The sequence below is a fragment of the Arthrobacter sp. SLBN-122 genome, from assembly GCF_006715165.1.
Classification (GTDB): Bacteria; Actinomycetota; Actinomycetes; order Actinomycetales; family Micrococcaceae; genus Arthrobacter.
In genome coordinates, this window is sequence record NZ_VFMS01000001.1 from 3,306,098 (window position 1) to 3,363,768 (window position 57,671).

46 protein-coding genes and 1 tRNA gene (2 of these 47 running past the window's edge) are annotated in these 57,671 nt (G+C 67.2%); 29 read left to right on the forward strand and 18 right to left on the reverse strand.

What is annotated here, in order from left to right:
• Positions 1 to 476, forward strand: the final stretch of a protein-coding gene (locus FBY36_RS15300) for a L,D-transpeptidase (RefSeq protein ID WP_142120736.1). It extends 763 nt beyond the left edge of the window; the window shows 476 of its 1,239 coding nt (coding positions 764–1,239); the start codon falls outside the window, past its left edge; its stop codon occupies positions 474 to 476.
• Between the two features lies 1 nt (position 477).
• Here FBY36_RS15300 and FBY36_RS15305 read toward each other — a convergent pair whose 3' ends face one another.
• A complete protein-coding gene (locus FBY36_RS15305; protein WP_142120738.1) occupies positions 478 to 1,278 on the reverse strand; it encodes an RDD family protein in 801 nt (266 codons plus the stop codon).
• 88 nt (positions 1,279 to 1,366) lie between these two features.
• Here FBY36_RS15305 and FBY36_RS15310 point away from each other — a divergent pair, with 88 nt between their 5' ends.
• Entirely contained in the window at positions 1,367 to 2,359 is a 993-nt protein-coding gene (locus FBY36_RS15310; protein ID WP_200830513.1) for a stage II sporulation protein M, read from the forward strand.
• Positions 2,360 to 2,483: 124 nt separating this feature from the next.
• Positions 2,484 to 3,725 carry a TIGR01906 family membrane protein gene (locus tag FBY36_RS15315; protein ID WP_142120739.1) on the forward strand — a complete coding sequence of 414 codons (1,242 nt, stop codon included), beginning with the start codon at positions 2,484 to 2,486 and terminating at the stop codon, positions 3,723 to 3,725.
• On the opposite strand, the gene FBY36_RS15320 is transcribed toward FBY36_RS15315, so the two are convergent.
• Positions 3,716 to 5,545: an AMP-dependent synthetase/ligase gene (locus tag FBY36_RS15320; RefSeq protein ID WP_142120741.1), complete on the reverse strand. Its 1,830-nt coding sequence runs from the start codon at positions 5,543 to 5,545 to the stop codon at positions 3,716 to 3,718. The genes FBY36_RS15315 and FBY36_RS15320 overlap by 10 nt on opposite strands.
• 67 nt (positions 5,546 to 5,612) lie before the next feature.
• Entirely contained in the window at positions 5,613 to 7,340 is a 1,728-nt protein-coding gene (locus FBY36_RS15325; RefSeq protein ID WP_142120743.1) for a dolichyl-phosphate-mannose--protein mannosyltransferase, read from the reverse strand.
• A 45-nt stretch (positions 7,341 to 7,385) separates the two neighbouring features.
• Between FBY36_RS15325 and rsmI the strand changes: the two genes are divergently transcribed.
• A complete protein-coding gene (gene rsmI, locus FBY36_RS15330) occupies positions 7,386 to 8,261 on the forward strand; it encodes a 16S rRNA (cytidine(1402)-2'-O)-methyltransferase (RefSeq protein ID WP_142120745.1) in 876 nt (291 codons plus the stop codon).
• Between the two features lie 182 nt (positions 8,262 to 8,443).
• On the forward strand, positions 8,444 to 9,943 hold the full coding sequence (locus FBY36_RS15335; RefSeq protein ID WP_142120747.1) for an NAD-dependent succinate-semialdehyde dehydrogenase: 1,500 nt from the start codon (positions 8,444 to 8,446) through the stop codon (positions 9,941 to 9,943).
• Positions 9,944 to 10,003: 60 nt separating this feature from the next.
• Here FBY36_RS15335 and FBY36_RS15340 read toward each other — a convergent pair whose 3' ends face one another.
• Genes FBY36_RS15340 through FBY36_RS15350 form a run of 3 tightly spaced genes read right to left on the reverse strand, consistent with a single transcriptional unit; the run spans position 10,004 to position 15,114 of the window.
• On the reverse strand, positions 10,004 to 12,526 hold the full coding sequence (locus tag FBY36_RS15340; protein ID WP_142120749.1) for a transglutaminase family protein: 2,523 nt from the start codon (positions 12,524 to 12,526) through the stop codon (positions 10,004 to 10,006).
• The gene (locus FBY36_RS15345; RefSeq protein WP_142120751.1) at positions 12,523 to 14,004 is read right to left on the reverse strand and encodes a DUF58 domain-containing protein; all 1,482 of its coding nucleotides are present in this window, start codon (positions 14,002 to 14,004) and stop codon (positions 12,523 to 12,525) included. Before FBY36_RS15345 ends, FBY36_RS15340 begins: the two co-directional genes overlap by 4 nt.
• A 9-nt stretch (positions 14,005 to 14,013) precedes the next feature.
• A complete protein-coding gene (locus FBY36_RS15350) occupies positions 14,014 to 15,114 on the reverse strand; it encodes an AAA family ATPase (RefSeq protein ID WP_142120753.1) in 1,101 nt (366 codons plus the stop codon).
• A 163-nt stretch (positions 15,115 to 15,277) separates the two neighbouring features.
• Here FBY36_RS15350 and FBY36_RS15355 point away from each other — a divergent pair, with 163 nt between their 5' ends.
• From FBY36_RS15355 to FBY36_RS15375, 5 genes are all read left to right on the forward strand, one after another.
• Positions 15,278 to 16,183, forward strand: coding sequence for a TatD family hydrolase (locus FBY36_RS15355; RefSeq protein WP_142120755.1), 906 nt, complete (start codon positions 15,278 to 15,280; stop codon positions 16,181 to 16,183).
• Between the two features lie 257 nt (positions 16,184 to 16,440).
• Positions 16,441 to 17,634 carry a resuscitation-promoting factor gene (locus tag FBY36_RS15360; RefSeq protein WP_235008857.1) on the forward strand — a complete coding sequence of 398 codons (1,194 nt, stop codon included), beginning with the start codon at positions 16,441 to 16,443 and terminating at the stop codon, positions 17,632 to 17,634.
• 111 nt (positions 17,635 to 17,745) lie between these two features.
• Entirely contained in the window at positions 17,746 to 18,618 is an 873-nt protein-coding gene (rsmA, locus tag FBY36_RS15365; RefSeq protein WP_142120757.1) for a 16S rRNA (adenine(1518)-N(6)/adenine(1519)-N(6))-dimethyltransferase RsmA, read from the forward strand.
• Positions 18,615 to 19,592, forward strand: a complete 978-nt coding sequence (locus tag FBY36_RS15370; RefSeq protein WP_142120759.1) for a 4-(cytidine 5'-diphospho)-2-C-methyl-D-erythritol kinase — start codon at positions 18,615 to 18,617, stop codon at positions 19,590 to 19,592. Before rsmA ends, FBY36_RS15370 begins: the two co-directional genes overlap by 4 nt.
• Before the next feature lie 33 nt (positions 19,593 to 19,625).
• The gene (locus FBY36_RS15375) at positions 19,626 to 21,452 is read left to right on the forward strand and encodes an ABC-F family ATP-binding cassette domain-containing protein (protein WP_142120761.1); all 1,827 of its coding nucleotides are present in this window, start codon (positions 19,626 to 19,628) and stop codon (positions 21,450 to 21,452) included.
• Positions 21,453 to 21,802: 350 nt separating this feature from the next.
• On the opposite strand, the gene FBY36_RS15380 is transcribed toward FBY36_RS15375, so the two are convergent.
• Positions 21,803 to 22,429 carry a TetR/AcrR family transcriptional regulator gene (locus FBY36_RS15380; RefSeq protein ID WP_142120763.1) on the reverse strand — a complete coding sequence of 209 codons (627 nt, stop codon included), beginning with the start codon at positions 22,427 to 22,429 and terminating at the stop codon, positions 21,803 to 21,805.
• Between the two features lie 132 nt (positions 22,430 to 22,561).
• Between FBY36_RS15380 and FBY36_RS15385 the strand changes: the two genes are divergently transcribed.
• The 9 genes from FBY36_RS15385 (at position 22,562) to sufU (ending at position 34,606) form a co-directional block, all read left to right on the forward strand.
• Positions 22,562 to 22,633, forward strand: a tRNA-Gln gene (locus FBY36_RS15385).
• Positions 22,634 to 22,735: 102 nt separating this feature from the next.
• Positions 22,736 to 24,214 carry a bifunctional UDP-N-acetylglucosamine diphosphorylase/glucosamine-1-phosphate N-acetyltransferase GlmU gene (gene glmU, locus FBY36_RS15390; protein ID WP_142120765.1) on the forward strand — a complete coding sequence of 493 codons (1,479 nt, stop codon included), beginning with the start codon at positions 22,736 to 22,738 and terminating at the stop codon, positions 24,212 to 24,214.
• Between the two features lie 2 nt (positions 24,215 to 24,216).
• Positions 24,217 to 25,197 carry a ribose-phosphate diphosphokinase gene (locus tag FBY36_RS15395; RefSeq protein WP_056332285.1) on the forward strand — a complete coding sequence of 327 codons (981 nt, stop codon included), beginning with the start codon at positions 24,217 to 24,219 and terminating at the stop codon, positions 25,195 to 25,197.
• 269 nt (positions 25,198 to 25,466) lie between these two features.
• The gene (locus FBY36_RS15400) at positions 25,467 to 26,078 is read left to right on the forward strand and encodes a 50S ribosomal protein L25/general stress protein Ctc (RefSeq protein ID WP_142120767.1); all 612 of its coding nucleotides are present in this window, start codon (positions 25,467 to 25,469) and stop codon (positions 26,076 to 26,078) included.
• 106 nt (positions 26,079 to 26,184) lie between these two features.
• Positions 26,185 to 26,790: an aminoacyl-tRNA hydrolase gene (gene pth, locus FBY36_RS15405; RefSeq protein WP_142120769.1), complete on the forward strand. Its 606-nt coding sequence runs from the start codon at positions 26,185 to 26,187 to the stop codon at positions 26,788 to 26,790.
• A 109-nt stretch (positions 26,791 to 26,899) separates the two neighbouring features.
• Complete coding sequence (locus tag FBY36_RS15410) at positions 26,900 to 29,635, forward strand: helix-turn-helix transcriptional regulator (RefSeq protein WP_200830514.1); 2,736 nt, start codon at positions 26,900 to 26,902, stop codon at positions 29,633 to 29,635.
• 106 nt (positions 29,636 to 29,741) lie between these two features.
• Positions 29,742 to 32,279 (forward strand): helix-turn-helix domain-containing protein, encoded by a 2,538-nt coding sequence (locus FBY36_RS21025; protein WP_200830583.1) that lies wholly within the window; start codon positions 29,742 to 29,744, stop codon positions 32,277 to 32,279.
• 528 nt (positions 32,280 to 32,807) lie between these two features.
• Positions 32,808 to 34,133 (forward strand): SufS family cysteine desulfurase, encoded by a 1,326-nt coding sequence (locus FBY36_RS15420; protein ID WP_142120773.1) that lies wholly within the window; start codon positions 32,808 to 32,810, stop codon positions 34,131 to 34,133.
• Between the two features lie 23 nt (positions 34,134 to 34,156).
• Positions 34,157 to 34,606, forward strand: a complete 450-nt coding sequence (gene sufU / locus FBY36_RS15425) for a Fe-S cluster assembly sulfur transfer protein SufU (RefSeq protein WP_142030681.1) — start codon at positions 34,157 to 34,159, stop codon at positions 34,604 to 34,606.
• Between the two features lie 95 nt (positions 34,607 to 34,701).
• Here the strand turns inward: sufU and FBY36_RS15430 are convergent, their stop codons facing one another.
• Genes FBY36_RS15430 through FBY36_RS15440 form a run of 3 tightly spaced genes read right to left on the reverse strand, consistent with a single transcriptional unit; the run spans position 34,702 to position 36,973 of the window.
• The gene (locus tag FBY36_RS15430; RefSeq protein ID WP_142030682.1) at positions 34,702 to 34,923 is read right to left on the reverse strand and encodes an SCO4848 family membrane protein; all 222 of its coding nucleotides are present in this window, start codon (positions 34,921 to 34,923) and stop codon (positions 34,702 to 34,704) included.
• Positions 34,924 to 34,925: 2 nt separating this feature from the next.
• Positions 34,926 to 35,423, reverse strand: coding sequence for a DUF2505 domain-containing protein (locus tag FBY36_RS15435; protein WP_142120775.1), 498 nt, complete (start codon positions 35,421 to 35,423; stop codon positions 34,926 to 34,928).
• 44 nt (positions 35,424 to 35,467) lie between these two features.
• Positions 35,468 to 36,973, reverse strand: coding sequence for an SDR family oxidoreductase (locus tag FBY36_RS15440; protein WP_142120780.1), 1,506 nt, complete (start codon positions 36,971 to 36,973; stop codon positions 35,468 to 35,470).
• A gap of 396 nt (positions 36,974 to 37,369) precedes the next feature.
• On the opposite strand from FBY36_RS15440, the gene mfd reads away from it, so the two are divergent.
• Positions 37,370 to 41,011 carry a transcription-repair coupling factor gene (gene mfd / locus FBY36_RS15445; protein WP_142122666.1) on the forward strand — a complete coding sequence of 1,214 codons (3,642 nt, stop codon included), beginning with the start codon at positions 37,370 to 37,372 and terminating at the stop codon, positions 41,009 to 41,011.
• Between the two features lie 6 nt (positions 41,012 to 41,017).
• Positions 41,018 to 41,830: a metal-dependent hydrolase gene (locus FBY36_RS15450; protein WP_142120783.1), complete on the forward strand. Its 813-nt coding sequence runs from the start codon at positions 41,018 to 41,020 to the stop codon at positions 41,828 to 41,830.
• A 126-nt stretch (positions 41,831 to 41,956) separates the two neighbouring features.
• On the opposite strand, the gene FBY36_RS15455 is transcribed toward FBY36_RS15450, so the two are convergent.
• From FBY36_RS15455 to nirB, 6 genes are all read right to left on the reverse strand, one after another.
• Positions 41,957 to 42,220, reverse strand: coding sequence for a hypothetical protein (locus FBY36_RS15455; protein WP_142120785.1), 264 nt, complete (start codon positions 42,218 to 42,220; stop codon positions 41,957 to 41,959).
• A 52-nt stretch (positions 42,221 to 42,272) separates the two neighbouring features.
• The gene (deoC, locus tag FBY36_RS15460; RefSeq protein WP_142120787.1) at positions 42,273 to 42,992 is read right to left on the reverse strand and encodes a deoxyribose-phosphate aldolase; all 720 of its coding nucleotides are present in this window, start codon (positions 42,990 to 42,992) and stop codon (positions 42,273 to 42,275) included.
• Positions 42,993 to 43,081: 89 nt separating this feature from the next.
• On the reverse strand, positions 43,082 to 43,951 hold the full coding sequence (locus FBY36_RS15465) for an FAD-dependent oxidoreductase (RefSeq protein ID WP_142120788.1): 870 nt from the start codon (positions 43,949 to 43,951) through the stop codon (positions 43,082 to 43,084).
• Between the two features lie 225 nt (positions 43,952 to 44,176).
• Positions 44,177 to 45,358, reverse strand: coding sequence for a uroporphyrinogen-III synthase (locus tag FBY36_RS15470; protein WP_142120791.1), 1,182 nt, complete (start codon positions 45,356 to 45,358; stop codon positions 44,177 to 44,179).
• A gap of 14 nt (positions 45,359 to 45,372) precedes the next feature.
• Entirely contained in the window at positions 45,373 to 46,404 is a 1,032-nt protein-coding gene (gene cobA, locus FBY36_RS15475) for a uroporphyrinogen-III C-methyltransferase (protein ID WP_142120793.1), read from the reverse strand.
• Positions 46,405 to 46,406: 2 nt separating this feature from the next.
• On the reverse strand, positions 46,407 to 49,049 hold the full coding sequence (gene nirB, locus FBY36_RS15480; RefSeq protein WP_142120794.1) for a nitrite reductase large subunit NirB: 2,643 nt from the start codon (positions 49,047 to 49,049) through the stop codon (positions 46,407 to 46,409).
• Between the two features lie 258 nt (positions 49,050 to 49,307).
• Here nirB and nirD point away from each other — a divergent pair, with 258 nt between their 5' ends.
• Entirely contained in the window at positions 49,308 to 49,688 is a 381-nt protein-coding gene (nirD, locus tag FBY36_RS15485) for a nitrite reductase small subunit NirD (RefSeq protein WP_142120796.1), read from the forward strand.
• 72 nt (positions 49,689 to 49,760) lie between these two features.
• On the opposite strand, the gene FBY36_RS15490 is transcribed toward nirD, so the two are convergent.
• Positions 49,761 to 51,509, reverse strand: a complete 1,749-nt coding sequence (locus tag FBY36_RS15490) for a phospho-sugar mutase (RefSeq protein WP_200830515.1) — start codon at positions 51,507 to 51,509, stop codon at positions 49,761 to 49,763.
• Positions 51,510 to 51,565: 56 nt separating this feature from the next.
• A complete protein-coding gene (locus tag FBY36_RS15495; protein WP_142120800.1) occupies positions 51,566 to 52,384 on the reverse strand; it encodes a purine-nucleoside phosphorylase in 819 nt (272 codons plus the stop codon).
• Between the two features lie 103 nt (positions 52,385 to 52,487).
• Between FBY36_RS15495 and FBY36_RS15500 the strand changes: the two genes are divergently transcribed.
• From FBY36_RS15500 to FBY36_RS15530, 7 genes are all read left to right on the forward strand, one after another.
• Positions 52,488 to 53,903, forward strand: coding sequence for an NAD(P)H-quinone dehydrogenase (locus FBY36_RS15500; protein WP_142120802.1), 1,416 nt, complete (start codon positions 52,488 to 52,490; stop codon positions 53,901 to 53,903).
• A gap of 66 nt (positions 53,904 to 53,969) precedes the next feature.
• A complete protein-coding gene (locus tag FBY36_RS15505; RefSeq protein ID WP_142120804.1) occupies positions 53,970 to 54,728 on the forward strand; it encodes a prolipoprotein diacylglyceryl transferase in 759 nt (252 codons plus the stop codon).
• A 218-nt stretch (positions 54,729 to 54,946) separates the two neighbouring features.
• Positions 54,947 to 55,075: a hypothetical protein gene (locus tag FBY36_RS21030; RefSeq protein ID WP_268815558.1), complete on the forward strand. Its 129-nt coding sequence runs from the start codon at positions 54,947 to 54,949 to the stop codon at positions 55,073 to 55,075.
• 1 nt (position 55,076) lies between these two features.
• On the forward strand, positions 55,077 to 55,424 hold the full coding sequence (locus FBY36_RS15515; RefSeq protein WP_142120808.1) for a hypothetical protein: 348 nt from the start codon (positions 55,077 to 55,079) through the stop codon (positions 55,422 to 55,424).
• A gap of 79 nt (positions 55,425 to 55,503) precedes the next feature.
• Entirely contained in the window at positions 55,504 to 57,027 is a 1,524-nt protein-coding gene (locus FBY36_RS15520; RefSeq protein ID WP_442858247.1) for a radical SAM protein, read from the forward strand.
• 5 nt (positions 57,028 to 57,032) lie between these two features.
• Positions 57,033 to 57,419, forward strand: a complete 387-nt coding sequence (locus FBY36_RS15525) for a hypothetical protein (protein WP_235008858.1) — start codon at positions 57,033 to 57,035, stop codon at positions 57,417 to 57,419.
• Between the two features lie 138 nt (positions 57,420 to 57,557).
• Positions 57,558 to 57,671, forward strand: partial view of a hypothetical protein gene (locus tag FBY36_RS15530; protein WP_142120812.1) — the start only. 135 nt of this gene lie beyond the right edge of the window; the window shows 114 of its 249 coding nt (coding positions 1–114); it begins with the start codon at positions 57,558 to 57,560; the stop codon falls past the right edge of the window.

Genomic DNA, 57,671 nt, shown 5'->3' on the forward strand with positions numbered 1-57,671 from the left:
CGATCGGTGACAAGAAAGTGGCCATCGCCGATGCCACCGCACACACCTTCACACTCAGCGTCAATGACCAGCCCGTCAAGACCCTGCCCGTGAGCATGGGGGACAAGCGGTTCCCGTCAGCAAAGGGGTACGCGGTGCTGATGGAGAAGAACCGTTACGACCATTTCAGGGCCGCAAGCATCGGCTTGAAGCCTGACGATCCTGCCTACTACGGCGAGGCCGACGTCGAATACACCATCCGCCTGACCCTGAGCGGGGCCTACATCCACCAGGCCCTCGAATCGGCCTACCCATTCATTGGGAACGCCAACGTGTCCCACGGCTGCATCGGGTTCCTTCCCGACGGGGCGGCGTGGGTGTTCGACAACATGGGAACCGGCGACGTTGTCCAGATCATCAACACCGAGGGTGACTACGCTGCGAACACGGACGGGTTCGGCGACTGGAACATCCCGTGGAGCGAGTACGACAACTAAGTCAGCTGGTGAACGGCAGCCGCTGCAGCCGTTGCCCCGTTTCAGTGTTCCGCCGGCGTAACAGCGACAGCCGGGTGAACTCCCTGTTCCGCCGTTCGGCGACGACGGCGGCCAGGTAGTCGTCGGCGCCCGTGCCCGGGGGCGGGGGCGGGGCCACGTGGGCGGAAAGCTCGGCAGCGATGGCTTCCGCCATCCCTGCCCTGGACAGGGGTGCCCTCCTGCCCGCCTGGCGGATGAACTGGGCGGCCCTGCGGGCAGTGGCGTCCGGGATACGCCCAATGTCCGCCGTTGCAGCCCACGACTGCAGGTGGGGCGGAACAAAAACCCGGATGGCCTGGTCTGCAGGAACGCGGCTGCGGACGGCGTAGGTGCCGGCCAGAAGGTCGCCGAGTCGCCTGGACTTGTCGTTGAAGAGCGCCACGGCGAGGGCAAGCCCGCCGAACGTCAGGTAGATCTCAAGAAACCCGGTGAGCCCGCGGGTCAGCGCATGGCGGAACCTGATGGCGCCGCCGTCTTCGCGAACCACCCGCAGGCCTGCAGCCAGCTTGCCCAGTGACCGTCCCCGGCTCAGGGTTTCGACGCCCACCGGCACCACCACAAGGCAGAACACGACGGCGGCCAGGCCAAGAGCCCGGGCGGCTGCCTCATCAAGGTCCGCGCCGGCAGCGGACAGGCCAATCATGATCAGCACGAGCAGGACTACGTGGGCGACGACGTCGATGGCAAGGCCCAGGGCCCGCGCGGCGAAGGTCGCCGGACGGAGCTCGAGGACCACGGCCTCGCCGGTAATTATCGGGCTCACACTGCGTCCCTGCCCTTCGCGGCTGGTGGTTCGGACGATCACATGGTGCAGACGGTCAAAGTCTAATGCCGGGCGCTAGGCTGTAGCCGTGGACATGGATGCCTTCGCCGCCGTTAATGCGGACAAGTGGGCGCGCCTGCAGGAGCTGGCCGGCAAAGGCCGGCTCACGGGTGCCGAAGCGGATGAATTGCTGGCGCTGTACCAGTCCACGTCCGGCCACCTGTCGCTGGTCCGTTCCGTGGCTCCGGAAAGCGGACTCTCCGCTTCGCTCTCGGCCACGCTGGCCCAGGCACGGACCCGCTTTACGGGCGCCCGCTCAAACGCCATGGCTGACCTGTCACGGTTCTTCGTTGTGGCCCTGCCTGCCGCGCTGTACCGGCTGACCTGGCTGACCCTGGCATGCGGGACCGCTTTCGTGCTCATCGCTGGCGCCTACGCCGCCTGGATAGGGTCGTCCCCCGAAGCGCTCAGGGCCGTGGTTTCCGAGACCGCTGCCGCCCAGTACGTGGACGAGGACTTCATTAATTACTACTCCGAGAACCCGGCCGCGTCCTTTGCCGGTGCCGTATGGACCAACAATGCGTGGATCAGTGCGCAGGCGGTGGCTCTGGGGATCACCGGGGTCTGGGTACCGATGATCCTGTTCAGCAACGCCCAGGGAGTGGGCATCGCGGCCGGCATCTTCGCGTCCGCCGGCAAATCCGACGTCTTCTACAGCTACATTCTGCCGCACGGGCTGATGGAGCTCACCGCCGTCTTCGTTGCCTCCGCCGCAGGCCTTCGGATCTTCTGGGCAATGGTTTCGCCGGGGCCGCGGACCCGGGGCAGGGCCGTGGCGGAGGAAGGCAGGTCGCTGATCACGGTGGCCCTGGGGCTGGTGGTGGTGCTGTTTGTCTCGGGCCTCGTGGAAGGATTCGTCACTCCAAGTCCGCTGCCGGCCTGGGCCAGGATCAGCATCGGGGCTGCTGTTCTCACCTCGTACTGGCTGTATGTCCTGGTGTTGGGCAGGCGGGCTTTCCTGGCCGGGGAGCGCGGCGACCTCCGCCGCGAAGATGCCGGCTACACGGAAATCGCTGCCTGAATCGTTGTAATCCCGCCGGGGTGGTTCCTCGCCCAGCAGAACTTCCGGACGGTAGGCTCGTCTGCAGAATGAATCGCACCGGCTGACTGGGACCGGTGCGGAACCCAACGGAAGTGACGCTGCTGTGAATGACGAGACACCGGCCCGCGCCAAAAGCGCCGCGCCGCAGCCGGAACCTCTCCTGGACACGTCCGGGGATTCCGACGAGCCCGCGTTTTCCTGGCTGACGCCCGCCGCCGGGGACAAACCCGCCGGGGAGAAGCCTGCCGGGGAGAAGCCTGCGGCGGACAAATCTGCTTCCGGTGGGTCTGCCCTTGAGGAGCCGGGCAGGGAAAAAGCCGCCCGGAACCAGGCAGCGGCAGAGACCAAAACAGCCCAGCCCGAAAGCCGGGCCGACCGCAAGGCAGCGGAAGCCGCCGTCGGGTCCTCCGCTGCCGGAGCATCCGCCGCGGCAGCCGCAGCCCCCCGCACGTCCGCTGGGGCAACCTCCACCACCGGCTCCTCCTCGGACGGGCCCGGCAGCAGCGCCGGTTCGCCGGTATTCAAGGAACCCCTTCCCACCTCAGCCCTCCACGTCCGTCCCCCCGAGGAGGAAGTGGAGCGCCGCAATGCCCAGCGTGAAAGCGCCGCCAATGCCAAGCCGGTGGCGCCGCGTGTCATGCAGGTCCTCCTGGCCATCTTCTACCCGCTGATCCTGCTGATCCTGGCTGTCCGGGCCGTGACCAGCCCACTCTTCCTCTGGGTGGAGTACAACCGGCCAGGCTTCCCCGGTGACGGGTACGGCTTCAGCACTGACGACAGGATGACGTACGGCTCCTATGCCGTGGATTACCTCAGCAACTGGGCGGGCCCCCGCTACCTGGGCGACCTGGTGCACCGCGGCGGCGAAAAGCTGTTCAAGGACGGCGAAGTCAGCCATATGGCGGACGTCAAGACGGTCATCCTGTCCACCTTTGGCGCCGGTGCACTGCTGCTCCTCCTTGCGCTGATCGCCATCCTGTACCTGCGCAGGCGCAGCACCGGCGGGATCCGGCGCGGCCTCTTTGCCGGCTCCATCATCACGCTGGCCCTGATCCTGGGCCTCGGTACGCTGGCGGCCCTGGGCTGGCAGCAGTTCTTCACGGAGTTCCACCGGATTTTCTTTGCCGACGGATCCTGGACCTTCAGCCTGGACGATACGCTGATCCGGCTGTTCCCCAGCCAGTTCTGGATTGACGCCGGCATCGTCATTGCCGGCCTGGTGCTCGTGGCATCCGTCGTGACGCTGGTGCTCACCTGGCCAACGCGCCGCCGCCGCGGTTTGGCGCCAAAGCCGGCACAGGCGGATCAGGAACAGGCAGACCAGGTGAAGGCTGATCAGCCGTAGATGCCGGCGATCTCCGCCTGGAATTCCTGAACGACGGCGGACCGCTTCAGTTTCAGGGACGGTGTCAGGTGCCCGGACTCCACGGTGAATTCGGCGTCCAGCAGCCTGAACGTGCGCACCGACTCCGCCTTGGACACCATCTGGTTCGCCAAGTCCACTGCCTCCTGCAGGGCAGCCAGGATGCCCGGGTCACCCGCTGCCTCGCTGAGGGGGAGCGGAGGCAGGCCGCGCTCCGACCGCCAGTTGGCAACCCCTTCCGGGTCCAGGGTCAGCAGGGCTGACACGAACGGCCTGCCGTCGCCCACCACCACGGCATGCCCCACGAGTTGGTGGCTGCGGATCTTCTCCTCCAACGGCCCCGGCGCCACGTTCTTGCCGCCCGCCGTGACCAGGAGGTCCTTCTTGCGTCCCGTAATGGTGAGGAAGCCGTCCTTGTCGAGTTCGCCCAGGTCTCCGGTGCGGAGGAATCCGTCCACGAACGCCTCGGCGTCCGCCTCCGGATTGGCGTGGTAGCCCCGGAAAACGCCGATTCCCTTGACCAGGATCTCACCGTCCCCGGCCACGCGGATGGTGGTGCCCGGAATGGGGATGCCCACTGTTCCCACCTTGGTGCGGGAGGGCGTGTTGGCAGTGCAGGGTGCCGTGGTCTCGGTCAGCCCGTACCCTTCCAGGACGGGAATGCCCACGCCACGGAAGAAATGGGCATCCTCGGAAGCCAGGGGGCTGGCGCCGGACACGGTATATCCCACCTCGCCACCCATCGCCTGGCGCAACCGGGGGTAGACCAGCCGGTCATACACACCGTGCCTGATCCGGCTGAGCAGGCCAGGGCCGGGGCCCTCGCCGCAGCTGTGGCGGTCCTGTTCGCGTGAGTACGCTATGGCGGCGGCTGTTGCCGCCGCGAAGAGCCTGCCCTTGCCCGCCACAGCGGCTTTATGCGCGGCAGTTGCCCGGACTTTTTCAAAGATGCGCGGCACTACCAGCAGGAAGGTGGGCCGGAACGTTCCGAGGTCGTCCAGAAGCTGGGCGGCACCCGGGGTATGGCCCAAGGTTGCCCCGGCGGTAAGGCATACCACCTGGACGGCGCGGGCCAGCACATGGGCCAGTGGCAGGAACATCAGGGTGCGGGCCTGGTCCTTCTGCAGGATCTCGGGCAGGAACGCAACGATGTTCTTGGCCACCAGGGCAAAGTTCCCGTGCGTGATCTCGCAGCCTTTGGGCCTGCCCGTGGTGCCGGAGGTGTACACCAATGAGGCGAGGTCGGCCAACCCCGCATGGCTGCGCTGCCGTTCCAGTTCAGCGTCACTGACTCCGGTGCCCGCAGCGGCGAGGCTGGCAAGGTCCGGAGCCTCGCCGTCGTAATCCATCCGCACCACGTTGACCAGGCGGTCGCTGAGTTCGGCGGAACCGGCAACCACAGCGCTCACCAGCTGCACTGTGGCGCGGTCGCCGGCGACGACACGGCGGACGCCTGCATCCTTGATGATCCACTCCACCTGGCTGGCGGAGGATGTTTCATAGATCGGCACCGTGACGCCGCCCGCGAACCAGATGGCGAAGTCCACCAGCGTCCATTCGAACGAGGTGCGGGACATGACGGCTACGGTGTCGCCGGGCTCCAGGCCTCCGGCGATGAGCCCCTTGGCCAGGGCACTGACGTCCTGGAGGAATCTCTGCGCTGTGACGTCCACCCAGCCGTTGGGCCCCTTCCGCCGGTACAGCGCGTGGGCCGGATTGGCGGCGTGCTGCTCCAGCAGCAGGTCAGTCACGTTGCTGTTGGCGTCAAGCTCAACCAGCAGTTCCGTGCTCGCTTCTCTCACAGCCGGTCTCCGTTTCCGCTGCCATGCCGCGGCAGCGGCTCCTTCAGGTCTCTGTTGCCATCCTGCCCTAGATCCAGGACGGCATCCACATCCGGACCTTCCAGTCGACGTAGGGGATGACTTCCGCGGCCCAGACCGGGTAGAAGAACGCCGACAGCAGGACTGCCGCTGCAAGGAACAGGACCACCAGGTACATCCCGGAGCGCCGGCGCCAGGGCGGGTCCGTGGCCCGGCCCAGGACCAGCCCCAGGCAGTACACCAGCGCCAGGACCAGGAACGGTTCGAAGGACACTGCGTAGAAGTAGAACATGGTCCGCTCCGGGTACATGAACCACGGCAGGTAGCCCGCGCCGACGCCGGCCAGCACAGCCCCGGCCCGCCAGTCCCGGCGTCCCAGCCACCAGAAGAGCAGGACCACCAGGGAGATGGCTGCGGCCCACCAAATCAGCGGGTTCCCGACAGACAGGATGGCGGAGGTGCACTTTTCCACGGCACAGCCCGGGGTGCCCTGGGGCGGGGATTCATAAAAGAACGACGTCGGCCGCCCCATCACCAGCCAGCTCCACGCGCTTGCCTGGTAGGGGTGCTCGGAGCTCAGTCCCTGATGGAACTTGTACGCTTCGAGGTGGTAGTGAACAAGCGACCGGACGGAGTCGGGCAGCCAGCCCCATTCCGTTGAGGGGTTGGTCTCAGCCCAGTGGCGGAAGTAGGCGTTGTCCGACAGGAACCAGCCAGTCCAGGTGGTGGAGTAGACGATCGCTGCCACCGGCACCATGGCGGTGAAGGCGGGAATGCCGTCCCGGATCACGCCGCCGCTGATCCAGCCGCGGATGCCCGCCACGCGCCGGGCGCTGAGATCCCACAGCACGGTGAGGAGGCCGAATCCGGCGAGGAAGAACAGGCCGGACCACTTGGTGCCCACCGCGAGGCCTAGGCAGACCCCGGCAGCCACCCGCCACCAGCGCACCCCCAGCCATGGCCCGGACAGCAGCGCCCCGGCCGGGGGCTGTCCGCCGTTGGCGGCAGCGGCCCGGGCGAGCCGGGCGGCCAGGCGCCGCCGCCCGTCGTCGCGGTCCATCAGCAGGGCGCCGAAGGCGGCCAGGATCCAGAACGTAAGGAAGATGTCCAGCAGGGACGTCCGGGACATCACCAGATGGTGGCCGTCGACGGCGAGGAGCAGCCCCGCGGCGCCGGCGAGCGGAAGTGAGCGGAACAGTTTCAGGGCGATCAGGGAGACCAGCAGCACTGTCAGGGTGCCGGTGAGGGCTGCGGCGAAGCGCCAGCCATAAGGGTTCTCCGGCCCGAACAGCCACATGCCGGCTGCAATCATCCACTTGCCCACGGGCGGGTGGACCACATACTCGGGTGTGTTCAACAGGACGTCAGGGTTGCCGGCGTTGAAGGAATCATTTGCCTTGTCCGGCCAGCTGCGTTCGTAGCCGCTGATGAGGTACGAGTAGGCGTCTTTGACGTAGTACGTTTCGTCGAACACCAGCTTGTGCGGCACCTCGAGGCGGATGAAGCGGAGGAGGCCGCCGGCCACTGCCGTCAGGACCGGGACCAGTACGAACCAGAGCCGGAGCGTCGGTGGGTAGTCCCGCCAGGACGTGCCGGCCCCCATCAGCCTTGCCCTCAGGGCCTCGACCGTGAACGCCTCGTCCGGCCGGCTGATCCAGGGGCGGGCAACCTTCCCTGCAGGCTTCGTCCCGGTTGCTCCTGCTCCGGCAGGGGATTCCGCCGGGCCGGGGTTCCCGGGCCCCGTGGGCCGCGTCGAGGTCTGCGTCACGAGCCCCATGCTACCTTTTGCGGCTGGAAGACCCGGCGGCAGTAGGCTTGGGAGGTGGACCCCAACCCCAGCCCCCTTTCCGAATCCGGCCCTGCGACCGCGGGACGGATCGTCCTTGCCGCCACTCCCATTGGAAACACCGGAGATGCCTCCGCCCGGCTGGTGGAGCTGCTGGGTACCGCGGACATTGTGGCCGCCGAGGACACGCGGCGCCTGCACCGCCTGGTCCAAAGCCTTGGCGTTGCCGTCGCGGGACGCGTCATCAGCTACCACGAACACAACGAGGCCACCAGGACTTCTGAACTCCTGGACCAGGTGCGTGCCGGCAGCACCCTCCTCATGGTCACCGACGCCGGGATGCCGGCGGTCTCTGATCCCGGTTTCCGGCTGGTGGAGGGTGCCATCGCGGCCGGACTTCCCGTCACCGCAGTCCCCGGGCCCTCCGCAGTCCTCACGGCGCTGGCATTGTCCGGCCTGCCCACGGACCGGTTCTGCTTCGAGGGGTTCCTTCCCCGCAAGGCCGGCGAACGGGCCTCCCGCCTGGCTGACCTTGCCGGGGAGCGGCGGACCATGGTGTTCTTCGAGGCACCGCACCGGCTGGAAGCCATGCTGCGCGCGCTGCGCGAGAGGTTCGGGCCGGACCGCCGCATTGCGGTATGCCGGGAACTGACCAAAACCTACGAAGAAGTCATCCGCGGCACTGTTGGCGAATTGCTCCAGTGGGCTGAGGATACCGAGGTCCGCGGCGAGATCGCCGTGGTGCTCGGCGGGGCACCGGAACAGGCGGCCGGCACGCCGGAGGACCACGTGGCCGCGGTCAACGAACTGGTGGCCCAGGGCATCCGGTTGAAGGAGGCCGTCGCCGCCGTCGCCGAGGATGTCCGGGTCAGCAAACGGGAGCTCTACTCCGCTGTCCTCGCTGCCCGGTAGGCAGCACCCAATCCAGCCTCCGCCTCCTGTGCAGGTGCACAGGGTAGCCGCGATTCCGCAGTGCGCAACGGCGTAGACCGGGGGAGTGGCCCGCAGTAGTCTGGCTGTTAATCAGCCCCATGATCCCGGTCACTCCGGCCGCGGCGACGGGCTGCCACAACCCTACTGACGAGGGAGTCATCGTGACTGTCACTGCACAGCCGGCCGTTACCGCCGAGCGCGAAACCCGGCTTTTGGCCTCCGTTCCCACCGGACTGCTCATCAATGGTGAGTGGCGCGACGCCGCATCAGGCAAGACGTTCGACGTCGAGGATCCCGCCACCGGGAAGGTGCTGCTGAGCATTGCCGACGCCGGTCCCGAGGATGGTGCGGCAGCCCTGGATGCCGCCGCAGCCGCCCAGGAATCCTGGGCAAAGGTGCCGCCCCGTGAACGCGGCGAAATCCTTCGCCGGGCCTTCGACCTGGTGACTGAACGCGCAGACGACTTCGCCCTCCTGATGACCCTGGAAATGGGCAAGCCCCTGGCCGAAGCCCGCGGTGAAGTGACGTACGGCGCTGAGTTCCTGCGCTGGTTCTCCGAAGAAGCCGTCCGGGCTTTCGGACGCTACTCGGTCTCGCCCGACGGCAAGTCCCGCCTCCTGGTCACCAAGAAGCCCGTAGGCCCCTGCCTGCTGATCACCCCCTGGAACTTCCCGCTGGCCATGGCCACCCGCAAGATCGCACCGGCCGTCGGCGCCGGCTGCACCATGGTGCTGAAGTCGGCCAACCTGACGCCCCTGACGTCGCAGCTTTTCGCTGCCGTTATGCAGGAGGCAGGCCTGCCCGCCGGTGTCCTGAACGTCATCCCCACCTCCACCGCAGGAGCCACCACCGGGCCGTTGATCAAGGACTACCGCCTGCGCAAGCTGTCCTTCACCGGCTCCACCGAAGTGGGACGCCGCCTGCTGGCAGATGCGTCCGAAACCGTGCTGCGGACCTCGATGGAACTGGGCGGCAATGCCCCGTTCCTGGTCTTCGAGGACGCAGACCTGGACGCTGCCGTCAGCGGCGCCATGCTGGCGAAGCTCCGGAACATGGGCGAAGCCTGCACCGCGGCCAACCGCTTCATCGTCCACGAGTCCGTTGCCGCTGAATTCGCGGAGAAGTTCGCCGCGAAGATGAAGGAGATGACCACTGCCCGCGGCACCGAGCCCGAGTCCAAGGTGGGCCCGCTGATCGACGCCAAGAGCCGGGACAAGGTCCACGAGCTGGTGTCCGACGCCGTTGCCTCCGGCGCCAAAGCCGTCCTGGGCGGCGGGCCGGTGGAGGGTCCTGGCTACTTCTACCAGCCCACCATCCTTTCCGGCGTCACCGAAGGCACCCGGATCCTGTCCGAGGAGATCTTCGGCCCCGTGGCTCCGATCATCACCTTCAGCAGCGAGGACGACGCTGTGCGGCTGGCCAACAACACCGAATACGGGCTGGTGGCCTACGTCTTCACCAAGGACCTGAACCGCGGCATCCGGATGGGCGAAAAGCTCGAAACCGGCATGCTGGGCCTGAACGCCGGCGTCATCTCCAACGCCGCCGCACCCTTCGGCGGCGTGAAGCAGTCCGGCCTGGGCCGCGAAGGCGGGCTGGAAGGCATCGAGGAATACCTCTACACGCAGTACATCGGCATCGCAGACCCCTACGCCGGCTAGACCCGGCGGTTACCCAACCCTCATGTGCCGGCCGGGGCTTCCCCGGCCGGCACTTCCCGTTTAACCCCGCCCGGCCCTGCCGCCGTCGTCGGCCGCTTCTGCCCTGGAACGCCCTCCTGCGGTCGGTTGCACCGGCTTCACGGGCCGGAAGCCCGCCGCAGCGTGCACCGCTTTGCGAATGGCCCTGCCAGCTGCGCTGAATGGCATCCGGAGCAGCAGGCCCAGCCTGAGGGTGACCGACGGCGGAAGCCACGCCGCTGCCAGGCGCCTGGGAAGGGTGGCGGTCGCCCGGAGGGAAGTTTCCACGGCAGCCACACCCGCAGCAACGTCCTCTGCAGGGGTGCCGGTGCCCGGGACGGCGCCGCCCGGGCGGCCGTACCGGTACTGTTCAAACGCCGAGGTGATAAACGACACTGCCTGGTGCGCGTCCTGGTCCATGCCGCCAGGCTCGCCCAGCAGTTCAGCACGGAACCGGGCTGAGTAGGCCCTGGGCGTCTCGCTGTCCGCGGCGGGCAGGCCGTAATCGGTGCCAAGATCCTCGATCTCATTCCATGCCAGCGGGACTGCCAGGTCCGGGTCCTTTGGACGCAGCCGCCGCGACCTGGTGCCCACGCGGACCAAGTGCGGAGCAGCCGCAAGGAGAACCAGTCCCATGACGGCGGCCGCACCAAGGAGCCAGGGCATCAGCTGCGGGCCCTCGCCCGTGCTGCTGCCGCCGGTACCGGGGACGGCTTGCGCGGTGGCGCTGGGGGATGCGGCGGGAACCGGTGCCGTGTCCGGAATGAGGCCGTCATTGTTTCCCAGGGAATCCGGAACGGAAGGTGCAGAGGCTTCGGTGGCGTAGTCCGGCACCACCCCGCGGGACGGCGTTGGTTCGAACGGCACCCAGCCCAAGCCCTGGAAGTAGAGTTCCGGCCAGGCATGGGCGTCGCGCGCATCCGCCTCATATTCGGGGAGGGCGCCCTGGCCGGAGACGGTTACGGTGGCCCCGGTCAGCCTGCCGGGGGCATAACCCACGGCGATCCTGCTGGGGATGCCTTCCAATCTGGCCATCACCGCCATCGCCGAGGCGTAGTGGATGCAGTAACCGCTCTTTTGCTGCAGGAAGTCGGCCAGGACGGAAAGGCCGTTGCCGTCGTAGCCGCCCTGCACCGGAGACTGCAGCGAGTACGTGAACTCGGACGAGCGCAGGTACTTCTGGATGGCCATGGCCTTCTGGTAAGGCGTCCCCGCAGCTCCAGTCACGGTCCGCGCAGTGTTCTTGACGATGTCAGGGACATTGCCGGGAATCCTGGTGAAGATGTCCGGAATACCCCGTACCGGCGCTGACGACTGGGCCAGGAGCACAGCGGAAAGCTTGGGTACTGCAGAGGTCACCAGGTACTCCTGGCGCCGCGTTGTGGTGTCGGTGCCCTTGATGCTCAGCGTGGCGGGATCCCACGTCCATTGGCCGCCGAGCCCGCGGATGGTTTCGGGTGCGTAGGGGACCGGCAGGTAGGGGCTGGTGAAGGCGCCGGCGTCGATGGCTGTCACCAGCCGCACCTGCTCGTCGGCCAGGACCGCATACCCGGGGTCGATCCGGCCGTCAAGGGGCACCCTGGACGCGGTGCGGTCGTCCGGTCCCCACGAATCGCCGTCGAAATTGTCCACTGTGACAGAGCGCAGGTAGAGGGGGTTGGGCGAATTGGTGGCGTAGGTGATCCTGCCGCTTCCGTCCGGCGTGCGGAGACTGCTTCCGAGGGTGATCATCGGGTTCAGGCCGGTGGAGGCACCCCACGGGTTGAGCCGTGAGCCCTGCGGGAAGGTGCCGCGGTCGAACCCGGGAATTGCCAGGGGCAGCAGCAGGGTGGCCACCAGGGCCACGGCCCCCGTCAGCACCGCCCTGCGCAGCAGGCCGGGGCTCCTGGCCGATGCGCCCTGCAACCTGCCGTCAGGGGCAAACCACTGGCTGCAGGCAAGGATCAACAGGTATCCCGCCACGGTGGCAACGAAACTCCACACCCCCACACTCTGCGGTTTGATCATGGCCGGAACCACCAGCAGGGCAAGCAAACCGGTGCCGGAGGCGGCCGGCATCCCCAGCGGCACCGCGAGTGCGTCGACCAGGATGACCGCCAGGCCAAGCACCGCGCAGACCACCATGACGATGCCGGCGTTGGGTGCCACGGGGGCTGTCTCTGCCAGGACTGTCTCGCTGGCCCGCCGGATGAGCCGGTCCAGCTCCGGGAGAGTGGCGCCGGTGGGGACCACCCAAAGGAAACTGGAGCTGCGGAAGAACGTCAAGGTCAGGACGGCGCCCAGTGCCACGAACCCGCCTGCGGTAACCAGCAGGGGCTGGGCGCGGACGGAACGCAGGACGGCCAGTGTGAAGGCCACCACCAGCACCGTGGTCATCGCCGGCCAATACCAGTTCCAGCCGCGCAGGACACCGTTCAGGGACATTGCGGCCCCGCAAACAGCCACCGTAATCGATGCCGCCATGGCCCACGGGTAGGTGCCGGCACGGACACGGCCTGGGGACATCGCCGGACGTGGCTGTGCCTCGTGCCCGGCACCAGTTGGCCGGGCAGGTGCCATGGTCATGTGGCCACCCCCGCCCCGCGTCGGACCTCCGATGCCGGAGCCACCGGCAGCGCCGCGTCCTGGTCCAACTGGCCCCAGGCCGTGCCCAGCCGGGTCGTCGGCGCCACGGCCTGCGCCCGCCAGCCGCCCTGCCGCAGCACCTCCAGGACCTCCTGGAAATCCGAAGGGCGTTCCACCGCCAGGATGGCGAAGGAGTTGGTGCCGTACGCCGCGGCCGGCGCCAGCGCCGTGGCCTCCTCGGGGGTAACGCGTCCCAGCACGGCGATCAAGGGGCCCCGCATCCGGTGGGCGGACAACTTGTCCATCAGTTGGTCATCGAAGGCCGGCGGCCCCTGCTCCACCCCTGCCGGCGTCCGCACCACCGGCACGCCCCTGCGCTCCGCGTACCTGTCGGGGGCCTCCCGATGGCTGCCGTCCCGGCGCAGGCCGTCCCGGCGGGGATGGACCGGCCCGGACAGATGGATTGCGGCCAGGCTTTCGGCTATTGACTGCAGCCCGGATGCCCCGCTGAATTCCTCCATGGCCGGTTCCGGGGCCGATGGCGAGTGCAGGAACGCCGGTTCCCCGCCGGTATCCAGCAGCCGAAGGCTGTAGTTGCGCTCCGCGAGGTGTGTGCTGACGGACATGGCGGCAACAACAGCCCACTCGAAGGTGTCGCTGGTGGCCGGTGCATGCCCCTCCGGGGCGGGCAGGCCCGGCATTGAAGTGCCGGGGCCGCCGCCGAATGCACCGGCCCGGTGGTCCAGGATGATGGTGGCCTCAGGCGTGGTGACGGATTCCTCCTGCCGGACCATCAGGGATCCGTGCCTGGCTGTGGCGGGCCAGTGGACCCTGCGCATCGGGTCCCCGTGGCGGTACTCGCGGGTCATGATGTCGTCATCGCTTGGGTTCGCGCGGACACGGGTGGCGGTAACGCCGTCGCTGCCGCGCGCTCCGGCCAGCCCGGTGGCGGGCAGGACGACGGCGGCAGGCGTCACGGTGAGGACGTCGCCGTCGTCAATGGCCTGGCGGTGCAGGGAGAGGCCGAAGGGGTCGGTGAACTCGGCCGTCACGGGCCCGATCCTGAACTGCCCCCGGTGCCTGGACGTGAGGTGGTACTCGTAGCGGCTTGTGCCGCCGGTGGCGGATCGGGACGGGAACCAGAAGGAAGGCGCCTGGCCGAAGTGCGCCGGCAGGCGCTCCTCCATGGCCACGCGTCCGCTGCCCGGGCCCGTCCTGGCCACCGCAAGGTGCACCGTTGCCGGGGCTGAGGTTTCCACGGGGGAGGGGTTGAATTCGCGGTAGACGCGGAAGCGCGGTTTGACCAGCCGGATGCCGGCAAGGGAGACCAGCGGCAGGACCAGCAGCAGCAGGGCCAGCGTCAGGAGGTCGCGGCGCCCCATGACCTGGGCCGCTGCCAGGGTGAACGCCCCGGCAGCGAGCATGCCCCAGCCGCGCCTGGTGAACAGGTGCCGCGGAAGCTTGTCCAGCAGGGCCATGGTCCGCGCCTAGTGGTTCCTGCTGCCGGCAGCGGCCGCGGCCCGGCTCGGCTGCCCGGTCTGGGCCTGCGGCACGGGCAGCCGGGACAGGATGCCCCGCAGCACGCTGTGCGGGGTCTCGCCTGCGCCCGCTGCCTTTCGGTCCAGGATGATGCGGTGCGCCAGGACGGCCTCGGCCACGTCCCGGACATCGTCCGGCAGGACAAAGTCGCGTCCGTCGAGGGCGGCTGAGGCCTTTGCGGCGCGCAGCAACTGCAGCATGGAGCGGGGACTGGCGCCCAGCCGCAGCAGCGGGCTCTCCCTGGTGGCCCTGCCCACTGACACCGTGTATTCCTTGACCGCTTCAGAGACATAGACCTGCTGGACGGTGGCGGTCATCGCTGCCACGTCCGCCGCCGTGACGACCGGGGAGACATTGGCCAGCGGCGAGACCGCCTGGTGGGTTTCGAGCATCTCGATCTCTGCGGCCTTGTCCGGGTAGCCCATGGAAATCCGGGCCATGAACCGGTCCCGCTGGGCCTCGGGCAGGGGATACGTGCCCTCCATTTCAATGGGGTTCTGGGTGGCCACCACCATGAACGGCTCATCCAGCTTGTAGGACGTACCGTCCACCGTGACCTGGTGCTCCTCCATGCATTCCAGCAGTGCGGACTGGGTCTTGGCGGAGGCGCGGTTGATTTCGTCGCCGATGACGATGTTCGCGAAGACCGCACCCGGCCGGAATTCGAAGAGCCTGGAGGCCTGGTTGTAGATGGAAACCCCGGTGACGTCGGAGGGCAGCAGGTCCGGGGTGAACTGGATGCGGTTGACGGTGCAGTCGATGGTCCGGGCGAGGGTCTTTGCCAGCAGGGTCTTTCCGACGCCGGGCACGTCCTCCAGCAGCAGGTGGCCCTGCGCGAGCAGGACTGTGAGGGCCAGCTTGGCGGCGTCGGACTTGCCGTCGATGACAGTGTCGACCGTGGTGAGGATGCGCTGCGCCGCGGCGTGGAAGGACCCCGAGTCCATGGCCGCCGGCCGGTGCCCGTTCAGGTGGCTGACGGAATCGGCGACGCCGGCCAGGTTCAGGTTCGGTGCGCTGGCATTGTTGGCAGTGCGTCGGTGGGGTTCCATCGGCAACCTTTCAGCCCGGGGTTCACCTGGACGGGACAGCAAGCCTGCCTTCGCCCCTTGGTGGGCGTGCGCGTGTGTTCGTTCCAGACTACTAACACAACTGCCGTGCCTGACAGAGAGTTCCGGTAAATATAGGGGTACCTTCGGCCGATAGTGTGGGTGGATGTGTAATTCCTCTATTCCCGCCGCCTACCGGGTGCCAGCCGAAGAGGGCCTGCCGGACCCGCACGCCCCGCGCCGGAAGGATTTCCCGCCCGCACCCGAGCCCCTGCCGGTGCCGGTCATGGACAACCACACCCACCTGGATTTCCCGGAAGGAAAGGGTCCCGCAGGGATCAAGGCTGCGCTGGATGCGGCGGCGGCCGTGGGGGTCCAGGGCGCCGTCCAGGTGGGCTGCGATTTGGAATCCTCGCGGTTCACTGTAGAGGCTGTGGACCAGGACGAACGGCTGCTGGGGGCTGTGGCCCTGCATCCCAATGATGCTCCGCACTATGCGGACCGGGGTGAACTGGAAACGGCCCTCGCCGAGATCGAACGACTGGCGGCGCATCCCCGGATCCGGGCCATCGGCGAGACCGGACTGGACTTCTACCGCACCCACGGTGAAGGACTGCGCCACCAGGAGTACTCGTTCCGCCGGCACATCGACATCGCCAAACGCCTGGACCTCACCCTCCAGATCCACGACCGGGACGCGCACGGCGACGTGGTGCGGGTGCTCCAGGAAGAGGGGGCACCTGACAGGGTGGTGTTCCACTGCTTCTCCGGAGACGAGGACCTCGCAAAAACCTGTAACGAACAGGGCTGGTGGATGTCCTTTGCCGGCACGCTGACGTTCAGGAACGCCACCAACCTGCGCGCTGCGCTGGCCGTGGCGGAGCGGCAGCTCATCATGGTGGAAACGGACGCGCCCTTCCTGACCCCGCACCCGCACAGGGGACGTCCGAACGCCAGTTACATGGTCCCGTACACGGTCCGGAGCATGGCAGAATTGACAGGCTCCGACCTCGCCGGGCTGTGCACCGCAATCAGCGAAAACACCGTGCGGGCATACGGTTCCTGGGCCTGACCTGCACCCCCGCCTTGGCCCATAAATGCATATCTGGTATGCAAAAATTTTGGCCGCTTTATAACGCTACGGTTACAATGGTTAATTATTAGCCGGGGTCGGGGAAGGCCAACGGGTAATTTCACTCCAAGTGCAGCCGGCCCGGCCTGTCCAGAATCCGGCCATGCCGCTGCGCGGAGTGTGGCGGCGCACTGGTGCCCGGACTGTCCTTTTCAAGGTTGCTCCGGGCATTTTATTGCGCGTTTCCCCGTGCCCGGATGGACCGAGAGTTACGGGCAATCGTGGTCAAGTTCTTCACATCGGACGGCAAGTTCAGCTATATCAAGGTTGGCGCGCAGCTGCTGGTGCTTTGCGGCCTGGTCGCGGGCCTCGTAGCCTTCGTGGGCAATAACAAAACAGTCACGCTCAACGTGGACGGCAAAGCGTCGTCCGTGCAGTCCTTTGGCGGAACAGTGGAGCAGGTGGTCAAGAGCGCCAACCTGGAACTGAAGCCCGGCGACCGCGTATCGCCCTCCCTTGACGCGACCGTCCAGAACGGCACCGTCATCAACATCAACCAGGCCAAGGAAGTCAAGGTCAGCCTTGACGGGGCTGAAAAGACGGTCAACACCACGGCCCAGGATGTCGAAGACCTGGTGACCGAACTCGGCGTCGCCAGTGCCTCGTCCGTTTCGGCGCCCAAGGATGCCACACTCTCGCTGGCCGGTTCCTACGTTTCGATTTCCACCCCCAAGACCGTCAGCATCGTGGCCGACGGCAAGGTGAACACAGCCACCACTACTGCCCTTACCGTTGGCAAGGTCCTGGAGGATTCCGGCGTGACCCTCGGCGCCAACGACCGCACCTCGCAGCCGGCCAACGCCAACGTGGTGAACAACATGGTCATCAAGGTGTCCAGGGTGGACACCAGCCAGACGGCCGTCACCAGTCAAGAAGTCCCCTTCGAGACCGTTACCGCCGAAAGTGCGGACATGCTCAAGGGAGAGAAGGAAGTGACCCAGGCAGGGGCTGCCGGCAAGCTTGAGCGGACCTTCAAGCTGGTGCTCGTCGACGGACGTGAAGCCTCCCGCACCCTGGTCTCAGAGAACGTGGCCGTGCAGCCCGTCACCGAGAAGGTCACCGTCGGCACCAAAGCCAAGCCTGCTCCGCAGGCGGCACCTGCGGCACCTGCCGGCGCCAACACCGGGGCGGCAGCACCGGCCATGATGAACGAAGCCATGTGGGACAAGATTGCCCAGTGTGAATCCACTGGGAACTGGAGCATCAACAGTGGCAACGGCTACTACGGCGGCCTCCAGTTCGACATCCGCACCTGGATCGGAGCCGGCGGCGGTGCCTACGCCCCCAACGCCAGCCTGGCCACCAAGGCGCAGCAGATCGACATCGCCAACCGCGTTTACGCGCAGCGCGGACTGTCCCCTTGGGGCTGCGGCTGGGCAGCAACCAGCTGATCCACAGGCCAAACGCATACTGAACGGCTGTGGCCGGGCCCGGTTACTCCGGGCCCGGCCACAGCCGTTAATCCGGCAGGGCAGGGGTGCCGCGCGGGATAGGATACCTAGGTGACTGAACCGATCCCCGCCGCGCCTGCACCGTTGTTCGGTGCCTCCGACATACGCCGGATGGCAGAGGAAATCGGCATCAGGCCCACCAAGACCCTTGGCCAGAACTTTGTGATCGACGGCAACACCATCCGGCGGATTGTGGCCGCAGCAGGCGTGGGCCCGGACGAAACGGTGCTTGAGGTCGGTCCGGGGCTGGGGTCGCTCACCCTGGGGCTGCTTGACGCGGCAGCGGCAGTTGTCGCCGTCGAAATCGATCCCGTCCTTGCCGCGAAGCTTCCGGAAACCGTGCAGGAATGGCGGCCGGCCGCCGTCGACAACTTCCACCTGGTCCACGCCGATGCCATGAAGGTCACCGAGCTGCCGGTGGAGCCCACGGCCCTCGTAGCCAACCTGCCCTACAATGTGGCGGTTCCGGTGGTGCTGCACCTGTTGCAGCACTTCCCCAGCCTGCGCCACGGCCTGGTGATGGTGCAGGACGAAGTGGCTGACCGGCTGGCCGCCGGCCCGGGCTCCAAAACCTACGGTGTGCCGTCGGTCAAGGCAGCCTGGTACAGCCAGATGCGCAAGGCCGGCGTGATCGGCATGAACGTTTTTTGGCCGGCCCCGAAAATCCATTCCGGGCTGGTGGCCTTTACCCGCCGCGAACCGCCGGCAACCACCGCCACCCGGGAGCAGGTGTTCGCCGTGGTGGACGCGGCGTTTGCCCAGCGCCGCAAGACGCTCCGGGCCGCTCTGGCGGGCTGGGCCGGGGGAGCCCCGGAAGCGGAGCGCTGCCTCCTGGCAGCCGGCGTCGACCCCACCGCCCGCGGCGAGGTCATCGACATTGCCGCCTTCGCCAGGATCGCTGAAGCAAGGGAAAACCGCCCGTGAGCGCGGGACTTGAAAGGACAGGCAGGGGGCGGTTCGCCGCCAGGACGGTCCGGGTCAAGGCGCCCGGCAAAGTCAATGTCTCCCTGGCCGTAGGCCCGCTCCGGCCCGATGGCTACCACTCCGTTGCCAGCGTCTATCTCGCCGTGTCCCTCTACGAGGAAGTGGCGGCGACCAGTACAGCTGCCCCCGGCATCACCATCAGCCTCAGCCCTGACAGCACTCTGGACCTCGACGCCGTCGACATCCCCCTGGACGGCAACAACCTGGCCTATAAGGCGGCCGCCATCATGGCCGACGTTTCCGAGCACGCGACGGGCGTGCACTTGGAAATCACCAAGCGTGTTCCGGTGGCCGGCGGGATGGGCGGCGGCTCCGCCGACGCCGCTGCCACGCTCCTGGCCTGCGACGCACTCTGGAACAGCGGGCTGTCACGGGAGGAACTGGCGCACCTGGCATCCGAGCTGGGGGCAGACGTCCCCTTCTCGCTCCTGGGCGGGACCGCCGTCGGGCTGGGCCTCGGCGATGAGCTGTCCCCGGCGCTGGCCAAGGCGCAGACCCACTGGGTGCTGGTGGTGGCCGCTTACGGCCTGTCCACCCCGGAGGTGTACCGGACACTGGACCGGTTGCGGGCGTCCGAAGGGGTCGACGCGGGTGAGCCCACCGGCGTGGATCCGCAGATCCTGACGGCCCTGCGGGGCGGGGACGCCGAATCGTTGAGCCGGGTGTTGGTCAACGACCTTCAAAGGGCTTCCATTGAATTGTCGCCCGCCCTGCGCGATACGCTGGGAATTGGCGAATCCCATGGGGCCATCGCGGGAATCGTTTCCGGTTCCGGTCCCACCGTGGCTTTGCTGGCTGATGACTCCGTTGCGGCGGAGGCGATGGCGGAGGACCTGCGGCACTACGGGCTGACAGCCCTCCCCGTCCACGGCCCGGTCCCGGGTGCGCGCATCATCTCTGACACCCTCCTTTAAAACGTACAGTCCGGCAGCAGAAAGCAGTTCCCTTTGGCACACCTTCTTGGCGGCGAGAACCTCACGGTTTCCTACGCAACCCGCACCGTCCTGGACGGCATCACCCTGGGACTGGAGGAGGGGGACCGGATTGGCATGGTGGGCCGCAACGGTGACGGCAAGTCCACCCTGATGCGGCTGCTGGCCCTGCGCTCCACCCCGGATTCCGGCCGGGTCACCAAACGCGGTGACGTCAACGTGGGGTATTTGGACCAGGGCGACGTGCTCGACGGCGACCTCACAGTGGGTGCCGCCATCGTGGGGGACCAGGCTGACTATGAATGGGCGCGGAACCCGCAGATCCGCGAAATCATGGGCGGCCTGGTGTCGGACGTCGACTGGCACGCCAACGTCCACGCCCTCTCCGGCGGCCAGAAGCGGCGCGTGGCCCTGGCCAAGCTGCTGATCGAGGACCACGACGTCATCATGCTGGACGAGCCCACCAACCACCTCGATGTCGAGGGCGTGGCCTGGCTTGCCCGGCACCTGAAGACGCGCTGGCGCGCCAACCAGGGCGCCTTCCTGGTGGTCACCCACGACCGCTGGTTCCTGGACGAAGTCTGCACCAAGACCTGGGAGGTGCACGACGGGATCGTGGACCCGTTCGAAGGCGGCTACGCGGCTTACGTCCTGGCCCGCGCCGAACGCGACCGGATGGCGTCCGTGGTGGAAGGCAAGCGCCAGCAGCTGGTCAAGAAGGAGCTCGCCTGGCTGCGCCGGGGCGCTCCGGCCCGCACTGCCAAGCCGAAGTTCCGGATCGAGGCCGCCAACGCGCTCATCGCTGACGTTCCCGCTCCGCGTGACTCTATGGCCTTGAGCAGGATGGCCACGGCCCGCCAGGGCAAGGATGTGCTGGACCTGGAGCACGTATCCCTCAACTTCCAGGGCAGCGACGACGGCCGGAAGCTTTTCGACAACATCACCCTTCGCCTGGCCCCGGGGGAGCGCCTGGGCCTGGTGGGCGTGAACGGCGCCGGCAAGACCACCCTCCTGAAGCTGCTCAACGGCGAGATCACGCCCGAGGCCGGCAAGCTGAAGCGGGGAAAGACGGTGGTCACCGCCGTCCTCACCCAGGAAGTCAAGGAGCTCGACGACGTCGCCGACCTCCGCGTCATCGAAGTGATTGAGCGGGAAAAGCGTTCCTTCAACGTCGGCGGCAAGGAATTCAGCGCCGGCCAGCTGGTGGAGCAGCTCGGCTTCACCAACGAAAAGCAGTGGACGCCGGTCAGGGACCTGTCCGGTGGTGAGCGGCGCCGCCTGCAGCTCCTGCGCCTCCTGGTGGGGGAACCCAATGTGTTGATGCTTGACGAGCCCACCAACGACCTGGACACCGATACCCTCGCCGCCGTCGAGGACGTACTGGACGGCTGGCCCGGCACGCTGGTGGTGGTCAGCCACGACCGCTACCTGCTTGAACGCGTCACCGACCACCAGATGGCGCTGCTCGGCGACGGCAAGCTCCGCGGACTGCCCGGCGGCGTTGACCAGTACCTTGAACTGCGTGAAGCCGCCCTGGCCGGTTCCACCGTGACCGGCGGCGGAAACCCGGTGACCAGTGCAGGCGGAACCGCCGCAGGCACCGGGACGGGACCGTCCGAAGCCGAAAAACGGGACGCCCGCAAGGCCCTCAACAGGATCGAGCGGCAGCTCAAGAAGCTGGACCAGCAGGAGAAAAAGCTCCACGACGACATGGTCAAGAGCACGGAGCAGTCCGACTTCGACGCCCTCGCCGAACTGAACAGGCAGCTCAAGGACCTGGCCGACGAAAAGGACACCCTGGAACTCGAATGGCTGGAGTCCTCCGAGCTTCTCGGCGACTGAGCTTCTGCCTCTGGTTCCTGTGCCCGGCTTGGTGCCGGACGCCGGCCCTTCCGCGTCGCTTAGACACAGGGCATAGGGGACGCTTCGGTCGCTGGGCGACCTCCACGCCCTGACGCGCCGCGATGCGCGACTTTCCGAAGGCCCGGCTTCCGGAGTCCAGCGGCAACTGCCTGCGTCGTCGCCGACCTGAACGGAACGTCCGGCCCAAGTGGGGCAGGAGTCCTTCGTGTAGTCGCGCATCGCGGCGCATCGTGACGTGAAGGTCGCCCAGCGACCGGAACTTCACCTATGCGCTGTGTCTAAGCGACGGCGAAGGGCTCCTGCGCCGCAGAGGGAACCACGGCAACGCTTTAGGCCTCAGACTGCAGCTCCGGGTCCTTCTTGAGCCCGGTCAGGCCGTTCCAGGCGAGGTTGACCAGGTGCGCGGCGACAGTGTGCTTGTCCGGCTTGCGGCTGTCCTGCCACCACTGGCCGGTCATGGCCACCATGCCCACGAGCATCTGGGCGTACATGGCGCCGTCCTCGCCGCTGAGGCCGCGGCGCGAGAACTCTTCGGAGAGGATGTGTTCCACGCGGGCGGTGACGTGGGAGAGCAGGGTGGAGAAGGCGCCTTCAGGCTGGGACGGGGGAGCGTCGCGCATGAGGATCCGGAAGCCCTCGGTGCGTTCCTCGATATAGGTCAGCAGGGCCAGCGCGGCGCGTTCGACGAGGACGCGGGGTTTGGCTTCCTCGGTGAGGGCCGCGTTGATCGCGTCCAGGAGGATGTGGAATTCACAGTCCACCACCTCGGTGTACAGGCCTTCCTTGGAACCGAAGTGTTCGTAGATGACCGGCTTGGACACTCCGGCGCAGGCGGCGATTTCCTCGATGGTGGTACCGTCCAGGCCGCGGACGGCGAAAAGGCCGCGCCCGACGTCGATCAGCTGGCTTCGGCGCTGCAGGCCCGTCATCCGCATCCGCGGAAGGTTGTTGCTCACCTTCCCATCATGCCTCACCGCTGCCGGCGCAATTCCGCGGGCCGGCAGGAGCGGAATGGCACGTGTCGCGCGGCGGCCTGAACCCATGGCAAAATAGGGACTTGTGCCCGGGCCTCGAGTCTTTCGGCACGGTCCGCTCTGGTGTAACGGCAGCACCCCGGCCTTTGGAGCCGTGGAGTATAGGTTCGAATCCTATGGGCGGAACTGCTGCGCAAAAGCGATCATGAGGATGGCACCCGGTGCCCGGCGGGCTGACCCGCAGGACGCCGCACAGCGCCAGCACAATCAAGCAAGGAGAGCCCGTACGTGATCCCCGAGAATACCGGCCCGGCCGCTGTAATCGTTCTGGCAGCAGGCGCCGGTACCCGGATGAAGTCGCGTACACCGAAAATCCTGCACGAAATCGGCGGCCTGTCCATGGTGGGCCACGCACTCCGTGCCGCCCGCAGCATCAACCCGCAGCGGCTCGCCATTGTGGTGCGGCACGAACGGGACCTGGTGGAAAGCCACGTCGCCGCGCTGGATCCGCAGGCAGTGATTGTGGACCAGGACGACATCCCCGGCACGGGCCGCGCCGTGGAGGCCGCACTCCAGGCACTGCACGCGGAACAGGACCTGGCAGGAACCGTCGTGGTCACCTACGGCGACGTGCCCCTGCTTTCGGCTGAACTGCTCACCGAACTCGTGGCCACCCACGAACGCGACGGCAACGCCGTTACCGTCCTCACTGCAGTCCTTGACGACGCCACCGGCTACGGCCGGATCCTGCGCGGGGAAGACGGCTCCGTTACCGGCATCCGCGAACACAAGGACGCCACCGAGGCCGAGCGGCTGATCCGGGAGGTCAACTCCGGAATCTACGCCTTTGACGCCGCAGTGCTCCGCGAGGCCCTGGGCAAGGTCACCACCGACAACGCCCAGGGTGAGAAATACCTCACCGACGTGCTGGGGCTGGCCCGTGAGTCAGGCGGCCGGGTGGCTGCCGTGGTCACCGCCGACCGCTGGCAGGTGGAGGGCGCCAACGACCGCGTCCAGCTTGCCGCCCTCGGCGCCGAACTGAACCGGCGCACCGTGGAAGCCTGGATGCGGGCCGGCGTCACCGTCGTCGACCCTGCAACCACCTGGATCGATTCCTCCGTCACCCTGGACGAGGACGTCCGCCTCCTGCCCAACACCCAGTTGCACGGCGCCACCAGCGTGGCCAGGGACGCCGTCGTGGGTCCCGACACCACCCTGACCGACGTCACCGTGGGCGAGGGGGCCACGGTGATCCGCACCCACGGCTCCGGCTCCGTGATCGGCCCGCGCGCCGCCGTCGGCCCCTTCACGTACCTTCGCCCCGGCACGGTGCTGGGTGAAAAGGGCAAGATCGGTGCCTTCTATGAAACCAAGAACGTCACTATCGGCCGCGGCTCCAAGCTGTCCCACCTGGGTTATGCCGGTGACGCTGAAATCGGCGAGGACACCAACATCGGCTGTGGAAACATCACCGCGAATTACGACGGCGAGAAGAAGCACCGCACGGTCATCGGCTCGGGCGTCCGTACAGGCTCCAACACCGTCTTTGTTGCCCCGGTCACCGTGGGGGACGGCGCCTACAGCGGCGCCGGCGCGGTGATCCGCAAGGACGTACCGGCAGGCGCACTGGCGCTGAGCGTTGCCGCCCAGCGCAACGCCGAAGGATGGGTCCCCGCGAACCGGCCGGGAACCCGCTCCGCCGAACTGGCCCAGGCGGCCACCAAAGACTCCTCAAGTACCCCGGCATCTACAGAAGAGGGCAAGTAACAATGAGTGAAATTACGGCGCACGGCGAGAAGAAGCTGGTGCTCGCCACTGGGCGGGCCCATCCGGAGCTTGCCCGGGAAATCGCCAAGGAACTCGGCACTGACCTCCTTCCCGTTGATGCCTACGACTTCGCCAACGGCGAGATCTATGTCCGGGCCGGCGAGAGCGTGCGCGGCACCGACGCCTTCGTGATCCAGGCGCACCCCGCACCGCTGAACAACCACCTCATGGAACAGCTGATCATGATCGATTCGCTGAAGCGGGCCTCCGCCAAGCGCATCACCGTGGTTTCACCGTTCTACCCCTACGCCCGGCAGGACAAGAAGGGCCGCGGCCGCGAGCCCATCTCCGCCCGCCTGGTGGCGGACCTCTACAAAACCGCCGGCGCGGACCGCATCATGAGCGTGGACCTGCACACCTCCCAGATCCAGGGTTTCTTCGACGGGCCGGTGGACCACCTGATGGCCATCCCGCTCCTGGCGGATTACATCCGCACCCGCGTTGACGCCGAGAACATCACCGTGGTCTCCCCGGACACCGGCCGCGTTCGGGTGGCAGAGCAGTGGGCTGAGCGGCTGGGCGGGGCGCCCCTCGCCTTCGTCCACAAGAGCCGTGACCTCACTGTTCCCAACCAGGCTGTCTCCAAGACCGTGGTGGGCCAGATCGAGGGACGCACCTGCGTCCTCATCGATGACATGATCGATACCGGCGGAACCATCTCCGGGGCCGTCACGGTCCTGAAGAACGCCGGCGCCAAGGATGTCATCATCGCCGCAACGCACGCCGTCTTCTCGGATCCGGCCGCACGCCGTCTCTCTGAGTCCGGCGCACGCGAAGTAGTGGTCACCAACACCCTGCCGCTGAATTCCTCCCAGCAGTTCCCGCAGTTGACGGTCCTTTCGATCGCACCGCTGATTGCCAGGGCCATCCGTGAAGTGTTCGACGACGGTTCCGTCACCAGCCTCTTCGACGGCAAGGCCTAGGCACAACACCCAGACTGGTCCTGCTCCCGGCGGCTGCCGCCCAGCCGCTGCGGAGCAGGACCCGTTTTCGGTATTCCGTTCCGGCGCTGGTAAGCTGGTCAGCGATACCTTGGCGAGGGAGGGCACAGCCTCCGTTATCGACTGGGTCTGAACAGTCCTTCATTTGAAGGACTGCCTTCTTGAAGGGCCGCCATCCGGCGCCCGGCGTTGAAGGTCACACCAGACCTCCGCCCTTGCTGAACACCGTTTAGTCTTTCAAGGAGATTTCCATGTCTGAGCAGAAGCTCGCAGCAGAACTGCGCACCGAATTCGGCAAGGGCTACGCCCGCCGCGCCCGGATGAACAACCAGATCCCCGCCGTCATCTACGGCCACGGCGCAGAGCCCATCCACGTCACCCTCCCGGCGAAGGCCACCACCCTGGCCGTCCGCACCGCCAACGCCCTGCTGTCCCTGGACATCAACGGTGAAGGCCACCTGGCCCTGGTGAAGGACGTCCAGCGCGATCCCGTAAAGCAGATCATCGAGCACATCGACCTCCTGACCGTCCGCCAGGGCGAGAAGGTCACGGTTGACGTTCCGGTCCACGTTGAAGGCGAAACCGCTCCCGGCACCGTGCACAACCTGGAACTGAACGTTGTATCCCTCGAGGCTGAGGCAACGCACCTGCCCGAGTCCGTCGTCGTCAGCATCGAAGGCCGTGGCGCCGGCGAGCACATCCACGCCTCCGACCTGGTCCTGCCCAAGGGTTCGGCTCTCCTGACCGACGCCGAGGCTCTCGTCGTGAACATCTCCGAGGCCACCGCTACCGAAGAAGAGACCGAAGCTGCCGCCGAGGCAGCAGAGGAAGCTCCCGCAGCCGAAGAAGCCGCAGCCGAGTAATTACCCGGCAATGTGTGACTGTGGCCGGACCCTGAGGGTCCGGCCACAGTCATGTCCGAAGGCAGGGCTTCATGTCCGCCAAGACCGCCCCCATAGGATTGACTCCATGACAGATAGCTGGCTGATCGTCGGCCTCGGCAACCCAGGCACGCAGTACCAAGGCAACCGGCACAACGTGGGCCAGATGGTGCTCGATGAACTGGCCGCCCGTGTTGGGTCCGGCTTCAAGACCCACAAAGCCCGCGCCCAGGTCCTCGAAGGCCGGTTGGGTATCGGTGGTCCGCGGGTGGTGCTGGCCAAGCCGATGAGCTACATGAATGTCTCAGGCGGGCCCGTCTCCGCCCTGGCCAATTTCTACGGAATCCCCGCGGACCACGTGGTGGCCGTCCACGATGAGATCGACATCCCCTTCAACACGGTCAAGCTCAAGCTCGGTGGCGGCGAGGGCGGCCACAACGGGTTGCGGGACATCTCCAAGGCGCTGGGTACCAAGGACTACCTGAGGGTCCGGGTAGGGGTGGGAAGGCCGCCCGGCAGGATGGACACCGCTGACTACGTGCTGCGTGACTTCGGCACTGCGGAACTGAAGGAATTGCCCTTCCTGCTGGACGATGCAGCGGATGCCGTCGAGTTCCTGCTCCGCGACGGGCTGAATGCCGCCCAGCAGAGATTCCACCCGGCCAAGTCGGGATCACAACAGCCGGAATCGTAAAAGTTCCCTTTGACCCTATTTCCTTGTCAGTGCCACGGGGTACTCTTCTTCCTATGCGGGGGAGCAATGGGGCTACATCCCGCTATTGCAGGATGTAGGGGAAAAGTTCATGTCAATCGAGCCACTCAGCTGGGGACGTGGGTCAACACCTCAGGGTGACGGGCTGCCCACGTCAACCTCCGCAGCCACGGAGGGCCAGCAATGGTCCATGCCTGCACGAAGCGCCAACCTCGACGCCGTCCGCACCGCCCTCACCAGCGAGGACTCCCTCGGAGCAGTCATCACCGGTGCCAGGGGCGTGGGTAAATCCTCCCTTGCGCGGGCGGCTGTGGCAGACCTTGGCCCCGATGTCTGGTCGCTGCAGCTCCGCAGCGGCCCCTCCGGTTCCAACACCCCCTACGGCTGCCTGTCGTTCCTGTTGGCCCGGCTCCCGCAGGCCTACATGGGTTCGCCCACTGCCATTCTGCGGGGCATTACTTCGCTGATCCGCAGCGACGCCGCGGGCCGGCCCTGCGTCATAACCCTGGACACGTCCGCCTGTATCGACGACATGAGCGCGGGCGTGCTGTTGAATGTCCTGCTGACTGGAACGGCGAAGATCATCGCCGTCGCCCCGAATGCCAGCGACCTGCCTGCGGACTTCCACTGGCTGCTGACGGAGCGGAAGCTAACGGAGGTGAGGCTCAACAACCTCAACGAGCTGCAAACCCGGCAGGTCCTCCTGTCACTGCTGGGCCACCGCGTCGCTTCCTCCCTGGTCACCACCTACCACCAGATGGTGGGCGGAAACCCCCTGCTGCTCAAAGCCCTGGTCACCGAACAGCAGCTCTCCGGGAACCTGGTCCTGTCGGACTCGGTATGGACACTGCGGGACAAAGTGGTGCTCGACGGCGCTGCCAGCCTTGACGACATCGTCCGGTCGCGCTGGTCCCGGGAGACACCCGGGACGCGGGACGTCATCGAAATGCTTTCCTGTGCCCGGCGGGTGGAACTGGCCGGCCTCACCGCGATCTACGGCGCGGACGTCGTAGCGGACATGGAGGACGGCGGCCTGCTGGAGATCGACGACTCCGAGCACCGCTGGGTGTCGCTGCGGGAGAAATACATCGGAGACGTCGTCAGGACCTGGCTGAGCATTTCCCGGCGCAGGGAGCTGCGCAGCATGTTGCTGGGCGGCCAGGAGCCGGATCCGGCGGCCATGACCGTGGAAGAACTGATGTCCTTCGCCGCCTGGACCCACGAGTGCGAGGCCGAACTGAGCCCGGCACTGGCGCTCGCAGCCGCCCAGGCCGCAGTCCAGCTCTTCGACCCCCGTTTTGCCTTGACCTACGCAGAAATGGTGCAGCGGACCAACGCAGGATGGGCACCGGCGCAACGGCAAAAGGCCGCGGCATACCTTCAGCTGGACATGCCGGACCAGGCACTGTCTGCCCTGGACGCCATTTCCCAGCCTGAACTCGAGGCCCTTGACCCCCAGGAGTACGCCGAGGTGGTCGCCGCCAAAGCCCGGGTCATGCTCTGCCTTCCGGACCAGGCAGGCAAGGTCCGGGAACTGCTCGCCGCGGCGCGGGAACGGCTTGAGACAGCGGACAACAGCCCTTCCTGGCCTGAACCCGCAGCGGTTGCAGCAAACCGGATCTCCCTGAGTGAGTTCGAGTACCAGGCCCATGCGGGCGATTACGCCGCCATGATCCCTGCGCTCGAGCGGGCGGCCGATCCGTCCGCCAACCCGGACACCGGGTTCCGGCTCCAGTCCGCAGTCATCCTGATGAGCGCACTGGCCCTGACCGGACGCGAAATGGACGCGCTGGGGCTCATGCGAAAGCTCGGCGGCCAGCTCACTGACGCCTCGCACATCGTGGGCCTGCGCGAACGCTATGCCAGGGAGGCTTACTTCGTCGCGCTGATCACTGGCCAGTGGCGGCGCTGCATCGACCTCCTGAGCCCCTTCAGCACCGGGCAGACCCACCGCCTCCCATACCGCAGTGCGGCCACCGAACTCGCGGCCGGCGTGGCCTTTGTGTTCTCCGGCCGCGGTGAGGCAGCCCTGGAGCCTTTGATCTCAGCTGCTGCCCAGCTTGAGTTGCAGCCTGTCCAGACCGCGCTGCGGACCGCCTACGCGGCTACGGCTTTGGCGTACGCCCAGACCGGCAATGCCACGCTCGCCCGCAAGTACCTGGCCAAACTGCAGAGGACACCCGGCAGGGCTGGGTTCGCCACGGAGAGCATCATCGATTTCTGTTCGCTCGTGGCCGGGCGCTGGCTGGGCGACTCGGAGGCAGTGGCAGCCTTGAAGCAAGGGGCCCGCCGGAACCTTGAGGCGGACAGGCATACGGTCGCCGGCATCTACCTGCTGGCGGCAACCGTGAATGGCAGCGACGCGGACTTCCGCCTCCTCGAGGAGATCGCTGGCCACCGGCAGGGCCCGCTGGCCGAAGTTTCGCGGCTGATCGCCGTCGGCAGCAGGTCAAAGGATGCCAAAGCCCTCCTCGCCGGCGGTGAAATCGCTGCAACGCTGGAACTCGACGCCGTTGAGGCCCGGTGCATGGCGCTTGCGGTGGACTTCGCCCGGCAGGACGGGGACGCCCTTTCGGCGAGGACGGCGCAGGCGCGCCTGGACATCCTGGCCGCCACTGTGGCGAACCTTCCCATCGTTCCCAGCAGCGGGAGCCCGCTGCTGACCAGCCGGGAACGGCAGATCGCCCGGATGGCCGGCCGCGGCGTCTCGAACCGTGACATCGCCATGGAAATGGGCGTTTCCGTGCGCACGGTGGAAGGCCACCTGTACCAGGTCTTCACCAAACTTGGCGTGACTTCAAGGGGTGATCTGACTGGACTCGTCTAACGGCCACAAACCGGCCACTGCGCACCGGCTCCTGACGGGACGGAGGGAGCCGGTGGACCGCATCTGCACCATGGTCCGCAATGGAACCCACCGGGCCGTTTTCATCATGGCCGGCCCGGGCATTGGAAAGTCGGCGGTCACTGACGCCGTGACCGAGCGCCTTGCCGGGAACATGTTGATCCTGCGCATCCACGCCAGTTCGGCCCTGGCCGGGGTGCCGTTCGGGGTCCTGACCCCGTACACCGGGGAACTGACTGCCGAGGAGTCCGTCTCGCCCGTCGCGGTGCTGCGTTCCATGTGGTCATACTTCGAGAAGCTCAAGGCCGGCCACGGGGGATCAGTCCTGCTGGCAGTGGACGATGCCCACCACCTGGATGACGCTTCCGCAGGGGTGCTGACTGAAGTGATATCCGCCGGGTGGGCAACAGTGGTTGCGGCCGCCAGGCCACGGCCGGGACTGCCGCAGCCGCTGGACCAACTCTGGTACGACGGCCTGGCCGAACGCGTGGACCTCCGGCCCCTCAACCGGGAACAGATTGAAGAGGTCCTGGCCCACGTCCTTGACGGGACCGTACCCGCGGCAACCGTGGACTCCATATGGAACGCATCAAGCGGCAACCCCCGGATCCTGGACGCCCTGCTTCACGACTCAGCTGAAGCCGGCGTCCTCGCCAAGCGCAACGGGATCTGGATGCTGCTGGGCCAACTGCCCTCGGACGGGGCCCGCCTGGCTGGGGTGGTTGCCAAAGACCATCTCCGGCGCCGCACTGAGGAGCAGGAAGCCCTGAAACTCATCGCCCTTGCCGGACCTGTGGGCAGGAAGGTCATCGAAGACATCAGCGGGGCGGCAGTGGTCCGGTCCCTGCTGGACCAGCAAATCATCGTCGAAGCGCCCGGCATCCCGGCCGAGCTTTCCATCTGGAACGGGCTCTTTGCCGGCGCCATCAGGAACACAGTGTCGGTCTCCCGCAGCCTCCAGTTGCTGGAGAAGGTCAAGGCCCACCGGGACCCCATTCAGTTGCAGGGGGAGGGCCGGCTGCGTGCGGTGGAGTGGGCCCTGGAGTGCGGTGTCAGGGTCAGTGACGACGAAATGCTGGCAGCGGCCAAAGAGGCACTGTTGAGGTTCCGCAACCACAGTGCACGTTCCATTGCGTCCCGTATCCAGGATCCGGCCATGGTTCCGCTGGCCCAGGCCATCCAGGCGCGAGCGCTGTATAACGAGGGTGCGTATCGGGAGGCTGCCGCCCTCCTTGACGAATGCTGGCTCCCGCTCGCTGAAGATCCCCAGGGACCGGCCGTCCTGCTGCTCCGCGTCTGGGCCCACCAAGCCATCGGCCATCCCCTGGGGATGACGGCAGAGGACGTCGAAAAGTGTGCGGCGCTTTCCGGCCACAGCGACATGAGCTGGCAGGAAGAACTCCTGCACTTGCTGCACCTTGGTGCGGAGGTGAACTTCCAGGCACTGAACGACGCAGTGGACGCGATGCGGAAGCACCATCCGGCAGAAGCCGGGGAGCCCCTCCGCGCCCTGGCCGAGGGTCTCCTGGCCCATGCCCTCGTCTCGGGGGGACGCCCCGTCCAGGGATTGGAGGCCGCGCTGCTGGCGGCCTCGGAACTTCCCCCGCTCGAAGGCAGCCTGTTCTTCTTCCCCGAGTTTGTCCTGGGACGGCTCGTGTCCGATTACCTGGCCATGGGTGAATGGGAGTCCGCGGAGCGGGAGATCAACCATTACGCCGCCGGACACGCGCCTGCTGCCGCCACGTTCAACGGCAGCCTCCAACTGCTGCGGGGCTACTCGCTGCTGCGGCAGGGCCGAATGGAACGCGCCTATCAGGTCCTGCTGCCCGCCGTGGAGGCACTCCGGCTCAACGATCCTTTGCAGCTGTACCGTTTCGGCACCGCGCTTGGCTTCTACGCCGCAGCCAGGCTTGGAGACACCGAGCAGGCACAGCGCCTGGAACAGGATCACAAGGACGCCGACGCCGGCTGGCCCGCGCACGATCTCCTTGCCGAAGCCTATATGGCAGCGGCCGCTGAATACCTGATTCGTGACGGCAAGGGCCTGGCCGCGCTGCAGACGCTGATGACCACCACCGAGGCCTCCGCCAGGACAGGGAACTTCCTGGAAATCCTGACCATGTGCTGGGACCTCGGGGACCCCTCCGTTATTCCCATGGTGCAGTCAACAGCGCGCGGTGTGGAGGGCCGCTGGGCAGAGGCGCTGCTCACCCTGGCCACTGCATGGGAACATGCCGACGGCGACACCCTGATGACCACGGCTGCCTCGCTGGAGGAGGCAGGCTTCGTCAACCTCGCCCGTGAAGCCTACGCCCGCGCCAGCACCGTACTGGAACAGGCCGGGGAACGCCGCCGGTCACGGCAGGCCGTTGCCCAGCGCGAAAAGTGCGACCACGAACTGGGGGAGCGGTTCCGCGAAGGACGCTTCATCGCCGCGGCTCCCACCGTGCGGCTTACCAGGCGTGAACAGGACATCGTCGAGCTGGCAGTGCAGGGCCTGACCGACCGCGAGATTGCGCAACGGCTCATGGTCTCCGTCCGTACGGTGGAAGGCCACCTCTACCGCACCTACGTCAAGCTCGGGGTCCGCAGCCGCGATGAGCTGGAAGCGGCCCTGCCAAAGTAGCCCCTGCCCTTCGAGCCGCCTCTGCCGCACCGCTGTGCCGCCGCCCTCCGGTGCCGCCGCGCTGCTGCAAGACGCGTGCAGCCAGGCCCGTGCTGCCCTGGTGACTGCCCCGGCAAACCCGCCGGGCCGCCGTCGGGCCATATGGGCCACTCATGCCACGGCCGATGGTGTCCGGGAGAACCTACCCCCGTAGTGCGCCTGCCGGGATTCGAGTACACCCTACTCGTGTACGGAAGGGCCCCACGGGATTTACTTAAGGAGGCAAAGCAAAGCGGCGGACCGGAGGCCGCGGAGCAGCCACACAGGACATTGAGTGCCTCTCAACTTCCGGTCCCCAGGGACCGGGTCAAGACGGGGCCGGCGACGTCAGAGTCTTCTGAGACCGAGACTCTCCCCCCAGCCGTCGCCGGCCCTCTGCTCCCTCGGCTGAAGCCCGGGGCAGCGGTGGCGGCCGCCCCTCCCGGGCGGCCGCCACAGCCGTGTGTGGGACAATTGGGTGTCAGACATTGGCAGCCCAAGGAGTTCGTTTTGGCCCTAGTATCAACGCCAGCCACACTGGAACGTGCCGTACCTGTCATGGACAACGCCGAGGTGCTGCGCATCCGCAATGACTTCCCGGTCCTCAACCAGCTGGTGAACGGACAGCCGCTGGTCTACCTCGACTCCGGGGCCACGTCGCAGAACCCGGTCAGCGTCATCGAAGCCGAGCAGGAATTCTACGAGCAGCGCAACGCCGCTGTGCACCGGGGCGCGCACCACCTTGCCGTGGAGGCCACCGAAGTCTTCGAAGATGCCCGGCAGACCATCGCCGAGTTCATCGGTGCCGAGTATGAGGAAACCATTTGGACGTCGAACGCGACGGAGGGACTGAACCTCCTGTCCTACGCGCTGTCCAATGCCGGGCTGTGGGCTGCGCAGGGCCGCGGCGACCAGCGGCTGGGGGAACTGGCGCTGGGGCCGGGGGATGAGATCGTGGTGACCGAGATGGAGCACCATGCCAACCTGATTCCATGGCAGGAGCTGGCCTTCCGCACCGGCGCCACGCTCCGCTACATTCCCGTAACGGACGACGGCAACCTTCGCATGGACCAGGCCGGCGGGATTGTTGGCCCGCGCACCAAGGTCCTTGCCTTCACGCACGCCTCCAACGTCCTGGGAGTCATCAACCCGGTGAAGGAGTTGGCAGCGCTCGGCCATGCAGCCGGCGCCCTGGTGGTCCTGGACGCCTGCCAGTCCGCTCCACACCTGCCGTTGGACGTCAAGGAACTCGACGTGGACTTCGCGGTCTTCTCCGGCCACAAGATGCTCGCCCCCACGGGAATTGGGGTGCTGTACGGGCGGCAGGAGCTCCTGGACATCCTCCCGCCGTTCCTGACCGGCGGGTCAATGATCACCACCGTCACGATGGAACGGGCCGAGTACCTGCCGGCACCCCAGCGCTTCGAGGCAGGCACCCAGCGCATCTCCCAGGCAGTGGCCCTCGCAGCCGCAGCGAACTACCTGACCGAAACCGGGCTGGACCGGATCCATGCGTGGGAGGCCGAACTGGGGCAGCGCATGGTGGCGGGGCTGGAGTCCATCCCCGGCATCCGGGTCCTGGGCCCGGCAGCGGGAAAGGAGCGGATCGGCCTTGCCGCATTCGACGTCGACGGCGTCCACGCCCATGACGTGGGGCAGTTCCTGGACTCCCGGGGCATCGCGGTGCGCGTGGGACATCACTGCGCCCAGCCGCTGCACCGCAGGCTTGGACTGACCGCCACCACCCGGGCCAGCGCTTACCTCTACAACACCACGGACGACGTGGACCGCTTCCTTGAAGCGGTAGCCGGCGTCCGGGCCTACTTCCGTGCATAGCGGTAAAGACGAAAGCTGACATTATGAGCCTTGACCAGCTGTACCAGCAGATCATCCTGGACCATTCCAAGGCCCGCCACGGCAGCGGGCTCGCCGCTACGGAAGCGCCGCAGGGCACCTCCACCGGACAGTCGCACCAGCTCAACCCGGTATGCGGCGACGAAGTCACCCTCCGGCTTGCCGTCCAGGACGGGAAAGTGGCGCAGGTTGCCTGGGATGGTGCGGGCTGCTCCATCTCCATGGCCTCCGCGTCCGTGCTCAGCGACCTCGCCGAAGGCATGACCGTGGCTGAGCTGCATGAAGTCATCGACAGTTTCCGTGAGGTCCTTCGCTCACGCGGGAAGGTCCATGCCGATCCTGAGTTGCTGGGCGATGCCGCAGCCTTTGAAGGGGTTGCCCGCTATGCCGCCAGGGTCAAATGCGCCATGATTTCCTGGGTGGCTGCCGAGGATGCCCTCAACCAGGCAGCCTGAGCCAAACCGAAAACAGCCCGGGCCTTCTTCCAGGAGGAAGAAGGCCCGGGCTGTCTTTTGAGCCGGGCAGGCCGGGCTCAGCCTTGCAGACGGGTTCAGCCCAGCAGGCCGAGGACCCCGATCACTGCCGTGGCGAGTCCGAGCACCATGGAGATGCTCACCAGCACCACATGCACGGTCAGGAACCGGGTGGCCTTGCCTGCCGCGTCGCGGGCCCGGGGATCCTTCATCACGCGCCGCAGGAACTGCGGCCAGACCACCAGCGACCAGACGCCGGCGACGATCAGGACCAGCGCGGCGAGGACGGGAAGCTGCATGGTTAGTGGCTTTCCAGCCAGGCCTGCGCCTGTGCGGCCTGCAGGTTCAGTGCCTTGGCCACCATGGGTTCGGCGGCGTCGGCGATCTTGCCGCCCAGGAACGGGACAGAGGACTTGACGGCGCCCTCAAGCTCCACCCGGGTTCCACCGGCATCCGCCACGAGGCGCTGAACGGCGGTGACGTCCACGGGCGCGCCGGCGATCTTCAGCGAAATGTTGCTCTGGCGGGAGCCGTCGGCCGCAGGGGCTTCCCAGTTCTCCACCTGGGTCACTTTGAGGTGCTCACCCACGAATTTGCGGGCGATCTCGGGCAGTCGGGTGGTGGGAAGGGTGCGCACGGAGGTGGCGTTGAAAGCCCCTGCAATGTCGCCGTCCACCGTGAACGACTCCAGGGTGCCGCCCACCAGCTGGCTGACGTGGCGCTGGAAGTCTTCATTCACCAACACAGCGGCAACGCTGTCAACGGGGTGCGGAAGGGAAGTGGTTGCGCTCAGCGCCATGGGTCCTCCTGGGACGTGGGGAAAGGATTTACGCCTCCAACATCCTACGGGGTGACCGTCGAGGCCTCCGCATCGGCCAATTTCTGGGCGGTGGCGGTGATGTTCCGGGCCATGGCCGGGAAGATCAGGCTGTGGAACGGCAGCACGGCCAGCCAGTAGAGCCGCCCGCTCAATCCCTTGGGGAAGAAAATGGCGCGTTGCCGGTAGCGGCTTCCGTCGCCGTCGGGCTCCACCGAAAGCTCCAGCCACGCCCGTCCCGGCGCCCGCATCTCGGCCCGCAGCCGGAGCAGGCGGCCCCGATCGATCCGCTCCACCCGCCACCAGTCCACCACTTCGCCGGCGGCCAGCGTGTGGGGGTGCCGGCGGCCGCGCAGCAGGCCGGCGCCGCCTGTCAGTTTGTCCAGCCAGCCCCTGACCTGCCAGGCCAGCGGCAGCGAATACCAGCCGTTGCGGCCGCCGATGCCCTCGATGATGGTCCAGACGTGGGCCGGGTCAACATCTCCGTGGAAGGTCCTTTCGTCGATGTACACCTTGTGCCCTGCCCACTCCGGGTCGCTGGGGAGCGGATCGGAGTCGGCGCCGGCGTTGGCCCATGTGGTCTCCACCTGGCCGTCCCGCTCCTTGCCCAGCGCCAGGGCCACCGCCGTACGGTAGGGGGTCAGGCCGCCGTCGGGCTGCGGGATGTATTGGTCGATGTCGTGTTCGTTGGCTACGGCGTCATGCTGCAGCGATTGGACCAGCGGCACGGCCATGGAAAGCGGGATCGGTGTTGTCAGGGCCACCCACATGCCTGCCAGCTTGGGCGCCGGCACCGGCAACGCGAGCACCACGCGGTAGGGCAGGCCCGCTTCCGCGGCGTATTCCTTCATCATGCCCGCGTAGGTCAGCACCTGCCGGCAGCCAATGTCGAAGGTGCGGTTGATGGTGCCCTCCAGCGACGCCGCGGACACCAGGTAGTAGAGGACATCACGGACGGCGATGGCTTCGATCCTGTTGCGCACCCAGCTGGGGGCCGGCATCAGGGGCAGCGTTTCGGAGAGGTGGCGGATCATCTCGAAGGACGCGGAGCCGGAGCCGATCACCACGCCCGCCTGGAAGACGACGGCGTCCACCGGACTGTCCAGGAAGACCTTGCCCACGGCCTCCCGTGACCGCATGTGGGTGGAGAGTTCCACGCCCTGGGGGTGCAGGCCGCCCAGGTAGACAATCCGATGTACCCCGGCGGCGGATGCAGCCTCCGCGGCCGTGCCGGCCATCGCTTTTTCCTTCGCTTCGAATCCTGCACCGGCCGCCATCGAATGCACCAGGTAGTAGAAGACGTCGACGCCGGCCAGGGCACCGCGGAGCGCGTCGCCGTCATCCAGGCTGCTTTCCACGACGTCCACTTTGTCCCGCCAGGGCACGCCGGCGATCTTGTCCGGCGAGCGGACCAGCACCTTGACGGTGTGGCCTGCTTCCAGCAGCTTGGGCACCAGGCGGCCGCCGATGTAGCCGGTGGCGCCGGTGACAAGCACAGTCTTCGGTGTTGGCGGGGCGCTCATTGCAGTCATGCTGGCTCCTGTTCGTCCTGGCCGGTATCCGTGCGGGACCTTGTCTGCCCCAAGCGGTTCGTCCCTTGCGGTTCCATCGTCCCTTGTGGTTCGTAGCCGCGGCCCATGCGGACGGCCGGCTCCGAAGGGATGTGGTGCGGCCCTGTCAGCCTAGGCCCATTCCCGCGAAGACGGGCGCCGCGCTGCCATGTCGTTCCTGCGCGGTAGGCTGGGAGTACCCGGGATTCGCAGCGAATTTCGGGTTTTCGCGTTGCCTGCTTGTCTTCGATGAACACCACAGGAGCTTCTGCCATGAGTCTTCCCGGCCAGTCCGCCGCCGGCACATCCAGCACAGGCACATCCCGCGCCGGAACGTCCCGCGCCGCCAAAAGCAGTGCCGGCAAAGGCGGTGCCGGAATGTCCCCAGCCCCGTCGCTGGACGGACTGCGCCGCGCGCTGGCACCGGACCAGACGTTCGCCCGGGTCCGCGCCGAAGCCGCACGCGGGTTCGAGGTCCGGGGCCAGGACTACCAGATCAGCGCACCCGCGGGACTCCGTCCGGTGCTGCTCGCGGAGATGGCGGACGGACTCGCCGCCAAGGCCGAACAGGCCGGCGGCGTTGAGCCGGGAGTTGTGCTCGCGGTCACCGCGACGGGCCGGGAGGCCGAGGACCTCACGGCAGCCCTGCGCGCCTACCTGCCGGCGGACGCGGTGGCGGAGTTCCCCAGCTGGGAAACCCTCCCGCACGAGCGGCTTTCGCCGCGTTCGGACACGGTGGGCCGCCGGCTGTCAGTGCTGCGCCGCCTGGCCCATCCGGAAAGCTCGACGGCGGGACGCCTCCAGGTGGTGGTGGCACCCGTTCGCGCCGTGGTCCAGCCCGTGGTGGCGGGCCTGGGCGACTTGGTTCCCGTCACGCTGAAAGTGGGCCAGGAGCTTCCATTCTCCGACGTCGTGAAGAGCCTGGCCGACGCCGCGTACGCCCGGGTGGACATGGTGACGCACCGCGGCGAGTTCGCCGTCCGCGGCGGCATCATCGACGTTTTCCCGCCCACGGAGGACCACCCCATCCGGGTGGAGTTCTTCGGCGACGAAGTGGACCAGATGCGCTGGTTCGCCGTGGCCGACCAGCGCTCGCTGTCGGCTCCCGGCATCCACCACCCCACCGAGCTGCACGCCCCGCCGTGCCGCGAAATCCTCATCACCCCGTCCGTCATGTCCCGGGCCGCCACCCTGAAGGCCCAGCTCCCGGCAGCGGCGGACATGCTGGAAAAGATCGCCGGCGGCATTGCCGTGGAGGGCATGGAGTCCCTGGCGCCGGTGCTGGTGGATGCGATGGTCCCGTTCGTTGACCAGTTGCCCGCCGAATCCATCGCCGTGGTGATCGAACCGGAGAAGGTGCGCACCCGCGCCCACGACCTCGCCGCAACCAACGAGGAATTCCTGGAGGCGGCGTGGTCCACGGCGTCCGACGGCGGGGCGGCGCCTTTGGACCTGAGCTCACAGGCGAGTGCGGCGCTTCATTCGGCGAGCTTCCGCTCGCTGGCCGACACCCGGGGGTCCGCCCTGGAGCACGGCGTGTCCTGGTGGTCCATCACCTCCCTGGCGCAGGACGTGGAACTGCTCCCCGAGATCGACGTGCTGAACCTGCATGCCCGGGAACCCCGCGGCTATCAGGGTGACGTGGCCGAAATGATGGACTTCATCGGCTCCCACGTCCGCGACCAGTGGCGGATCGTTGTTGCCACCGAAGGTCCCGGCCCGGCCCAGCGCCTGGCCGAGCTGTTCCATGAGAATGACATCCCCTGCGCCCGGGTGGACAGCCTGGACCACGAACCCCAGGCGGGCATCATCGAGGTGACCACTGCCGCCGTCGGCCGTGGTTTTGTCCTGGACGGCCTCAAGCTGGGCCTGCTCACCGAAGCCGACCTGCTGGGCCGGACCTCGGCGGGGTCCACCAAGGACATGCGGCGGATGCCCTCCAAGCGGCGCAACGCCGTCGATCCCCTGCAACTGGTGGCGGGGGACCACGTGGTCCACGAACAGCACGGCATTGGCCGGTTCGTGGAACTCATCCAGCGCAAGGTGGCCGGCGGTGGCGAGGGCGTCCGGGAATACCTGGTGCTGGAGTATGCGCCCGCCAAGCGCGGCGCCCCCGGTGACCGGTTGTTCGTCCCCACGGACCAGCTGGACCAGGTGACCCGCTACGTGGGCGGCGACACCCCCGTGCTGAGCAAGATGGGCGGCGCGGACTGGGCCAGCACCAAGTCCAAGGCCCGCAAGGCCGTCAAGGAAATCGCCGGTGAACTGATCCGGCTCTACTCCGCCCGCATGGCCTCCCGGGGCCATGCATTCGGCCCCGACACCCCCTGGCAGCGCGAACTGGAGGAGGCCTTCCCGTATGTGGAGACCCCGGACCAGCTGACCACCATCAACGAGGTCAAGGCGGACATGGAGCGGGAGATCCCCATGGACCGCCTGGTGTCCGGCGACGTGGGCTACGGCAAGACCGAGATCGCGGTGCGTGCTGCGTTCAAGGCGGTGCAGGACGGCAAGCAGGTGGCGGTGCTGGTGCCCACCACGCTGCTGGCCCAGCAGCACTACGAAACCTTCACCGAGCGGTTCTCCGGCTTCCCCTTGCGGGTCAAGCCGCTGTCCCGGTTCCAGTCCGCCAAGGAGTCCAAGGAAACCGCGGAGGGCGTCAAGAGCGGGGCGGTGGACGTGGTGATCGGTACGCACCGGCTTTTGTCCAAGGACTTCGAGTTCAAGGATCTTGGCCTGGTGATCGTTGACGAGGAACAGCGGTTCGGCGTGGAGCACAAGGAAGCGCTGAAGAAGATGCGCACCAACGTGGACGTCCTGGCAATGAGTGCCACCCCGATTCCCCGGACCCTGGAAATGTCGCTCACCGGGATCCGGGAAACCTCCACCCTGGCCACCCCGCCGGAGGAACGGCACCCTGTGCTGACCTACGTTGGCCCGTACACGGACAAACAGACCTCGGCCGCAATCCGCCGCGAGCTGATGCGTGAAGGCCAGGTGTTCCTGGTCCACAACCGGGTGTCCACCATCGAGCGGACGGCCGCCAAGATCCGCGAACTGGTGCCCGAGGCGCGCGTCGAGGTGGCACACGGCAAGATGTCCGAAAGCCGCCTGGAGCAGATCATCGTTGATTTCTGGGAGCGGCGCTTCGACGTGCTGGTGTGCACCACCATCATCGAGACCGGCCTGGACATCTCCAACGCCAACACCCTGATCGTGGACGGCGCCGACAAGTACGGCCTGTCCCAGCTGCACCAGCTCCGCGGCCGCGTGGGCCGTGGCCGCGAACGCGCCTACGCCTACTTCCTGTACCCGTCGGAGAAGCCGCTGGGCGAGGTGGCACTGGAACGGCTCAAGGCCGTGGCCGCGCACAACGAGCTCGGCGCCGGCATGCAGCTGGCCATGAAGGACCTGGAAATCCGCGGCGCCGGCAACCTGCTGGGCGGCGAACAGTCCGGCCACATCCAGGGGGTGGGCTTCGACCTGTACATCCGCCTGGTGGGCGAGGCCGTGGCCGACTTCCGGGGTGAGGCCGAGGAAAAGGCCGCCGAGATGAAGATCGAGCTGCCCGTCAACGCGCACCTGCCGCATGACTACGTTCCCGGCGAACGGCTGCGCCTGGAGGCGTACCGGAAGCTCGCCGCGGCCCTCACCAACGAGGCCATCGACGAGGTCCAGGCTGAACTCGTTGACCGCTACGGCGAACTGCCGCTGCCGGCCCAGAACCTGGTGGCAGTGGCACGCTTCCGTGTTGGTGCCCGCGAAGCCGGGCTGTCCGACGTCGCACTGCAGGGAAACTTCATCAAGTTCTCCCCGGCCACCCTCCCCGAATCCAAGACCATGCGCCTGAACCGGATGTACCCCGGATCGCAGTCCAAGCCTGCCCTGGACGCCGTGCTCATCCCGAAGCCCAAGACAGCGCGGATCGGCGGCCGGGACCTGCAGGACGCCGAGATCCTGGAATGGGCCAACGGCGTGATCCGCAACATCTTCTCCGATGCCCCGCTGGCGGTGAGTTAGGACTTGATGGGTGGACACCACGCCGCGTCGGGAGCCGCGGCGTGGGTAGCTGTTGCGTCCACCGGCCCCTACACCCTGGGCTGGTACCCGCTGGACCCCACGGGAATCCTCATCGGCGGCATGGCAACCGCGGGCACGGCCTTGGTGTGCGACTGGGACCACCGCGCCAGTACGGTGGCCCATTCGCTGCCGCCGCTGTCCAACGTGATCGCGCGCGGCATTGAAAACGCCAGCGGCGGCCATCGGCAGGGCACGCACTCCATCCTGGGTGCCGCGGGTTTTGTGTTCCTGGCGGGCGTGGCGTCGCAGGTGCACATGGACACCGGCTGGGGCCGCCTGTCCGTGGGGGCCGGGTTGCTGTGCATGTTCCTGATTAACATTGCGGCCAAGGCGCTGAAGCTCTTTCCCAAGAGCGGCTTCATCTCCAACTGGATCTTTGCGCTGGTGATGGCCGGCCTGGTCACGGTGTACGCGCCGGATCAGTGGACCTGGCTGCCCATGTCAATGCTGATCGGGGTGGTGGTGCACATCGTCGGCGACCTCATCACCACCGGAGGAGTGCCGCTGCTGTGGCCGCTGGTGGTCCGGCCGCCGAAAATGCTGCGCAGGCTGCCGCTGCTGCGAAACGTCTGGCGGGCCAACGGCGCCCTGTCCCTGCCCCTGCTGGGCCGTGCCGGTTCCAAACGGGAGTGGCTGGTGCTGATCCCGGTCAGTGCCTACGCCATGGTGGGCATGTCCATGGCCGCGTGGGCCATCGCCCAGCACCACTGGGGCCGGGTGGCCGCTGCCGCGGGCGCGTGGATCAGGCTCTGGTTCTAGCAGACAGCGCCTTTCAGCAGTGGGCAGCAATGCCGGCAGAAGGAGGCATGCCGGCTGAAGACAGCAACGGACCGGCGGACAATGTCCGCCGGTCCGTTTTTGCTGTGCCGCTCTGTGGGTTGAAGTTTAGTGCTCGCCGGCAGAGTCGGAACGGCCCAGGATGGTCTGCGGGATCCAGAATGCCAGCGCAAACAGGACCAGGCAGGCGGCCATGGGCCACGGGTTGCCGAGGGTGAGGAATGACAGCGAGTAGATGGCGCCCAGGAACAGGACGAAGCAGACGACGAAGAGGATCACGCTGGTGGCGAGGTTGTTCTCGTTCTGTGGGGTCCGGACGGAATCCTGGTTTGACGCCGTGTCCCGGCTGGACGCGTTGATCTGGCTGGACATGTGTTCCTCCTCGGCCCCGCGGGGCTTGTTCTGCGGCCGCCTCCGGTTCCGGTCAGTAAGCGGCTGAACCCTGTTCACCCTTGACAATGGCAATCCCGGAGCTGGCACCAATTCGTGTTGCACCTGCTGCAATCATAGCCTGCGCGTCGGCCAGCGACCGTACGCCGCCGGAGGCCTTGACGCCCAGGCCTGGGCCCACGGTCCGGCGCATCAGGGCTACGTCTTCGGCGGTGGCGCCGCCGCCGTTGAAGCCGGTGGAGGTCTTCACGAAGTCCGCCCCGGCCTCCACGGCCGCCTGGCATGCCAGCACCTTCTGCTCATCCGTGAGGAGGACGGTTTCGATGATGACTTTCAGGATGGCGCCGCCTGCATGCACGGTCTCGGCAACCGCTGTGATGTCGTCCGTCAGGGCACCCTTGTCGCCGGCCCTCGCGGAGGCAATGTTGATCACCATGTCCACCTCGTCCGCCCCGTCCAGCACGGCGCCGCGGGCTTCGAACGATTTCACATCGGTGGGCGTGGCCCCCAGCGGGAAGCCCACTACGGAGCAGGTGAGGACGCCCGTGCCTTTGAGCGCGGTGGTGACGGTCTTGACCCAGATGGGGTTGACGCAAACCGACTTGAAACGGTACTCGGCCGCCTCCGCACAGACCTTCAGCACGTCAGCCTCCGAGGCTTCGGGCTTGAGCAGCGTGTGGTCGATGTAGGAGGCGATGTCCGCGGTCCCGGCCTGGTCAGCGGTTCCTGCGTGAACGATGGCTTCGTTGCTCATGATGGTCCTCTCGAAGGGCCTTGTGGGCCCGGCGTTGACTCGGTTTCGGGAACCATCTTGTCACAGCGCACCGCGCCGGAGGCGCCCGCTCAGGCAGCCGCCTGCAGGACCGGTGCCGCCGACGACGCGGACAGCAGCTGAGTGGCGCAGGCACCGGCCGCGGAGGCCGCTGCCACCAGCAGTCCCAGCCGCACGCCGTCGAACGCTGCTGCGTCACCGATGGCCCAGATTCCCGGGACGGACGTCCGGTAGTCGCGGCTGATCTCGATGCCGCCGCCCGGAGCGGTCCGCAGGCCCGCGCTGGCAGCGAGGCCGTCCCGGGAGACCCGCTCCTCGGCCAGGACCACCAGGTCGCCGGTCATGCTGCTGCCGTCTTCGAAGACCACCGCCGATGCGGCCACGCTGGAAGCTGAGCCGGAAACGACTGCAGGGATGACGGCGCTCGGCCTGGCGGTAGTTCGGATGGGACGTACGCCCTTTGCCCGCAGGACCGCCTCGGCTTGCCCGGCCGCGGCCCCGGTGCCCACCAGGATCCCCACGGGGCGCCGGCCCAGCTCCCGGGCAACCTTCTGCACGTCCTTGGCGATGCGCGGCGCGTCATCGATCGTGGCATAGCTCAGGCACTGCGCGGCACCGTCCACCGGGCTGGCCACGGGGGCCGAACCGGTGGCAATCACCAGTTGGTCGTAGGCGAATTCCATGCCATCCGCCGTTGCAACGGTGCGCTTGGCGGCGTCGATGTGGCTGGCCGGCTGGCCGAAGCGCACGGAGACCTGGGGCAGCATGGCCAGCTCCAGCAGCTCTTCCGGGGTGTCGTCGCGGTTGCTCAGCACCGTGATGGTGCCGTTGAACCGTGCGCGGTCCAATTGTGCCACCAGGGCCTGGGCGGCGGGGCCGGCGCCGGCGATGACGATGCGGGTAGCGGTGGAGGTGGACGTTGAGGGTGCCGGAGCGGACATGTGCTGGCCCTTTCGCTGGTGGCCGGGAACCGGCCGGATCTTCGTGATGGAACCCAGCGTAGGGGTGTGCTTTTTCGGTTGTGTTACCCGTCCATTGCTGTTTCGCGGGCCCGTGTTCGCCAGTATTTACCGGCCGGTAACAGAACCCGTGATGCATCTCTCATCCATCCGGCGCCGGACACAATTCCCCGTGTCCAGCGCCCCGGGCGGCCCGCCCACCGACACTTAGACGCGGATCCGGTACCCCCGCTTGACCACCGTTTCAATGAGTTTGCCGTCCGGCAGCGATGAACGCAGCCTGCTCACGGTCATGTCCAGCGCGTGCACGGAGCCACGGAGTTCCAGCAGGTCGGAGAGTGATTCACGGGACAGGACAGCGCCGCCGGCACCCAGCAGGGCACGCAGGAGCAGCAGGGGAGCGGGCGCCAGTTCCACGGCCTGGCCGTCGACCCGCAGGCTGCGGCCGCGAAGCTCGATGTTCCCCGAGCGGGTATCCAGCCGGCGGACATGGTTCAGCGCCAGGTGCTCGCACACCAGCCGGATGAGGGCGCCCATCCGGAACCGTTCCGGGATCAGCGGGCTCAGGCCCGCGTCCAGGAGGGGCTGCGCGGTCACGGGACCCACCACGGCGGTGGTGACGTTCAGCTTCAGGCTCTCCACCAGCTGTTTGTAAAGGCCCATCTCATGGGCGGTGCTCCACATGGCGTCCACTGCCGGGGCGCTGGTGAAGGTCAGGACGTCCAGGTTCCCGCTGCAGACGGCCTCGATCAGCCGCGGCAGCTTGTCCTCGCCGTCCGGCTTAACCCAGCGGTAAGGAGTGACAGTGAGGACGGTGGCGCCGGACATCCTCAAGCGCTCGATCTGGCGCACATCCGTGTAGCCGTGCAGCTGCATGGCAACGGTCTTGCCGCGCACGCCTTCGGTGAGCAGCATGTCCACCAGCGTGGAGGTGGTTTCGTCGCTGCTGATTCCGACGTCGGCAAGGCCGGCCGCGCGCACCGCACCGCGGGCTTTGGGTCCCCGGACGAACATGCGGGTGCTCCCGAGCGTTTCCAGCAGCTCGTCGCCGATGCCGAAGGAGTCCGCGGCTTCGCACCACCGGCGCATGCCGTAGGCAGTGGTGGCGATGCACAGGTCCGGCTTGGCGGCGATGATGGCCTTGGTGTCCTCGATGAGCCTGATGTCCTCCTGCACAGGGGCGATCTTCAGCGCCGGCGCATGCAGCACCTCAGCCCCACGGCGCTCCAGGGCCTCGATCAGATCACGCGACCGCCGGTCCGAGGTGACGCCGATGCGGAACCCCTCAAGCGGTGACTCCGCGGCATCGGTGGTTTCGCCGGCCTGCGCAGTCGGTTCGGCCTGCGTTGGTTCAGCTTGGGCCGGTTCAGCCGGTGCAAGTGCAGTCATGGGGGTCAATCCTTTCATGATCCCAGCAGCGAGGCCGCAAGCCTGTCCAGGTCTGCGGCCGCAGCGGCGTGGTTCCGGTTGGCTTCAGCCACCCGGACCACCTCGCCGATGACCAGCACTGCCGGGTTGCTGCATCCGGCAGCGGCGGAGGTGATGGTGCCGAGGTCTGCGATGGTGGTGCGCTGGCCGGGCCGGTAGCCGCGTTCCACCACGGCCATGGGCATGTCCGGGCGCATGCCGGCGCGGCGTAAACCGGCCGCCAGCTGGTGGAGGGTGCCGATGCCCATGAGCACCACGATGGTCCCGCCCAGGCCGGCCAGGTGGTGGTGCTCCTTCTCGGTCAGCGGCGCGTGCCCGGAGACCACGGTGAACATGCGGCTGACCTCGCGGTGCGTTACCGGGATGCCGGCGGCGGCGGGAACCGAAATGGCACTGGTGACGCCGGAAACTACCTGGACCTTGAGGCCCGCGGCCATGCAGGCGGCAACTTCCTCCCCGCCGCGGCCAAAGACGTAGGGGTCGCCGCCCTTGAGGCGGACCACGTTGTTTCCGGCCAGCGCGCTTTCCACCATCAGCTTTTCGATGTCCGCCTGGCTGACTTTGTGGTGCCCGGGTTTCTTTCCGACGTCCACCAGTTCCGCGGACGTCAGCAGCGGCAGTTCCTGGTACGGTGCCAGGCGGTCATAGAACACGACGTCGGCATCGCGGAGCGCCTTGACGGCTGCCACAGTGAGCAGATCCCCGGTGCCGGGGCCGCCGCCCACCAGGGTGACGTGCCCGGCGGGACCGGCGGCCGGCTCGGCAGCGACGGGAATGCCGGTGTTCCGGCAGCGTTCCAGGAAGGCGTCCCAGCCGGGCTGTCCGTCCTCGACGGCGGCAACCAGGAACAGCCGCTCCGGCAGGTGGACGAACCGGGCCTCGGCGGGGCTGCCCAGGCGGTGCACGGCGGCGCCTGCGGCTTCGTACCGCCGCACCGCCTGCCGCGCGGCAGCGGGGCTGCCGGCCACCAGGACGTTCCGGCCGGTGAGGTCGATACTGAGCTGCATGGCTATGCCTCGTTTCCGATGGTTTCGGCGGTGGCGGGACGGACCGGGATGGACGCGCCGATCAGGACCTTCCCTTTTTCCTCGGCTGTGGCCGGGCGCATCTGGCCGCGCTCATCCGGGACTAACGTGATGGAGTCGTCCTTCTGGTCCGGTGCATTGACGAACGAGCGGAACCGGCGCAGCCGCTCCGGGTCCTTGAGGGTGTCTGCCCATTCGTCGACGTAGGTGTCCACGTGCTTGGCCATGGCGGCTTCGAGGTCCGCGGCGATGCCCAGGGTGTCCTTGACCACCACGTCCTCAACGTGCTTGATGCCGCCGTCGAGCTCCTCCTGCCACCGGGCCGTGCGCTGCAGGCGGTCCGCGGTGCGGATGTAGTACATGAAGTAGCGGTCGATGTACTTGATGAGAGTTTCATCGTCCAGGTCCTTGGCCAGGAGCTGGGCGTGGGCCGGGGTGGCCCCGCCGTTGCCGCCCACATACAGGTTCCAGCCGTCGGCGGTGGCGATCACGCCCACGTCCTTGCCACGGGCCTCGGCACATTCACGGGCACACCCGGACACGCCCATCTTGAGCTTGTGCGGGCTGCGCAGGCCGCGGTACCGCAGTTCCAGCTGGATGGCCATGGCCACCGAATCCTGGACGCCGAAGCGGCACCAGGTGGACCCGACGCAGGACTTCACCGTGCGCAGGCTCTTGCCGTAGGCCTGGCCGGACTCGAAGCCGGCGTCCACCAGCTCCTTCCAGATCTCCGGCAGCTGCTCCAGCCGGGCGCCGAACATGTCGATCCGCTGGCCGCCGGTGATCTTGGTGTACAGGCCGTACTTCTCGGCCACGGCGGCGATGACGCCAAGCTTCCTGGGGGTGATCTCGCCGCCGGCGATGCGGGGGACCACGGAGTAGGTGCCGTCCTTCTGCATGTTCGCAAGGGCGCGGTCGTTGGTGTCCTGCAGGGTGCCCCGGCCGGCATCCAGGACGTAGGCGCTGTTCTGGCTGGCCAGGATGTTGGCGATGGTGGGCTTGCAGATGTCGCAGCCGGCGCCGCTGCCGTACTTGGCCATGATCTCTTCGAAGGAGGTCAGTTCCAGGACGCGGATGGCGTCGAACAGTTCCTGTCGGGACAGTTCGATGTGCTCGCAGAGGGCCTTGGAGACCTCGACGCCGGACTTGGTCAGCTCGGTTTCCAGCAGCTTCTTCAGCATGGGGACGCAGGAACCGCACTGGGTACCGGCCCGGGTGCAGCCTTTCAGCTCGCCCAGTTCCTGGACCGGGGCGTTGCCCTCGCAGGCACCGCAGCCGTTGATGGCGTCGCGGATGCTGCCGGCGGTGACGTTGTTGCAGGAGCAGAGGGTGGCGTCGTCGGGGAGTTCGGTTTCGGGGGCCTCGCCGCCGCCGGCCGCACTCAGGAACGCGCCGGGCTCTGCTGGAAGTTCACGGCCCAGAAGGGGGCGCAGGCTCATATAAGGGGAGGCGTCGCCGACGAAGATGCCGCCCAGGAGGGTCTTGGCGTCGTCCGTCGTCACGATCTTCTGGTAGACGCCGCGGGCGGGATCGGCGTAGACGATTTCCAGGGCGTGTTCGGTGCGGGCGAAGGCGTCGCCGAAGCTGGCCACGTCAACGCCGGAAAGCTTCAGCTTGGTGGCGGTGTCGAAACCCGGGAAGGTGGCGTCGCCGCCGTGGAGGCGGTCGGCGACGATTTCCGCCATGGTGTTGGCGGGGGCCACCAGGCCCAGGCACATCCCGCCGTAGTTGGCCACTTCACCGATGGCCCAGATGCCATCCACCTCAGTGGCGCAGTAGTCGTTGATGACCACGCCGCCGCGCTGGCCCAGGCTGAAAAGCTGGTCTTCGCCGTCGGCGGTGCGGAAGAGCTCGTCGCGGGGCTTGACGCCGACCGCGACGATCACCAGGTCGGCCGGGATGATGCGCTCGTCCGCCATCAGCACTCCGGTGACCTGGCCGTCGTCGTCCGTCAGAATCTCTGAAGGGAACACGCCGCCGTGCACTTCGAAGCCCTTCGCCTCGATGAGGCGGCCCAGGGCCTGGCCGGCGCCCTCGTCCAGCTGGGTGTTCATCAGCCACGGCGCCCCGTTGATGACAACGGGGGTGGCGCCGAGCTGCTCGGTGCCGGCGGCCGATTCGAGCCCCAGAAGGCCGCCGCCGATGGTGACGGCGTTGACCTTGCGTCCCAGCCTGGCAGTGAGTTCCGCGATGGCCTTGTTGATGGCCCACACATCTTCAAGGGTGCGGTAGACGTGGGCGTGTCCGGCGCCGGGGATGGGCAGGCGGACGGCGTCCGAGCCGGTGGCCACCACAAGCTCGTCATATTCGTAGGCGTTTCCCGCAGCAGTTTGCACCGTCTTCGCGCCTGCATCGATCTTCACCACGCGCTCGCCGGTCTTCAGGACCAGGGAGCCGTGGTCCCACATCGAAGCCGTTCCCAGGGTGAGGTCCACCCCGGTATCGGTCAGCGCCTTGGAGAGTGCAACCCGGTCGTAGGGGAGGTGGGCTTCTTCGGTGAGGACCGTGACATGCCAGCCATCGAGGCCGCGGGCATGCATGGCGTCCGCAAAACGGTGGGCCGCTGGGCCGCCGCCGGCGACGACGATGCGGCGCGGAGTCTCTGTGCTTGAAGTCTGTTCGGTCACTGTGGGCCTTTCGCATGGGCCGCAGACGGTGCTCTGCAGCTTGTGCCTCCAGCCTAGGGAGGGGCAGTTTCGCCTCAGTTTCCCAATTGTTTCGCCAACTTAACTTCTGCATCACGAACGCATTTCCGGCCGGGTTAGGTCTCTTTTACGCGCCGGACACATTCGCCGCACCCTGTTGAAACACCCGGAGCCTAGCGTGGGACCCGGCCGCAAACGCAGCGGCTGCACGGACAACAGGCACAGGGAAAGGAGCCGGACATGACGGCAACACTGGAACTTGGGGCGCTCGCCGCCGAATCAGACCTCGCTGGATTCCATACCGGCTGGCACCGTGTCTGCACGGTGGAGGACCTCGAACCGGCCTGGGGCGAGGCCGCCCTGGTGGCAGGCCGGCAGGTGGCACTTTTCCGCACCGGTCCGGCCGAAGTCTTCGCCGTGGCACATGAGGATCCGGCCACCGGGGCCCACGTCATGGCACGCGGAATCCTTGGTTCCAAGGGCACCCGGCCCACCATCGCCTCCCCGCTGCACAAGGAGGTCTACGACCTTGAGACCGGCGAATGCTTCACCACTCCCGGCCTGCGGCTGGCAGCATTCGGCACCCGCGTCATCGACGGCTTCGTCGAGGTACAGCTGTAGCACCTGCACTCTTTAAGGGGCGCGGGGTCCGTTAGCGGCCCTGGCGCCCCTTTGGGCTTTAACCCAGGAGTGTTAAAGACCCAGTGCCTCGCTGACGTCATGCAGTACCTCATCCAGTGAGGCACGTGCGGCCTGGCGCGCTGCCGGCAACTCCGCGGCGGAGCCTGCCTGGTGGATAACCTCCAGGTAGCACTTCAGCTTGGGCTCGGTGCCGCTGGGCCGGATAATCACGCGGGTCAGGTTGCGGGTGATGTAGAGCAGCCCTTCGGTGGGCGGCAACTGGGCACTGCCCTCGGCCAGGTCCGTGAAGACCTCCACTGCTGACTGTCCGAACGATTCCGGCGGCGAAACCCGCAGGCGGTTCATCATGGCGTCCAAAAGCCCCAGGTCCGCAACCCTGATGCTCAACTGGTCGCTGGCGTGCAGGCCGTGCTGGAGGTACAGCTCATCCAGGGTGTCGAACACGGTCTTGCCTGCGGCCTTGGCGGCGGCGGCGAGTTCGGCGATCAGGACGGCGGCCGAAATGCCGTCCTTGTCCTTCACCTGTTCCGGGGCCACGCAGTACCCCAGCGCCTCCTCGTAGCCGTAGACCAGCCCGGGAACGCGGGAGATCCACTTGAACCCGGTCAGCGTTTCCTCGTGGGCGAAGCCGGCCGCGGCGGCGATGCGGGCCAGCAGCCGTGACGAAACAATCGAATTGGCAAAGACGCCGCGGCCGTCAGCCTCCGCGCCGGCCTGGCCGTCGGAGAGCCGCGTCACCACGTGGGCGCCCAGCAGGGAACCCACTTCGTCGCCCCGGAGCATCCGCCACAAACCGGTGTCGGGGTCCTTCGCCGCCACGGCGGCCCTGTCTGCGTCCGGGTCATTGGCGATGACGATATCGGCGTCCAGCTGCGCGGCCGTTTCGAGGGCAAGGTCCAGGGCCCCGGGTTCCTCGGGGTTGGGGAAGCTGACGGTGGGAAAATCGGGGTCCGGTTCGGCCTGTTCGGCCACCACGGTGACATCTGTGAAACCTGCCGCCTTCAGGACATCCAGTGCAGTGTCGCCGCCGACGCCGTGCAGCGGGGTGAGGACGATCCTCAGGTCGCGGGCAGGGAAGCGGTCCGGCATGGTGAGTGCCGCCGTCGCCCGCTCATACCCAGCCGCCAGCGAGCCGTCCAGGACGGTCCAGCCGCCCTGTGCCAGCGTGATGGATTCCAGCGGTCCCACGACGCTGATCCGCGCGGCGATTTCCGCATCGTAGGGCGCCACGATCTGGGCGCCGTCACCGTCCGCCGCCACGGCATGCCGGCCCAGGTACACCTTGTAGCCGTTGTCCTGCGGCGGGTTGTGGCTGGCGGTTACCATGACGCCGCCGTCGCAATCCAGGGCCCGGACAGCGTAGGCCAGCAGGGGAGTGGGGAGGGGTGCCGGGAGCAGGAAGGTCTCGATGCCGGCGGCCGTGAAGATCGCAGCCGTTTCGGCCGCGAAGGCGTCGGAGTTATGCCGGGCGTCATAGCCGACGACGGCGCGCGGCCGGGTGCCCGGCGCAGCCTTGGCCACTGCGTCCAGCAGGAAAGCGGCGAGTCCTGCGGCGGCGCGGCGCACCACCACCCGGTTCATCCGGTTCGGCCCCGGGCCCAGTGCGGCGCGCAGCCCGGCCGTGCCGAACTGCAGGGTGCCGCGGAAGCTGTCTTCCAGTTCCTGCCGGGCCACCGGATCGCCGTCCTCAACAAGGCGGACAAGCTCAAGGAGCGACGCCTTCGTTGCGGGATCCGGGTCTTGGGCAGCCCATTCGCGGGCCTCGGTGAGCAGGCGAAGTTCGGCATCGGAAGACGTCATGGGCATAACGCTATCGTCATTGCCCGGTCCCGTGACGCACCCGGGCGCCGCGAGCGTTAGAGCCGGGCGATGATATCGGCGAGCAGCCTGGAGATGCGCGGGCCCGCCGCGCGGCCGGATTCGATCACTTCCTGGTGGCTTAAGGGCTGTGGGCTGATGCCGGCGGCGAGGTTGGTGACCAGCGAAATACCAAACACTTCCATGCCGGCGTGCCGCCCGGCGATGGCTTCCAGCGCCGTGGACATGCCGATGAGGTCGGCACCGATGCGCTTGGCGTACTGCACTTCGGCCGGGGTCTCGTAGTGCGGGCCGGGGAACTGGGCGTACACGCCCTCCGCCAGACTGGGGTCCACCTCGCGGGCCAGGCCGCGGATCCGGGGCGAGTACAGGTCTGTCAGGTCCACGAACGTGGCGCCCTCCAAAGGGGATGCCGCGGTGAGGTTGATGTGGTCCCTGATCAGTACCGGGGTGCCGGGGGCCCAGTCCTCGTTGAGTCCGCCGCAGCCGTTGGTGAGGACCAGGGTGCCGCACCCGGTGGCCGCCGCGGTCCGGATTCCGTGGACCACCGCCCGGACACCCCTGCCCTCGTAGTAGTGCGTGCGGGCGCCCAGCACCAGTGCCCGCTTTCCCGAGGGGGTGAGGATGGAGCGGATGGTGCCCACGTGGCCCTCCACGGCGGGGGCGTGGAAGCCGGGAACTTCTTCGGCGGACAGGGTGGCGGTGGTCTCGCCGATGAGGTCCGCGGCCTCGCCCCACCCGGAGCCGAGGACCAGGGCGGTGTCGTGCCGGTCCACGCCTGTCTCTTCGGCGATGTAGTCCGCTGCGGCGCGGGCAGCGGCAAACGGGTCCGTGTTCAGGAAGTCTGTTGTACTCACCAGTACAAGTTATCGTGCCGCCCGTGTTGCCCCCGTCACGGCTGGCCCGGGCAGGGCCCTGTTTTCTTGGTGGTCAGCGGCAAATGGGCGAGAATGGATGACTGTGACTACGCATCCAGATTTCAGTTCCCCCCGGATCGCAATCCTGGGAGGTGGCCCCGGCGGATACGAAGCCGCCATGGTGGCCGCCTCGCTCGGGGCGACGGTCACCATCATCGAACGCGCGGGCCTGGGTGGATCGGCCGTGCTGACCGATGTGGTTCCCTCCAAGACCCTCATTGCCACGGCCGACCTGATGACCCGCGTGGCCGAGGCCGGAGAGCTGGGCGTGAAATTCGACGTCGATGGCGGCGACTTCGTGCCGGTGATGCGCGCCGACCTCAAGCACATCAACGACCGGCTCCTCAACCTGGCCCGCAACCAGTCCCACGACATCCGCGACGGTCTGGAGAAGCTGGGCGTGCGGATCATTGCCGGTTCCGGCCGGCTCCTGGACAACCACACCATCGAGGTCCTGACGGTGGACGGTACGGAGACTGTTGAAGCGGACACCATCCTGCTGGCCGTGGGCGCGCACCCCCGCGAGCTGGAGACGGCCCGCCCCGACGGCGAGCGGATCCTGAACTGGACCCAGATCTACAACCTGGACGAACTGCCCGAGGAACTTATCGTGGTGGGGTCCGGCGTCACTGGTGCGGAGTTCGCCTCCGCCTACAACGGCCTGGGTTCCAAGGTCACCCTGGTGTCCAGCCGCGACCGGGTGCTGCCCGGCTCCGACGTTGACGCCGCCGTCGTCCTGGAGGAAGTCTTCGAACGCCGCGGGGTCCGGGTCCTGTCCCGCTCCCGCGCCCAGACCGTGGAACGCACGGACGATGGCGTACTGGTAACGCTTTCCGACGGCTCCACGGTGACCGGCAGCCACTGCCTGCTCTGCCTCGGGTCCATCCCCAACACGGCAGGCCTGGGCCTCGAGGAGGCCGGCGTGGCCGTCAGCGAAAGCGGCCACATCAAGGTGGACGGTGTTTCCCGCACCACCGCCCCGAACATCTACGCCGCCGGTGACTGCACCGGCGTCCTGCCACTGGCCTCCGTGGCCGCCATGCAGGGCCGCATCGCCGTGGCGCACTTCATGGGCGATGTCGTCACCCCCCTCAAGCTCCACCAGGTGGCATCCAACATCTTCACCTCGCCCGAAATCGCGAACGTGGGCATCTCCGAAGCAGACATCGAGTCCGGCAAGTACCAGGCAGACGTCGTCAAGCTCTCCCTACGCAGCAACGCCCGCGCCAAGATGCGCAACGCCAAGGACGGGTTCGTCAAGATCTTCGCGCGCAAGGGCTCCGGCACGGTGATCGGCGGCGTGGTGGTGGGCCCCAACGCCTCCGAACTGATATTCCCGATCTCCATCGCGGTCAAGCAAAAGCTGCATGTGGACGACCTCGCCAGCACCTTCACGGTCTACCCGTCGCTGACCGGATCCATCTCCGAGGCCGCCCGCCGCCTGCACGTCCACATGTAGGGCACCCGCCCATGTAAGGGCCGAAGGGCCCGCATTCCACGGGCAACCCGTTGCTACACTCTGCTCATGATCGGGCTTCCCTTCGCGGGAAACGGGCTGGTACATGCCGGCTTCGTCGGGCTGGGAATCCTCGCAGCCCTGCTGTTCTACGCTTACGAGAAGCGCCGCCGCGGGCTTGCCGATCCCCGGTTGTGGCCCATTGCCGGTTTTGCCGTTGCTTTCGGCGCCATCGGTTCCCGGGTGCTTACCTGGGACATCTCCCGCCAGGTTTCACTGGCTGACTGGTGGGGCAATGGCGACCGCAGCATCCTCGCCGGGCTGGTAGGAGCCTGGTTCGGCGTCCTCCTGGCCAAACGATTGACCGGTTACCGGCAGCCGACGGGTGACCTGCTGGCCCCGGCAGTAGCCCTGGCGCTCATCATCGGGCGCATCGGCTGCCTTCTAACAGAGCTCCCCGGAACGCCGACCGGGGGAGCCTGGGGAGTGTTCCTCACTCCGGCGCAGGCCGCGCTGACCGGGGCCCAGGCCGGGGTGGGACTTCATCCGTCGTTCGCCTACGAGATTGTCTTCCACCTCGCGGCCTTTGCCCTGATGTGGCGCTGCCGGGACCGCCTGCCCCACCCTGGCGACCTCTTTATCTGCTTCGTCAGCGCCTATGCCCTCTTCAGGTTCGTCGTCGAATTCGTCCGGGGCAACGAGGTGCTCTGGCTGGGGATGAGCCGGCCCCAATGGTTCCTGCTGGCGGTTTTGCCCCTCCTGGTATGGCGGGTCCGGCGTGTCTTCGGCCCATCACTCCGCCGTGAGATGGAAGGAACCGCAGCATGAGTGAGGACCCGGCTGACTTTCCCAGTATCCCGCCGTCCCGGGGAGAAGAACCGCGCCCTGAACCAGGACTCGGTCTCATAGTGCTCGGAATCGTGTTAGGGGCTCCGGCCCTTTATGCCCTTTATTTCGGGACAACAAGTGGCATCGCTCCGAACGAGGGATACAGGACCTTCCTTACCGGGCCCAGAACGTTCATCCCAATCGCCGCGTATTTGGTGGTGGCCGTTGTGCTGACGGTCCGGCCACGCACATCCGGGTTGGGTGCGGGCCTGCTGATCGGGCTGGGGATCTTCACACTGCTCGGCGGCGGACTCTGCGTCGCCTACCTGGCCCAGGCCCGGGCCTGACATGAACGACGACCAGCCGGTTCCGCCACCAAGGGAGCAGGGGAGCGGGCAGAAGCGGGAAAACCGGGGTGGCTATCTGGGGTCCGGAGCCGTTTTCGGCGCTCTGGCCCTGTACATCCTCTACCTTGGGGCAGCAGTCGGCATCGGAGCACCGAATGCATGGGCAACCAGCATCTTTGCCGGGCCGGCCGCCTTCGTCCCGATCGCCGTCTATCTGGGGCTGGCCATTGTTCTTGCCGTTAATCCCCGCACGTCACGCACCGGGGCGGGCTTACTGATTGGGCTCGGCGTTTTCACGTTGCTCGGCGGGGGACTTTGCGTGGGTGCCCTTACACAGGCCGGAATTTGAAGAAGGGTGCAGAATCATGAGGACTCAACAGTTGCCAGGGCCAGGCCAGCCGCTGCGCGGTGACAGGATCCATCGTTATGTGACCGCTTTCTGCCCCCAATGCCACGAAACCAACCCTCCACTCAGCGAGGTCCGGCGGCTGTCCGGGGCGTTGCTTGTCCGTGAAGGTCGTGTGTGGCTCGAACGCGGCTGCCCGGACCATGGCCTGGTCCGCACGCTGTACGACGAGTCGGCGGAAATCCTGCGCTACCTGGAGAAGTGGCAGGCGCCCACGAAGCAGCACATCCCTGACCAGACCGACAATTTCCGCGCTGTCCCCGAGGCCTATGCCTTCGGGCTTCCGGCCATGCAGACGCAACACACCTGCATCCTCCTCCAGGACATCATCGAGCACTGCAACCTGCGCTGCCCCACCTGCTTTACGGCGTCGGGCCCGCAACTGCAGGGAGTCGCACCGCTTCAGGAGGTGCTCGACAACGTGGACACCCGCTTGGCCCGGGAGAACAACCGGCTGGATGTGCTGATGCTCTCCGGCGGTGAACCTACGCTGTACCCCTATCTTGCCGAACTGCTGGACGAACTCGTTTCCCGGCCGATCGTCCGGATCATGGTGAACAGCAATGGCATGCTGATTGCCACTGATGACGACCTCCTCGCCTTGCTGGCACGGCACAGGGACAGGGTGGAGGTGTACCTCCAATACGACGGTCCCTCCAGGCAATCGTCGATTTACCACCGCGGCGGAGATTTGACCCGCTTCAAAGATGCGGCAATCTCCCGCTTGTCGGAAGCGGGCATCTTCACCACGCTGACCATGACGGCATCCCTTGGCGTGAACGACGGCGAAGTGGGCGCCGTGGTGATGCGTGCCCTGGAGACTCCCTTTATTGGCGGGGTGGCGCTGCAGCCCGTCTTCGGTTCAGGACGCGGACACGGCATCGACCCCTTGGACCGGCTCACCCATACCGGCGTCCTGGAGAGGTTGGCTGAGCAGACCAACGGTGTGGTGTCCTGGCACGACCTGACGGCATTGCCCTGCTCCCACCCGCACTGCGCCTCAGTGGGCTATATGCTGAAGGACGACGCGGGAGTCTGGAGGTCCCTGACATCATTGATCGGTCACGATCAGCTGCTCACCTGGCTGGAGCTCAACCCTGACAGCCTTGCGAACCGGATCGCTGACAGCTCCATCCCGCTGGAGCTGCGGAACCTGATGAAAACCTCACTGCTGGACCTGCTGAGCGAGCAGGCGTCGCTGTCCCACCCACGCACCATGGACCTCTGGAAGAACATCTGCTCCCAGTGCGACTTGGGCATCGGCACGCTGACCACCTTGGCGGCAGGCAAGCTCCCTGGCCAGCAACAACGCCTGCGCAGGCTCCTCGCGGAACGGGTCACCCGGATCATGGTCAAACCCTTCATGGACATCTCCACGATGATCGAGGAGCGGCTCACCCAATGCTGCGTCCACGTAGGAACCAAGAGCGACGCCGGCGCCCACCAGTGCGCTCCGTTCTGCGCAGTGCAGGCGTGGCCTTCGCTGGCGAGGCAGCGCATGAGCACGGCCACGCGTGTCCGGCCGCTCCCGGTGCGTCAGGTTTAGGAGGAATGATGGACCCAGCGTCCAATGCCAGGCGGATCGCCGCCGGGCCGCTGCCCTCACAGCTGCTGGGCGGCAGGCACGGCACCACTCCTGAAGCACCCACGGCCCCACCGGGTTCCGTCCCTGGCAGCACCCAAGAAGCGCCTTTTGACCCCCTGCGCCTGTGCATCTTCGCCACAATTGCCCTGCTGGGGTGGCTCGCGGGCCCCTTGGCGCTGTCCGTCTTTGCAGCCATAGGGTTCATCGGATATTGGAAGGCGCGGCGACGTGGACTGACGAAGTCCAAGTGCTACCTGCGCGATACGCGGCTGGTGCTGGCTTATCTGGCTGTCCTCCTGGCCTCCGGCGTCTACGGAATCTACCTGCTCACGGGACGTATGTTCGGGGTGTGAACAGGCCCTGCGGGCGGGGTGTCCTGGGGGCTGGACCGCCGCCCGGGCACCTGCATAGACTCGAACGAGGCAGGGCCGGGAATTTCCAACGAAGTTCCCGGCCGTACCTTTATGACCGGTCAAAGCGAGGAGAAGCCCATGGAATTGCAGGATGTGAAATGGAACGAGCAGGCGCGTGAAAAGATCCTGCTGGACGCCGACCGGGCCCTGCAGGAGGCCGTCCGCGAAGCGGCGTCGTCGCTGTCCGGATCG

Coding starts and splice junctions, on each gene's coding strand:
- deoC (WP_142120787.1), bottom strand. CDS start 42,992: ATGAGCAACGAAGCCATCGTTCACGCAGGAACCGCTGACCAGGCCGGG.
- FBY36_RS15430 (WP_142030682.1), bottom strand. CDS start 34,923: ATGCAGCTTCCCGTCCTCGCCGCGCTGGTCCTGATCGTCGCCGGCGTC.
- FBY36_RS15490 (WP_200830515.1), bottom strand. CDS start 51,509: ATGACGTCTTCCGATGCCGAACTTCGCCTGCTCACCGAGGCCCGCGAA.
- FBY36_RS15505 (WP_142120804.1), top strand. CDS start 53,970: ATGATCGGGCTTCCCTTCGCGGGAAACGGGCTGGTACATGCCGGCTTC.
- FBY36_RS15395 (WP_056332285.1), top strand. CDS start 24,217: ATGAGTGAAATTACGGCGCACGGCGAGAAGAAGCTGGTGCTCGCCACT.
- FBY36_RS15455 (WP_142120785.1), bottom strand. CDS start 42,220: ATGTCCAGCCAGATCAACGCGTCCAGCCGGGACACGGCGTCAAACCAG.
- FBY36_RS15325 (WP_142120743.1), bottom strand. CDS start 7,340: ATGGGGCTCGTGACGCAGACCTCGACGCGGCCCACGGGGCCCGGGAAC.
- sufU (WP_142030681.1), top strand. CDS start 34,157: ATGAGCCTTGACCAGCTGTACCAGCAGATCATCCTGGACCATTCCAAG.
- FBY36_RS15435 (WP_142120775.1), bottom strand. CDS start 35,423: ATGGCGCTGAGCGCAACCACTTCCCTTCCGCACCCCGTTGACAGCGTT.
- cobA (WP_142120793.1), bottom strand. CDS start 46,404: ATGCAGCTCAGTATCGACCTCACCGGCCGGAACGTCCTGGTGGCCGGC.
- FBY36_RS15350 (WP_142120753.1), bottom strand. CDS start 15,114: ATGGAACCCCACCGACGCACTGCCAACAATGCCAGCGCACCGAACCTG.
- FBY36_RS21025 (WP_200830583.1), top strand. CDS start 29,742: ATGGCCGGCCCGGGCATTGGAAAGTCGGCGGTCACTGACGCCGTGACC.
- FBY36_RS15345 (WP_142120751.1), bottom strand. CDS start 14,004: ATGGCCCTGCTGGACAAGCTTCCGCGGCACCTGTTCACCAGGCGCGGC.
- FBY36_RS15525 (WP_235008858.1), top strand. CDS start 57,033: ATGATGGACCCAGCGTCCAATGCCAGGCGGATCGCCGCCGGGCCGCTG.
- FBY36_RS15360 (WP_235008857.1), top strand. CDS start 16,441: ATGGACCGAGAGTTACGGGCAATCGTGGTCAAGTTCTTCACATCGGAC.
- pth (WP_142120769.1), top strand. CDS start 26,185: ATGACAGATAGCTGGCTGATCGTCGGCCTCGGCAACCCAGGCACGCAG.
- FBY36_RS15440 (WP_142120780.1), bottom strand. CDS start 36,973: ATGACTGCAATGAGCGCCCCGCCAACACCGAAGACTGTGCTTGTCACC.
- nirD (WP_142120796.1), top strand. CDS start 49,308: ATGACGGCAACACTGGAACTTGGGGCGCTCGCCGCCGAATCAGACCTC.
- FBY36_RS15340 (WP_142120749.1), bottom strand. CDS start 12,526: ATGACCATGGCACCTGCCCGGCCAACTGGTGCCGGGCACGAGGCACAG.
- FBY36_RS15450 (WP_142120783.1), top strand. CDS start 41,018: ATGGGTGGACACCACGCCGCGTCGGGAGCCGCGGCGTGGGTAGCTGTT.
- mfd (WP_142122666.1), top strand. CDS start 37,370: ATGTCCCCAGCCCCGTCGCTGGACGGACTGCGCCGCGCGCTGGCACCG.
- FBY36_RS15465 (WP_142120788.1), bottom strand. CDS start 43,951: ATGTCCGCTCCGGCACCCTCAACGTCCACCTCCACCGCTACCCGCATC.
- FBY36_RS15400 (WP_142120767.1), top strand. CDS start 25,467: ATGTCTGAGCAGAAGCTCGCAGCAGAACTGCGCACCGAATTCGGCAAG.
- FBY36_RS15470 (WP_142120791.1), bottom strand. CDS start 45,358: ATGACTGCACTTGCACCGGCTGAACCGGCCCAAGCTGAACCAACGCAG.
- FBY36_RS15355 (WP_142120755.1), top strand. CDS start 15,278: ATGTGTAATTCCTCTATTCCCGCCGCCTACCGGGTGCCAGCCGAAGAG.
- FBY36_RS15515 (WP_142120808.1), top strand. CDS start 55,077: ATGAACGACGACCAGCCGGTTCCGCCACCAAGGGAGCAGGGGAGCGGG.
- FBY36_RS15410 (WP_200830514.1), top strand. CDS start 26,900: ATGTCAATCGAGCCACTCAGCTGGGGACGTGGGTCAACACCTCAGGGT.